The sequence below is a fragment of the Caballeronia sp. LZ024 genome, from assembly GCF_031451455.1.
In the GTDB taxonomy this organism is placed as follows: Bacteria; Pseudomonadota; Gammaproteobacteria; order Burkholderiales; family Burkholderiaceae; genus Caballeronia; species Caballeronia telluris.
On sequence record NZ_JARUXL010000001.1, the window covers coordinates 3224188 to 3280386 of the forward strand.

Consider the following 56199-nt stretch of genomic DNA (forward strand, 5'->3'; position numbering starts at 1 on the left):
GATCGCGATAACCCTTGATCTGATCGGCGATCGACGAGCGGTTCGCGTCGTTGAGCGAAGCGTCGCCGGCGCGCACGATCTGCGTCTGGATGCTTTGCAGCACGTCGCTCACGCTGGAGAGCGTCGAGTCCTCCTGCTGCAGCGACGAGAGCGCCGTGCTCTGGTTCGTCGCGTACTGCGAGAGCGCTGCGGTCTTGATGGTCAGCTGCACCGCCTGCGCCGCGCCGAGCGGATCGTCGGACGAGGTCTGCAGCCGGTTGCCGGATGAAATCTGCGCGTACATCGACGCGAGCGAACTCTGCTGATCGCTCATCGTCTGGACGTTCATCGTGAAATACTGGGAGCTGGAAATGCGCATCGCTATGTGCCTCAGTTGAAGATGCCGAGCAGCGTCTGGAACAGCGAAGACGCTGTCTGGATCACCTTGCTGTTCGCCTGATAGAGCTGCTGGTACTGCATCAGATTCGCCGCTTCCTCGTTCAGGTTCACGCCGGACACCGCCTGCTGCGCCGACGTCGCCTGGTTGAGCAGCGCGGTCTGCGCCGTGCTCGCGCTCTTCAGCTGGTTCGTGTCGTTGCCGATCTGGTTCACGTAGTTCGCGTAGGAACTCGTGAGCGTGTCGGTGCCGCCGTTCATGCTCTTCGCCGTGATGAGATTCGACATCGCGAGCGCGTTGCTGCCGTCGCTCGTGCCGCCCGCGTTGGGCGTGACGTCGAACGCGTCCTTGTCGGCGGGCTTGCCGGTGATGGTCGCCGAGACGCCGTTCGACGTGACCGTCAGCCCCTTCGACGAATCGTAGGGAATCGTCTGGCCCGCCGTCACGACGGTGGAGTCGGGCAGCGTGACATCGACGTTCGACGTGAATCCGCCCGCTGCCGAGTCATACGTGAGCTTGATCGCGCTCGCGGTGTAGCCCGCGACCACCTTCGCCGACGAAATCGACGCCGTCCCGGCGTTGCCCGTTGCCGCCGCCGTGAACACCGGCGACGCCGCCGCCACCGCCGAAGGGTTGCTGTTCGAGAGCGCGAAGTTGTCGACCGCTGCGCGCGTCGGCAGGATCGTGAACGAGTCGCCCGCGTTCATCGCGCCCGTCACGGAAATCTTGAGGCCGTTGATCGTGCCGCTCGTCGCCGGCGAGCTGAAGCTGCCGACAGCCGTGCCGGTCGCGCGGTCCGCGAGCGTGTACTTCGAGCCGTCGAACGAGAGCGTGTAGTCGCCGGTCGTGGGCTGCGTGTCGTCGGCGAATGAAACGCCGACGTCGGCCGTGCCGGTGTTGCGCGCGTTCGCGTAGATGGTCGGGCTGCCGGCCGTGAAGAGCGCACCGCCCTTGTTGCCGGTCAGGTCGACGCCGAGTTCGTTCTGCTGGTTCAACTGCGCGGCGAAGCTCGTCGCGATCGCGCCGAGTTGCGCCTGCGCCGGGTCGAGCGTCTGGCTGCGGAAATCGATCAGACCGCCGACGACGCCGCCCGACAACGCCGACTCCGGAACGTATTGCGTCTGCGCGAGCGTCTGGGCGGACCCGTCGCTGCTCTTGAACGCGATCGCGAGTTCGCTCGGATCGGACGCCGACGTCACCGCCTGCAAGCCGTATTGCTTGGCTCCGACGACGAGCGGCTGGCCGTTGCCGATGTACACGTTGTAGTTGCCGTCGGTCTGCACGACCTGCACGCCGACCATCGAACTGAGGTTCTGCACGGCGAGGTCGCGCTGATCGAGCAGCTGATTGGGCGGCTGGCCCTGCGCGCTCGCGATGTTGATCTGCTTGTTCAGATCGGCGATCTGCTGCGTGTAGCTGTTGATCTGCGTGACCGCGCTCGTCAGTTGCGTGTTGACGCTCTGGCGCATCTGGTCGTATTGCGTGCCGGCCGTGGTGATCTGGTCAGCGAGCGTTTGCGCCGAGCTCACGAGCACCTGACGCGCCGACGTGCTGCTCGGCGAGCTCGCCACCGACTGCATGCCGGTGAAGTAGCTGCTGATGCCCGCGGAAATGCCCTTCGTCGGATCGCCGACGAGGTTGTTCAACTGCGAGATCAGCGAGTAGTAGGTGCTGGCGGCGCTGCTCGTCGACGTGGTGTTGTTCAGTTGCGTCGTCAGGTACTGGCTGTAGGAGCGCGTGACGGTGGCCGTCTGCACGCCGTTGCCGAGATAGCCCGAGCCGGTGTACTGGCCGGACGCTTCCTGGTACGACACCTTTTCGAGCGAATAGCCGGGCGTCGCAGCGTTGCTGATGTTCTGTCCCGTCGTCGTCAGCCCCCACTGGGCTGCGTTGAGACCGCTGACGCCGATGTTGAAAATGTTGTTGGACATGCGTGAATCCTGGTGAGGCGGCGTCACTCGGCCGCCGCTTGACGAGACCTGCTCTATATATCGGCCGGATACGCACAAAGTTGAGCGCGAACGGGCGAAGCCTCGCTCCGGTCCTGGACATTCGCGCACGGCGCTCGCTGATTCAGAGCGCAAGACGCGATAGAGCCATTATCTGCGCCGCGGCAGCGAAGCAATTCGGGAAGAAAAGGGGAAATGTGAGGCTAATTCGGCGAAATGACGTCCAGCGGCTGACGCGCGTTGTAACTACTTTGGATGACGAATCAAAACCGCAAAACAAACCTGTTAAAAAGCCGGGCAAACCCGTGGGGCGCCCGGCTTGTCATTCGTCGTCGACCCGGCGTGCCAAACTGCGCCTTAAGCCCGACGCGCCGCTCACTTCGCCAGTGACCGGCGCTTCATTTCGAGCTGCGTGATCAGCCGCTGCAACGTGTTCTCTGCCGACCCCGGCAGCGCACCGAACTTGAATCCGAGCGTAAAGCGTCGATCGCCTTTCGCCGTCGTCGATTCGCGATGCGACACGAGCTTGAGATCGAGCGTCACCTTTCCAGGCGTGCTGAAATGCAGGTCGACGTCGTGCAGCGTGATGCCCATCTCCAGGTCCGCGACGCGCTCGTCCATCGTGCGCAGCGCGACGCCGCCGAGCGACAGATCGTGCACCTCGAAGCGAAAACGCTCGCCGCTCGGCAACTCGCCGCTGCAAATGTACGGATCGAGCACCGGTGCCTCGACGCGGAAATATTCGCGACGCTGCATGTAGTACAGCACCGTTGGGAAATCGGCCTCGAAGGCCGGGCGGCCGTCGAACAAGGTCTCGCGCGGCGTGCCCGTCGAGAACTCGACGCGAACGCCGTCCGGCGCCGCGTGAAAAATGAGCTTCGGTGCCGCGAGCACGAGGTGATTCTGGTCGGCTACACCGCCCCAGTCGAAGATGAACGTATGCGCCGTCACGTCGACATCCAGAAGGCGCGTGACGATCTGGCCGCCGACATATTCGGCCGTCAGAAAATCGCCGCGATTGACCAGATTGCGTAGCGAGACGCCAATTTCGAGCGGCGTGCGCCGGCCGAAATCGACGGGATCTTCCTGGTCAGCAACGTTGTAATCGTGCGTCTGATTGTTGTTCATGGTGCGAGCCGTGTTCGTTTTGCTCGCGCGTGGCCGCGTTTGCAGGCACCGCGCGTCGGGCCGGATCGCGTCGATCCGGTACCTCGGTATTCAGGTTTAGCGGCAGTTCCGTGGAAAAATTAAGGGCCTGCCGCGAAAAAATTCCTCGTTTCGACGCCGATCCGATGTGCAACGTTTGCGCGCTCCTATTCTGCCCGACGCGCAGCGTCCATACGGCACGCCCAGCCCGCATGCTGATAGAGCCCTTTATGCGGGTCAGCGCATGAAGGCGTCCGTGCCGAAACGCTCATGGTGCAGCGCCAATAAGCAAGCGTCACGCCAGTCATGTCGGTCAAACGATCTGCCGCATGATCGAAATGAGCTTCTTGGCGTACTGCGGATCGGTGGCGTAGCCGGCTTTCTGCATGCCGTGCGCGAAGCCGGCGGCGTCGCGGGACGCTTCGACGACCGGCGCATAGCGCGGATTGTTCTTCAGCACGCTCGCGTAGTCGGTCAGCGCGTGCTCGTATGAATCGTACGCGCGAAAGCGCTCGACCACTTTCTTCGGCTGGCCGTTCACATATTCGGTCGTCACGGCGTTCACGGTCTTGCCGGTCCAGTCCTTCGTCGCCTTGATGCCGAAAATGTTGTGGCTCGTCGAGCCGTCCGAATTCTTGATCTCGCGCTTGCCCCAGCCCGATTCCAGCGCCGCCTGACCGATGATGAAGCGCGCCGGGATGCCCGTCGCCGCGCTCGCGGCTTGCGCCGGCACGGCGAGGCGGTCGACGAACGCGTTGACCTTGTCCGAACCGTTGCCGCGCGCGGCCGGTTCGAGCGCGCTGTTCGCCGTATAGCCCGCGCCCGATTGCAGCGAGTTGTTCTTCGATGCCGCCGCGCTCGCGTAGGCTTTTGCCATCGCGTTCATGGCCGCGATGTTGCCCGCGTTCGCGTTGAGATCGCCGCCCGCGCCGCCCGCCATGCCGCTGGCACCCGCGCCGCTGTCCGAGGTCCCGGCATTGCGCATCAACTGCTTGAGCATCATGTCCGCGACGCCGATTCCCTTCGACGACATTTGCTGCGACAACTGCTGGTCGAGCATCGACGTGAAGGACTTGCTTTCGTTCGAATCAAACGGGCTGTCCGACGGCGTCGCGTCGCGCATGCTCTTCAACATCATCTGCGTGAAGACGGCGTCGAACTGCTTGGCCGCCGCCTGCAGCCCTTGCTGCGGCGATGCGTTCGCTTGCGCGCGCATGGCGTCGAAGCCTTGCACATCGAGTGCAAAACGATTCGACAGATTGCCGATGCCGCCGTTCGTGTCGGTGGATGCCAGGGCACTGCTGGCGATACCGCTCGCGTTCGAGTTCATGCGCTGTCGTCCTTAAATGATTTCGAGGTCGGCGCGCAGAGCGCCCGCCGCTTTCATCGATTGGAGAATCGAGATCAGGTCGGCCGGCGTCGCGCCGAGCGCGTTGAGCGCCTTCACGACATCCGCGAGATTCGCGCCCGCCGACAACAACTTCAGCGCGCCGCTGTCCTGCTTCAACTGGATCTGCGACTGCTTCGCGGCCACGGTCTGGCCGTTCGAGAACGCGCCCGGCTGGCTCACCGCCGTCTGCGTATTGATGACGACCGACAGGTTGCCGTGCGCCACCGCGCAGCTCTGCAGCGTGACCATCTGGTTCATCACGATCGACCCGGTGCGCGCGTTCAGGATCACCTTCGCGGCGGCCAGCGACGGCTTCACGTCGATATTCTGCAACTGCGCCATGAACGACACCTGTTCGGACGCGTCGGTCGGCGCGCGCAGCTGGATCGTGCGGCCGTCGAGCGCGAGCGCCGTGCCCATGCCGAACTGGTTGTTCACCGCGGCGACGATCTTCTGCGTCGTGTCGAAATCCATCTCGCGCAGTTCCATCTGCATCGTGCCGCCTGCCTGCGTGATGGCGTTCGGCACCGCGCGCTCGACGATCGCGCCGCCCGAAATGCGCCCGACCGCGAGCTGGTTCACCTGCACCTTGCTGCCGTTCGCGCTCGCGCCCGCGCCGCCGACGACGAGGTTGCCCTGCGCCATCGCGTAGACCTGGCCGTCGGCGCCCTTCAGCGGCGCCATGAGGAGCGTGCCGCCACGCAGGCTCTTCGCGTTGCCGAGCGACGAAACCGTCACGTCGATCGCTTCGCCGGGGCGCGCGAACGGCGGCAGCGTCGCCGTCACCATCACGGCGGCGACGTTCTTCAACTGCATGTTCTGCGTGCTCGCCGAATTCAGCGTGATGCCGAGGTTGCCGAGCATGTTGGTCAGGCTCTGCGTGGTGAACGGCGTCTGCATCGTCTGGTCGCCGGTGCCGTCGAGGCCCACGATGAGGCCGTAGCCGATCAGCGGGTTGTCGCGCACGCCCTGGAACGACACGAGGTCTTTCAGGCGTTCGGCATGCGCCGGTTCGGGCAATGCGGCGGCCACGGCGAGCGCGGCGAGTGCCACGGCGAGAAGTCGGGTGAGGATAGTCATGATCAGAACGGCGCGAGGTTGAGGAAGAAGCGCTGCAGCCAGCCCATGTTCTGCGCTTCGTCGATATAGCCCTTCGCCGAGTACTCGATCTTCGCGTCCGCGACCTGCGTCGAGAAGACCGTGTTGCTGCCGGAAATGGTCGTCGGGTTGACGACGCCGGAGAAGCGCACGAATTCGTTGCCCTGGTTGATGAGCATCTGCTTTTCGCCGCTCACCATCAGGTTGCCGTTCGGCAGGACGCCCGTGACGGTCACGGTCAGCGTGCCGCTGAACGTGTTGGCCGCGCTCGCGCCGCCCGTCGCCGTGAACTTGTTCGCGCCCGTCGCCGTGAGGTTGGTGTTGTTGAAAAGGCCGCCGAAGATGCCCGGCGAGACCGGCACGCCGAAGCCGGCATTGCTCGCGCGGTTCGTGTTCGCCGCCGACGACTTCGTCGCGTTCACGTTCTCCGAGATCACGATGGTCAGGATGTCGCCAACATTGCGGGGACGCTGGTCTTCGAAGAGCGGCCGGCCGGCATAGCCCGCGTTGTAGATCGCGCCGGGGCTCTGCGTATTCGCGGGCGGCGCGGGCGGGCGGGCCGTCATCGGCTGCTGCACGATCGGCTCCTTCGGCACGAGGCCGCACGCGGCGAGCGCCGCGCCGAGCGCGAGCGCCGGGGCGAGACGCGCAGTACGGCGCGCAGCGCGGGCAAGGTAAAAAGTAAGCGACATCTTGATGGTCCGTCTGATCTTGCGAGGCTCGAAACCGGCGAGCCTTAAACCTGCATCTGGGAAAGCGTCTGCAGCATCTGGTCCGAGGTGGTCACGGCCTTGCTGTTGATCTCGTATGCGCGCTGGGTCTGGATCATGTTGACCAGTTCCTGCACGACGTTCACGTTCGACGCTTCCACGTAACCCTGCTGCAGCGTGCCGGCGCCGTTCAGGCCCGGCTGCGTCACGTTCGGCGCGCCCGACGAGCCCGTCTCCGAGAACAGGTTTTCGCCGCGCGCATTGAGACCGGCCGGGTTGATGAAGGTCGCGACCTGGATCGCGCCGACCTGCACGCTCGCCGTGCTGCCCTGCTGCGTGATCGAGACGGTGCCGTCGGAGCCGATCGTGACGGATGTCGCGTTCTGCGGGATCGTGATGGCCGGGCTGACCTGATAGCCGCTCGACGTCACGAGCTGGCCCTGCGAGTTGGTCTGGAACGAGCCGTCGCGCGTGTAGGAGGTCGTGCCGTCGGGCATCGTCACCTGGAAGAAGCCCTGGCCGTTGATCGCGACGTCCTTCGAATTGCCGGTCTGCTGGAGGTTGCCCTGCGTGTAGAGACGTTCGGTGGCGACCTGCTGCACGCCGGTGCCGAGCTGGCTGCCCGATGCGAGTTCGGTCTGCTGCGTCGAATTCGCGCCCGGCTGGCGGACGGTCTGGTACAGCAGGTCTTCGAACACCGCGCGCGAGCCCTTGAAGCCGTTGGTGCTCACGTTGGCGAGGTTGTTCGAAATCACGTCCATCTGCGACTGCTGCGCGTTCATGCCAGTCGCGGCGATATAAAGAGAGCGGTTCATGTTGCGTTATGTCCTGTGTGCGCTTGTCGAGTCGAGTCGATTAGCTGAAGTTGAGCAGCTTGTTGGCCGACTGCTCGTTCTGGTCCGCCGATTCCATCAGCTTCGTCTGCATCTGGAACTGCCGCGCGTTGGTGATCATCGAGACCATCGCGGCGACCGGGTTCACGTTGCTGCCTTCGAGCGAGGCCGGCGCCACCACGACGCTCGGATCGGCGTCGGCCGGGTCGCCGCTGGCGGTGCGAAAGAGGCCGTCGTCGCTGCGCGAGAGCGTCGACGAATCCGGGTTCACGAGCTTCAGCTGATCGACGATCGCAATCGCGGTCGGCGGGTCGCCCGGCATCAGCGCCGAGATCGTGCCGTCCTTGCCGATCGTCACTTGCGCGCCCGGCGGAATCGAGAGCGGACCGCCGTTGCCGAGCACCGGCAGGTTGTTCGCCGTGACGAGCTGGCCGTTCTGGTCGACGTGCAGGTTGCCGGCGCGCGTGTACGCCTCGCTGCCGTCGGCGGCCTGCACGGAGAGCCAGCCCGGTCCCTGGACCGCGACGTCGAGCGGATTGCCGGTCTGCTGGATCGGGCCCGGCGTGTAGTCCGCCGTGGGCGTCGACGACAGCACGAAGCTGCGCGTCGTGCCATCCGCCGACTCGTTCTCGAACGTCATCGGCACCGAGCGGAACGCGGCGAGTTGCGCGCGAAAACCCGTCGTCGATGCGTTCGCGAGGTTGTTGGCGACCACGCTCTGCTGTTCGAGCGCCTGTGCGGCGCCCGTCATCGCGGTGTAGATCAGACGGTCCATGTGTGACTCTCTCTCGTTTCAGCCGTGAAGCTTGTTGCTTGCGTTACAGGTTGATCAGCGTCTGGTCGACGGTCTGCTGCGTCTTGATCGTCTGCGCGTTCGCCTGATAGTTGCGCTGCGCCGTGATCAGGTTCACGAGTTCGCTCGTCAGATCGACGTTCGAATTCTCGACCGCGCCGCCTTGCAACGTGCCGTGGTTGGTCGAGCCGGGCACCGAGACCTGCGGCGCGCCTGAAGCGGACGTCTGCGCGAACACGTTGCCGCCGAGGTTCTGCAGGCCGTTCTGGTTGTTGAAGTTGGCGATCGCGATCTGGCCGAGCGCCTGCGTCTTGCCGTTCGAATAGTTGCCGGTGAGCGTGCCGTCGGTGCCGACCGAGAAGCCCGTCAGTTCGCCCGACGTGTAGCCGTCCTGGATCACGTTCGTCACGCCGCTCTTCGCGCCGTACTGCGTCGTGCCCGTGAAGTCCATCGTCATCGTCTGGTTGGTCGCGCCGCCGTCCGCCCCGTTCGGGATCGAAAACGAAACCTTGCCGCCCGAGGTCAGGTTGCCCGAGGTGTCGAAGGCGAGCGTGCTGATCTTGGTGGCGTTCGCGACCGGATCGCCCGAGCCCGTGTACGCGTCCCAGGAGCCGGTCGAGTTCTTCACGAAGTAGACCGACACTTTCTGCGTGCCGCCGAGCGAGTCGTACACATCGACCGAGGTCGACGTGTTGTAGCTGTTCGCGTCGGTGGCGTCGAACGGCGTCGTGGTCGGCGTCGCGTCCTGCGAATTCAGGTTGAACTGCGTCTGAACCTTGGTGGTCGCCGAGGGCGCGATGTTCGAGGTCGGCACGGTCAGCGGCACGGTGCTCGCGCTGTTGACGACGCCTTTCGAATCAGCCGCGTAGCCCATCAGTTGCAGGCCGGCGCTATTGACGATCTTGCCGGTGTTGTCGAGGTGGAACACGCCGTTGCGCGAATAGACGGTCGAGCCGTTGTTCGACAGCTGATAGAAGCCGTTGCCGTTGATCGCGACGTCGAGTGCCTGGTTGGTGGTCGAGATCGTGCCTTGCGAAAACTGCTGCTGCACTTCGGAAAGGCGCGAACCGATGCCGATCTGGTTGCTGACGGCCGTCGCCATCGAACTGGCGTACATGTCCGCGAATTGCGCCTGGCCTTGCTTGAAGCCGACGGTGTTCGCGTTCGCGATGTTGTTGCCGATGACGTCGAGGTCGCTCGATGCGCCCGACAATCCACTCAATGCCTGTTGGTAACCCATGAAGGTCTCCGCTCGGAAATTTCGAAAATTCGGTTGATGATGTTCAGAGGATCGACGCGACGCTCGTCAGCCCGACGGTCTTGCCGTTCGCGAGCTTGAGGCCGGTTGTGCCGTCCGACTGCTGCACGACGCTTTGCACCTGCGCGGCGGAGAGCGTCGTCGCGGTGGCCGCGACGCCGTTGATCGTGCCCTGCGCGGTGATCGTATAGCTGCCGTCCGGCAGCGTCGCGCCGGTCGCGTCCGTCGGCGTCCAGCCGGTGACCGGCACCACGCCGGCCGACTGCGCGCCGAGCTTGATCGTGTTGACGATCTGGCCCGAGGCGTTCTTCACGACGAGGTTCAGGTCGCTGACGTCGTTCGCGAGCTGCACGCCGAAGCTCGACGACTTGCCGCTCGACACCGTCACGTCGCTGCCCGAAGCCAGCACGGTCGAGCCGATCAAAAGCGCCGCCTGGGTCGACTGGCCGGCGGAAAGCTGCGTCGCGAGCGAACTGAGCGACGTGTTCAGTTGGCCGATGCCCGTGACCGTGTTGATCTGCGCGAGCTGCGAAGTCATCTGCGAGCTGTCGGCGGGATTGGTCGGGTCCTGGTTCTTCAGCTGCGTCACGAGCAGCGTGAGGAAGGTGTTCTGCAAATCCGACGCGGATTGCGCGCCGGTCGCGGAACTCGTCGTCGATGAAGTCGAGGACGACGACGAAGTGCCGTTCATGGTGTCGAGCAGCGTCTGCGACACCGAGGTGCCGTTGCTGCCGATCGTGGTGCTGGTAGTCACGTGAGTTGTCCTTGGGTTCAGGTGCCGATCGTCAGGGTCTTGAGCATCAGCTGCTTGGCGGTATTGAGCGTTTCGACGTTCGCCTGGTACGAACGCGACGCGGAAATCATGTTGACCATTTCCTGCACCGGATCGACGTTCGGCAGCGTCACGTAGCCGTCCGCGTTGGCCGCCGGGTTGCTCGGGTCGTAGCTCGTCTTCATCGGCGTCGGATCGTCGATGACGCCCGTCACCTGCACGCCGCCGACCTGCTGGCCCGACGCCGTGCGCGCGCCGCCGAGCGGATCGACCGCGAACACAACCTGCTTCGCCTTGTACGGCTGGCCGTCGGGGCCGGTCGTGCTGTCGGCGTTCGCCAGATTCGACGCGGTCACGTTCAGGCGCTGCGCCTGCGCGGACATCGCCGAGCCGGCAACGTTGAAAATGTTCATCAGGGATGGCATGGCTTCTTCCTTCCTTTACTGTCAGCTATTCGACGTGATCGCCGAGAGCATCGACTTGATCTGCCCCGAGATCACCGTCATGCCGGCTTCGAAGTGCAGTGCGTTGTCGGCGAACTGGACGCGCTCGGCGTCGAGATCGACCGTGTTGCCGTCGAGCGACGGCTGGCTCGGAATGCGATAGGCGAGGCGGCCGTAGTCGTCCGCCGAGCCGCCCGTGGACTTGAGCGTCGTCGTGCCGGGCATGTGGCCCGCCGCGGTCGCCGCCATCGACATCCCGCTCGACACGCTGACGGGCTGCGCCATCGCGAGCGGTGCCGCGTTCGATGTCGCGGTGCCCGCCGTCGCGCCGCCTGTCTTCTTGAGCGCGCCCGCGAGCGAGCTCGCGAAGTCGACGTCGCGGGCCTTGTAGCCCGGCGTGTCGGCGTTCGCGATATTCGACGACAGCAATTCCTGCCGGTAAGCGCGCACATCGAGCGCTTCGCGGCCGAAAGCCAGTTCCTTGTCGAGTTTGTCCAGCATTCCCGGGTCGCTCCTTTCGCGTTTCCTAACCGTTTCCTCATCCGGTCCCGCGTCGATGCCGCTCGCGAGACCTTTTTGCATGTCACGAATATTAGGAGCGCGTCGCAAGATCCAATCACACGAATAACCGGGGAAGCGGGCCTCTATTCGGGGCTTGGGCTCGGCGGCCGGTATCTAGAATTCTTCTCGTGGCCGGGGCGCCGCATGCGCCGCATGGATTCGACGACCCGGGAAGTTCTGGTTTGGCCGCTTGTGCCGAGGGAGAGATGTAATGAGCAGGTCCGCTTCGCATCGGCCGGGCGCTGGAGTCGTCGTCGCCGGGAAGGCTTTACGCCGCGCCGGGCGCCTGTCCGGCCGGTCGCTGCGGTCGGCACGCTGGTTCGCGAGCGGCGTTGCGCTCGCTGTCGGCATGGCCGGTCAGGCCATCGCGCAGGAAGGCGGGCCGATCATGATTCCCGGCAACGCCGAGACCAATCCGGCCGCGCTGAGCGCGATGGCGAAGAACGCGGGCATGTCGGAGACGGCGGCGGCGCCCGCGGTGTCGAGCGTGGCGGCCGTATCGGCGATGAATACGCCGCGTCCGCGCGGCTATACGTCCGCTGCGACCGCCGCCGACGCCGCGCTGCAAAGCGCCGCCCGCGCACTCGACGCGCACGCCGAAGCCGCCGACGACACGATGTCGGACGCAAACGGCATGATCGTGATTCCGGGACCGGGCGAGGCGAAGAGCCCGCCGGTTGTCGCCAATCAGGCGCCGAACGCAGTTTCCGCGAGCCTGCCGCGCGTGCAGTCCGTGACGGCGGCGCGCGCGGTGACGCCTGTGGTCATCGTGCCCGAGAGCGCGCAAGCTTCCGCGAGCGCCGCCAGCGCCAGTGCGGCGCGGCCGATTGCCGCGGCGGCGGCCGCGCCCGTCGCGACGCGCGTTGCGCCGGCCGCCGCCCGCATCGCTACGGCGAACCCGAATCCGAACCCTCAGGCCACGCAGGACGGCGAGACCATCCGCGCCGCTGCGCTGGCCTTCGTCCAGCAACAGGCGGCAGGCCTGCCCGGCAAGCCGGAAATCACCGTGATGCCGGTGTTCCCGCGCGGGCTCGCGCCCTGCACGGCGCTCGATCCGTTCATGCCGACCGGCGCCCGCCTGTGGGGCCGCACGACCGTCGGCGTGCGCTGCGTGGGCGAGCGTCCCTGGACGCTCTATTTACAAGTGCGCGTCTCGATCAACGCGACGTACTACCTCGCCGCACGCGCCATCGCGCCCGGCGAAGTGCTGTCGAGCGCCGACCTGATCGCCCGCGACGGCGACCTCACCTCGATGCCGCAAGCCATCGTCACCGATCCGACTCAGGCGGTCGGCGCCGTCGCGCTTTCGCGCGTGCCCGCCGGCCTGCCGCTGCGCACGGACATGCTGCGCGGCGCGACATCGGTGTCGATCGGGCAGAACGTGCGCGTCGTCGCCGACGGCTCCGGCTTCTCCATTTCCGCCGAAGGCAGCGTGATGAACAACGCCGCGCCCGGCCAGCAGGTTCGCGTGAAAACGTCCGCTGGACAGATCATCACCGGCGTCGTGAAGGACAGCCAGACGGTCGAAATCCGGCTCTGAAGGCACGAAATGAGCGACCGCGCATTTGTTGCAATTTGTTGCAAATGGTTGCAAATGCGCGAAAGCCTTGATGGATAAGGTTTTGCACGATACGGCAGCTGGCGGGGTGGTTCCGGGACGCGAGGCAGGTTAAAGTTTTTACACTGTCACGCCGATAAAGGAATCAACTCGTTCGGGAATGCACATCGTGAAAATCGATTCGAATAGCAACACCAGTCTCGCGGCCCTTCAAGAAGGGACGCAACGCGCATCGCAAAGCGATGCAAAAGGTGCCGTGAGCACCACGCAGCAGTCGGGTACGGCGAGCACGCCGCAGTCGACGGTGAGCCTGTCGCCCTTGTCGGCCGACCTGCGCGCCTCGAACGCGTCCGATGTCGATACGGCGAAAGTCGCGTCGATCAAGGCCGCGCTTCGCGACGGCAGCTACTCGGTCGACTCGGGCAAGATCGCCGACGGCATGCTCGGCACGGCCCGCGACCTGCTGCAAACGAAAACCCCGCCGACCGGCGGCTGAGACGAGTGACGACACCGCGCGCGGCAAGACGCGCGCGGTGACGCACGACGCTCTCGCATCGTCATGACGGTGCTGCCGGGCGGCTTTTTTGACCCTGACCGCGCAATCGCGGTCGAGCGTTTAAGCGAGTCGCAATGAAAGACGCCCTGCTTGCCACTGTTATCGATGAACTCTCCGCCGTCGAGGCGTTCGAGTCGCTCTTGGCCTTCGAAGAAAAGGCGCTGATCGCGGCCTCGCCGCTCGAGGCGCTGCCGCCGATCATCGAGCAGAAAACCACACTGACCGAGCAGATCGCCGCGCTGGAACAGCAGCGCGACGCGCAACTGGCCGCGCTCGGATTCGCCACCGGCTTTGCGGGTATGGAAGCGGCGGTCGCCGCGGACGAACGGCTCGTCGATCACTGGAACCGGCTGCGGGCCGCCGCCACGCGCGCGCGGCAGGGAAACAACAGCAACGGCGTCCTGATCCGCACGCGGATGGAATACAACCGGCGCGCGCTCGCGCAGCTGCGCGTCGCGCCGGCGAAATCGGGCTTCTATGGTCCCGACGGGCGCGTGCCGGGCGTGATGGGGCTCTGAAACGGGGCTCTGAAACGGCGCTCTGAAGCCGCGTCGGCGTTCGCCTCAACGGACGAACGCCAGCGCGACCGTATCCGGGTCCGTGTGCCGGCCCAGCAGATTGAGCAGGCCCGCTAGGTTTTCGCGGGCTTCCGGCGCGGCGCTCGCCGTGCCTTGGAATTCGGTCGACTGCGGCGAAAGCGTGCCGTGGCCGTCGAGCATCAGCGGGCCCTTGCTGGTCGAGAGATCGATCGTCGCGGACGCGCCCTGCGCCTGCAATACCACCCGGTACGATCCGAGCGGCTTCACGCGCGACACGCGCGAGCCGATGTCGTTGAGCGATACGACGAGCTGACCATACGTATTGCGCCCGAACACGCGCCAGTCGGTCCACGACAGACGCACGTCGCCGTCGATGTCGAGCGTGTTGAACGGCGCGCCGAGTCCGCTCAGAAGCGCCGCCGGCACGACGATCGCGCCCGGCGACACCGTGGCGCCGCGCAACGCCGCATCGACCGTGACGGCATCGGGCATCGCCTGCGTCTGGCGCATCGTCATGTGCACGCGGCCGGTGAAGAGCGGCCAGAAGGCCGTCGTCCATTCGATCCGCCCCGGCAAGAGCGTGGCGCCGCTGCCGTCCGGGCCCGCCGCCAGCATCAGCGAGGCCGACCCCTGCCAGAGCGATCCGGCGGGATCGACCAGATTGACGTGGCCGCCCGTCGTCTTCGAGAACTGCGGCACGATCCAGGCGGCCGGCATCATCGCGAGCAGCGTGAAGAATACCGACAGCACCGCCACGATGATGGGCGGCAGCGCGGCGCGCGCGCGGCGCGTCCAGTAGCTCATGGGCGCCGCCCCTCGTTGCCGTCGCGACTCATTTCGCGCTCGCCGGCTGCAGCGACGCGGTCAGGTCGACCTGGCCGTCCGGCTTGAGCGCCTGGATTTGCGTCTCGGCGACCTGCACCTTGTACTGGCGGCGCACGTCGTCGAGCCACGCCGTCCACATCGGAAACGACGCGTTCTTCAACTGGATCTGGATTGCCGCGCCGACGAGCTGAATCTGCGTCGGCGGCATGCCGCTGTCCGCGAGCGACTTCGCGAGCGCGTCTTTCAGCACCTGGCCCGTCGGCATCACGCCTTCGACCACGCCCGAGAGCGCGCGCGCCTCGTTCGCCTGCGCGGTCATCTGCGCGAGCTGGCGCTGCATCCCGGGCAGACTTTCCCGCAGACGCGCACGCCCCTCGTAGGCCGGCGCCCACAGCACGAGATACACGATCGCGATGCCGACCGCGAGCCCGCCCCACATCAGCAGCGTCTTTTCCCGCTGCGTCCGGCCGTCCCAGAACTCGGCCCACAAATCGCCGATTTGCTTTTTCACTGACCGCTCCTGATCGTCCATTTGCCGGTGCCGCTGTCCATGCTGCCCGAGAAACCGTTCGCGGCGAGGCGCTTTTGCAGGTCCGGGTCCACCTTCGTTTCGGGCTTGAACGTCACTTCCAGCCGACGGTCGCGATAGTCGAGCGCCGCGATGCCGTTCACCGGCACCGGGCCGAGCGAGCGCGCGAGGCCGTCGGCCAGCGAAAGAAAGTCGGTCGGCGAAAGCTCGCCCGCCGCGACCTTCTGACGTTCGAGCTGCCGCGCCATCTGGTCGGGCGCGTCGAGGACGACGGTCGTCTTCGGAAACGCGTTGAGCAGCAGTTCGGTTTCCTGCGCGCGGATCGCGTCGCGCTGGCGGGCGAGCTGCAGCCACTGCGCGTTCACGCCGATGATCGACACGATCACCGACGCCGCCACCAGCGCGATCGGCACGCGCAGGCGCCGCATCGTCGCGCGGTCGAGGCGCCACGGCTGCGCGGCAAACTCGAACTGGCACAGATCAAAGCGGCTGGCGAGCGCGTTGCGCGCGAACTGCTCGAACGGAAGCACTTGCGCGCCGTGGAACGCGCCCGTCGCCGGGGCGGCGGTTAGGCGCGGTTCGTCGCCGGGCAGATCGGAAAGCGTGTAGAGCGCGCCCGGATGATCGCCTGCGAGCGCGGCGAGCGTCTGCATGACGGCGGCGGCCGGCAGCGCTAGACCTTCGCCGAGCGCCGAATGCTCGCCACGCGCAATCGCGATTTCGACGAGCGGCGACGCCGGCGCCGCCGTCGCGGCGGGCGCGGCGACAGGCGCGGCGACTTCGCCGAGGAGCGCCGGCGCGGTCGAGACGACGTGGCCGAGCACGCCGGCGATGAACGGATCGAGCGCGAGCGGTGCCTTTTCGACCGTGGCGCCGGCTTCGACACCATCGGGCGGTGCCGCCGTCAGCGGCAGGCAGCGCATCGCCGGCACGGCTTTGACGTTGCGATGCCCGCTTGCCGCGAACGCGTTCAGCACGAAGCGGAACCAGCCGCGGTCGATGATCGCGACCACGCGCCGGCCGCCTTCGAGCGCGACCGGATCGACGGCGATATGGCAGGTCTGCGGATCCTGGATCAGCTGATCCTCGACGACGTTCGGCAACGCCTGCCGCAGCTTCTGCCCCTTGAGGGGCGGCAGCGGCGCGGCAAGCAGCAACAGGTCGCGCGCGGCGACGATCAGCACCGTCGCGCCCGCGCGCGGCAGGAGGCCGAGCGACGCGCGGCCGGCGCGCTGCGTCTCGCCGCGCTTGCCGACGAGCAAAAACGGCAGCTCCGGCAGTTGCCACTCTTCCGAGCGCACCGCCGGATCGCGCGGCGGAAGTTGGACGATCAGTGTGCTCAAGGGCCGCTCTCTCTCATCGTTGGACGTTCAAACATGCGGTGAAACCGTCATTGCTGGTCGCGGACATAGACGATGCGCGTCGTGTGCGTCGTCGGGTCGCGATAAATCAGTGTCGTGCGATCCACCTGCGCGCGCTCGTGCTCGACGCGCCCATGAATCACAAAATAGCGCGTCGTGACGTCGAGCAGGTTCGGATCGATCGACGTCGCCTTGACGCCCGCTCCGTTCAGCGCGAGCTGAACGTTGCCGACATCGTGGAAAAACACGGTCTCGCGGCGCGCGGCGAACGCCTGCGCCTGCGACAGATTCATCCCCGGCACCACGGCCGCGATCACTTCGGGCGGCGCCGTATTCATATTGACGGCGGTCGTCGTCGGCAGCACGGTCACGAACCGGCGCAGGCGCTCCACCGCTTCCGGCGTGAAACCCTGCACATCGAGCAGCGAATCGACGCTGATCACCTGCAATGGCGCGACCGGCGCGTTGCTGTCGGCGTCCTTGAGGCCAGGATCGTCGGTGAAATTGCCGCCGCCCGTGCCGCCGCCCTGCGCGATCGCGGCCATCGCCGCTTCCGGCGACGACGCCGCCGCGCCCGACGCCACCTGAAACCGCGTCGCCGACTGCGCGAGGCCCGCGCGAATCTGGAGCGCGGTCGTCTTCGCGAGCGAGCCGTTCAGCCCGAGGAGCGTCAAAAGCCGCTGGAACGACGCGATCTGCTCGACGTTGATCGTCAGCACGCCCGGCGTCGGCGTCGAAACGAGGTTGCGGAGGTTGAACTTCGCCTGCGCATCCTCGATCGAGCCGGACAGATACGTCTGCGCGCCCTGCTGCGCCCGCACTTCGCCGATCTGCCCGAGGAAATCCGAGAGCCGCGTTTTCGCGATCGGCACGCCCCACACGCCGCCGAGATACGTGACCGTCGGCGAAGTGTCCGCTTCCGAGCGCAGGATGAGCCGCGTCCAGTCGAGCGCGCTGCGCGAGATCCAGTTGGCCTGCGCGAGCAGACGCTGATTCTCGATCCGCCGAATCTGCACTTCCTGACGCCACAGCATGCCCGAGACGAGAATCGCCGACAGCGCGACCACGAGCAGCGCGCTGATGATCGCGACGCCGCGTTGCTGGTTCGAACGCTTTCTGGCCTGCATCGTCATTCTCCGACCAGGAAGACGCGCGTGATCGGCGCCTGCAGATTTCCCGCGCCGACCGCGACCTGAACGCCCGTGACCGAGCGCGGAAGCGGGCCGTCGCCGAGTTGCGGCACTTTCACGTTGTTGTCGTTCTCGGTCACCTTCGACGCCACTTCGCTCATCTGCGTCGTCCAGCCTTGCTGCGCGACGTAGACGCGCGTCGCGAACGATCCCACGCCGCCCATCAGCGGCACGGCGCTCCAGCCGTCGGCGCTGTCGGCGGCCGAGAGCGCGCGGCGCACTTCGCCGACGTTCGCGAGCGGCGGCGACGCAAACCGCACGATGCGCCCGTCCGTCAGCCGGTAGCGCACGACCTGCAGCCGCGGCGGTCCGCCCGGCGTATACACGCCGCGCACGATCTGCAGGCGGTTGCCGCCCATCGAAATCGCGGGCTGGCCGGCCTGGTCGTCGGTCGCGGCCTGGCGCGCGTCGATGCGCATCTGGTCGAACAACTGCGCGACGACGCGCTCGTCCTCCATCGCATTCGTGATCGTCGTGCGGCCGCGAATCACCTGATCGAGCCCGCGCCACGACAGCACCGCGATCACCGCGAGAATCGCAATCGCGATCATCATCTCGATCAGCGTGAAACCGCCGGCGCGGGCGCGGGGCTCAGAGCGAACGATTCGTTTCATTCGCCACCACCGTAACCATCTGCGCGAGATTGCCGGAACGTCCCGGCATCGCGACGAACATCTCGACGCGGCGGAAAATCGGATTCGGCGTCGCGGAAACGCGCTGCGTGCAGACGAGCTTCAGGTTCCCCTGCGAGCAGTCGAAGCTGCGCGAGCCGATCGGCGGCCATGCGCGCGTGAGCCGCAACTGCGCGAGTTCGTTGTCCGCGCTCCAGCCTGCGAGCAGCCGCCGATGCAGGTCCGCTTCGCCCGTCGCGAGCGACCCGACCGCGCGCAGCGACGCCGCGAGCGCCACCGCGATGATCGCGAGCGCGACCAGCACCTCGATCATCGTGAAGCCGCGGGACGTCGCGCGGCGAGTGGCCCGGTTGGTCGCTGACATCACCGCACCTGATAGCGGCCGTTGCCGTTGCCGACGATCGTCGCGCGTCCGACGGCCGAAACGAGCGTGATTTCCATCGGCGCGTCGATGGCTTCGGTGCCGAAGACGAGCCGGCCGACCGACTTGTCGGTGCCGGCGAACTGGATTTCGACGTTCGTCACGCCGCCTTCCCAGCGACGCGCGCGAAACAGGTCGTCGCGCAAGGGGCGCCAGCCGTCGTCGGTACGGACGTCGAAGCGAAAGCCGCCGTTGACCGGCTGCCACGCGATCGGCCGCGCGCGCACCTGCGCTTCGTCGCCGGCGGATTCGAACAAAAGCGCGAGCCGTTGCGCTTCTTCGTTGAGATCGGTGCGCGGATTGCGCGTGAGCTGCAGCGAGGCGAGCGATACGAGCAACCCGGCGATCACCAGCACGACGAGCATTTCCAGCAGAGTGAAGCCGGCCGTATGCCGCGCTCCGGTTCGCTGGAGCGCGTTTCTTGTCACGCGGATGGGTCTTGCCCGTTCACTCACACTCGCTCGCCGGAAGCTTACTGCCAGGACCCGACGTCCGCGTCGTTGCCCTCGCCGCCCGCCTTGCTGTCGGCGCCGTAGCTGAATACGTCGATTTCGCCGTGCACGCCCGGGTTCAGGTACTGATACTGGCCGCCCCACGGATCGTTCGGCAGGCGCTCCAGATAGCCGCCGTCCTTCCAGTTGTTCGGGATCGGATCGTTGGTCGGCTTTTCGATCAGCGCGCGCAAGCCTTGCTCCTGCGTGGGATAACGGCCGTTGTCCAGTCGATACAGCTTGAGCGCCTGCATCATCGTGCCGATGTCCTGCTTCGCTGCGACGCGGCGCGCTTCGTCCGGACGGCTCATGATTTTCGGCACGATGAGCGCGGCGAGAATGCCGAGAATCGCGATCACCACCATGATTTCGATCAACGTGAACCCGCGTTGGCGGCGTGCCTGCGCCGTCGAAAGTTCCATGCGACGTTTCGTCCACATTTGCATGACTACTACCTCGTTTCGATGAAGATGTTGTTCGTTCGAAGGCGCCCGATGCGCCAGCGAAACACCCCGCGCGGATTTGCGCGCGTGGGCAGGAGAGCATTCTATAGGTCCGGCCGGCGCCCGCTTTCAAACGGCTTGACGGGGATCGTGTCAGCGCACATATATCGTCGGGCCGGGCGCGTTTTGGGGCAGAAAGACCTCTGATTTCACGCCATTGCGGTCGATGATGATCGAGCGCGCGCGCACTTCGGAAATCTTCACGCCCTGCGTGAGCGGCCCGCCGAGCGAGATCGCGCGCGCCGGCTCGCCGCCGTAGCTGACGATCGCGGCCGCGCCGTGCTGCAACGCGAGAATGCCGAACAGATGCACGTCCTGGTTCGCCTGCGTCTGCAACTGGCCGCCGAAAATCGTCGCCGCCTGTTCGACCGACGGCGTGCGCGCTGCCTCGGCGCCGGGCAGCGGCGCGGTCTGGCGCGAACTCAGGGTGACGATCCAGTAGGTCATCGTCACGCAGAACAGGGCCAGCGCGATGAGCGTCAGAAGGCGGGTTTGCAGGGCGTTCATTACTGCACCATGTTGTTCAGTTCGATGATCGGCAGCATCACCGCCAGCACGATCACCAGCACGACGCCGCCCATCGCGAGGATCAGGAGCGGTTCGAGCAGGCTCGTCAGGAACATTGTGCGCCGTTCGAGTTCGCGCGCTTCGCCGTCCGACGCGCGGTCGAGCATCGTCGTGACGTCGCCAGTCGCTTCGCCCGAGCGGATCAGGTGCACGAGCACCGGCGGAAACGTCTTCGTGTTGCCGAGCGCGCGCGACAGCGACGTGCCTTCGCGCACGCGCACGATCGCATCGTCGACATTTTCGCGCATCGCCGTGTTGCTGAGCGTTTCGCCCGCCGCCTGCAGCGCGCGCAGGATCGGCACGCCGGCGGCCGTCAGAATGGCGAGCGTGCTCGCGAAGCGCACCGTGTTGTAGCCGCGCACGAGCTTGCCGATGAGCGGCGCAGTAAGGAGCCACCGGTCGAACGCCATGCGCGGCCCGGCGCGCGCGAGGATGCTCTTGACGATCCACGAAAACACCACGACGCCGATCAGCACGGCCCACCAGTAATTGCGCACGAAACCGGAGAGCGCCATCATCATGACGGTCAGGACCGGCAGCGCCTGCTTGGTGCTCGCAAACACGTTGACGACCTGCGGCACCACGTAACTCAGCAGGAACGTGACGATGCCGAACGCGATCAGCGTGACGATCGCCGGATAGGTGAACGCGAGGATGATCTTTTGCTTCAGCGCGTTGCGCTGCTCGATGTAATCGGCGAGACGCGACAGCACGAGCCCGAGCTTGCCGGTGTGCTCGCCCGCCGCGACCAGCGCGCGATAAATCTCGGGAAAGTCCTTCGGATGCTGCGCGAGCGCGTTCGCGAACGAATGTCCGCCGAGCACTTCCGCGCGAATCGCGGCCATCAGTTCGCGGATGTAGTCGCGTTCCGACTGCTCGGTGAGCACCGCGAGCGTCTCGCCGAGCGGCAATCCCGCGATCAGCAGACTCGCGAGCTGGCGCGTCAGAATGGCCTGTTCGCGCTGCGACAGCCGCCGTCCGAGCGACAAGCGCTGCTGGCGTTCGCCGCGCGTGCGGCTGCCCGCCGGTTCGACGACGAGCGGCGTCAAACCCTGCGTGCGCAGGTGGCCGCGCGCGGCGCGGGCGCTGTCGGCATCGAGCACGCCTTTTTGGGTCTTGCCCGCCTGATCGATCGCTTCGAAACGGAAAGCCGGCATCGCGCTAATCTCCGCCCGTCACGCGCAGCACTTCTTCCAGCGAACTCACGCCCGCTTCGATCCAGCGATCGCCGTCCTCGCGCAGCGTGCGCATGCCCTGCGCGCGGCCGGCGGCGAGAATGTCGGCGTCGGCGGCGTTGCGGTGAATCAGCGGGCGGATGGCGTCGTCGATCAGCAGCAGTTCGTAGACGCCGCGGCGCCCCGAGTAACCCGACTGGCCGCAACGATCGCAGCCGACCGGATGCCAGTGCGTCACGCCATTTTCGACGCGCGCTTCCTTGCAGACCGGACACAGCTGGCGCACGAGCCGCTGCGCCAGCACGCCCAGCAGCGACGAAGCGAGCAGATACGGCTCGACGCCCATGTCGGTGAGACGCGTGACGGCCGACGCGGCGTCGTTCGTGTGCAGCGTCGCGAGCACGAGGTGGCCCGTCAGCGACGCCTGCACCGCGATCTGCGCCGTTTCGAGGTCGCGGATTTCGCCGATCATGATGATGTCCGGGTCCTGCCGCAGGATCGAGCGCAGCGCGCGCGCGAACGTCATGCCGATCCGCTCGTTCACCTGCGTCTGGCCGATGCCCGACAGGTCGTATTCGATCGGATCTTCCACCGTCATGATGTTGGTGGTGGTCGTTTCGAGCCGCGACATCGCGGCGTAAAGCGTGGTCGTCTTGCCGGAGCCGGTCGGACCGGTCACGAGCACGATGCCGTGCGGACGGCCGATCAGCTTGTCGAAATGAACGAGCGTGTCGCGCGCCATGCCGAGCGTTTCGAGATTCAGGCGCTGCGCATCCTTTTCCAGAAGACGCAGCACCGCGCGCTCGCCGTGGCCGGTCGGCAGCGTCGAAACGCGCACGTCGACCGGACGTCCGCCGACGCGCAGCGTAATGCGCCCGTCCTGCGGCAGCCGCTTTTCCGCGATGTCGAGCTGCGCCATGATCTTGATCCGCGAGATCAGCGCGCCGTGCAGCGCCTTTTTCGGACGCACGACGTCGCGCAGCGTGCCATCGACGCGAAAGCGCACCACCGATGCGTTCTCGAACGGCTCGATGTGAATGTCCGACGCCTGCTCGCGCGCGGCCTGCGTGAGCAGCGCGTTGATCATGCGGATGATCGGCGCGTCGTCTTCCGATTCGAGCAGATCCTCGACTTCCGGGATGTCCTGCATCAGCCGCGACAGATCGACCTCGCCTTCCACTTCGCCGACCACCTGCGCCGCGCTGCCGTCGTTGCGCGCATACGCCGAATTGATCGCCGCCGCGAGTTCGTCGCTCTTCACGCGCACGATGGTGAGCGCGCCGAAATTGCGCGCGACTTCGGCGAGTGCGGCGTCGCTGGTCTTGTCGCTGATCCAGACTTCGATGCTGTCCGCGTGCTGATGCGCGACCAGAATCTGGCCGGTGCGCGCGAAGCCGTATGGCACGAGCCGCGCGGCGAGCGGCGACGGAACGCCGCTGCCCGTGACGGTCGCGCCGTTCAGCGCCGTGCTCACGGCCGCGCTCCCGCGTCGCCATTGAGCGGCATGCCGGGCGCCGTATTGTTGTTCGGCACCGCGTAGTTGTTCACGCCGTTCGCGCCCGGCGTCAGCGGCTGGCCTTGCGGCGCCTGCGGTGCCTGCTGCATCTGCGGCACGCCGGGTGCCGGTCCCGCGTTCGGGTCCTGCGGCAGCGTCGTGCTGCCGTTCTGCGAACGCGTCGTGTCGTTCCAGTTGAAGAGGTTCTGCGCCGGCACCGCGCCCTGGCTCGGGCCCGGCGGCGGCGGCGGAATCACCGGCACGTCCTTGTCGCGGATGAGACGGTTGTCCGTCGTCGATCCGTATTGCTGCTGGCGCAGATAGTCGTAGCGCGTGGTCGCGATCTGCCCGGACGTCGCCTGGTCGCGCACGATCACCGGGCGCAGGAACACCATCAGGTTGGTCTTCGTGCGCGTCTTGTTTTCGCTGCGGAACAGGCTGCCGATCCAGGGGATGTCGCCGAGCAGCGGAATCTTGCTGTTGCCCGCGTTGTACTGGTCCTGCATCAAGCCGCCGAGCACCACGATCTCGCCGTCGTCCGCGAGGATGGTCGACTGGATCGAGCGCGTGTTGATCGTGACGCCGCCGGGGTTGTTGGTCGTTGTCGCGTCGACGGTGGAATCTTCCTGATAGAGCTGCAGCTTGAGGATGCCGCCATCGGTGATCTGCGGCTTCACGTGCAGCGTCACGCCGACGTCGCGCCGGTCGAACGTGTTGAACGCCGTCACGGAGGTGGCCGTGTTGGCGGTCGGCGTCGCGTAGGAGCCCGTCACCACCGGCACGTTCTGGCCGACGACGATCTTCGCTTCCTCGTTGTCGAGCGTGATGAGGTTAGGCGTGGAGAGGATGTTCGCGTCCGACGACGTCGACAGCGCCTGCAACAGCCCGCCCAGCCCGAAGAAATTGCCGAACTTGTGCAGGAGGCCAACGTTCAGGCCCTGCGTGAGCAGCCCGGTCGCGCCCGAGAGCGCCGACGGATTCTGCGCGATCGCGTTGCCGGAAAGCGTCAGGTCGACGATGTTCGAATTGCCGGAACCGAAGCTCGAACTGCCGTAGACCGCGTTGTTGCCGCCGTTCGACATCAAGAGGCCCTGCCACTGGATGCCGAGATTCGCGCTCGTCGTTGCCGAGAGTTCGACGATCAGCGCCTCGATGTACACCTGCGCGCGGCGCGCGTCGAGCTGGTCGATGACCGAGCGCAAATTGCGGTAAACCGGCTCGGACGCGGTGATGATGAGCGAATTGGTCGCGGAATCGGCCTGGATCATGCCGCCCTGCTGGTCGCCGCTCGAGTCGCTGTCCTTGTTGTTCGAAAAGCCGCTGTCCTTCGTGGTGCCGCCGCCGGACATCGGGTTGTTGCCCGAGCCCGAACCCGAACTGCCCGACAACCCGCCCGGCAGCGGCGGCGTGCCGGAGATGCCCGTGGAGTTGGCCGATCCGTTCTGGTTGAACGCGTTGGACGCGTTCGAGCCGCCCGACGTGTTGCTCGACGTGTCATTGCCGCCGCCGCCCTTGCCGAGCATGCCGCGCAGCGTCTTCGCGAGGCGCGTGGCGTCGGCATTGCGCAGCGCGACGACGTGCATGTTGCCGGGCTGGGTCGTCGGCGAATCGAGCTTCTGCACGAGCTGCTTGGCCGCGCGCAGGCGCGTTTCGCTCGATGCGCGCAGCATCAGCGAATTGGTGCGCGGGTCGGGCGTGGCGGTCACCTTGAGCGTGACATCGTTGCTGCCGACCGCGCCCGGATCGAGCAGCTTGTTCAACTGGTCGGCGACGTCGATCGCGTTCGCGTTCTTCAGCTGGATGACATCGACCGAACGGCCGGCGGCCGTGTCGATGCCCGCGATGATGCTGGCGATGCGCCGCACGTTGTCGGCGTAGTCCGTCACGACGAGCGTGTTGTTGGCGGGGTACGCCGCGATCGTGTTGTTCGGCGAGATGAGCGGGCGCAGCACCGGCAGCAGGTTGTTCGCCGACTCGTTGCGCAACGCGAAGACCTGCGTGATCACCTGGTCGCCGCGCGCGGTCGGCGAGTCGCCGACGAAGGTCGGCACGCCTTGCAGCTTCGCGTCGGCTTCGGGCACGACCTTCAGCACGCCATGGTCCTGCACGATCGAGAAGCCCTGCATCCGCAAGGCGGACTGCAGCGTCTTCAGCGCCTGATCTTCCGGAACCGGATTCTCCGACACCAGATTCAACTGCCCTTTCACGCGCGGATCGACGATGATCGTCTTGCCGGTCGCCGCTCCGATCGCGCGGGCGACCTGATCGATATCCGCGTTGACGAAATTCAGCGTCACCTGCGCGTGTGCAATCTGCGCCGTGACAAGTCCTGCTACCAGCAGTGCCGTCGCGGTGCGACGCAGTGCCATACGTTTTCTTCTCATGGAGTGTGATTTCAAGGCCTTGGGCGCATCTTGCCCGAAGCCGGCTGCAACGTGCCGTCAAACCTGCCGAAAGCGCCAGCCGGCAACGATTCCAGGCGTTTCCGCCGTCGTTGCCCGCATCCTAAAAACGTGAACCTTAGCAGCTTTTGATGGCTGCATTGCCACAGTGAACCGGCTGTGCGCGACCGTTTCCAAACCGGCGAAACGCTCAAGGTTCCGCGAAGTTTGCCGTCAGACAAATGGAAGACCTTGCGGATTTGCCACGCATTTATGCCGAGAGCGTGAATTTTAACCGCTCCGGAGGGCTTATTATTCAGACGTTTACAAGTTGGCCCTTACCAAACTGCGTTATTCCGCCGCATCGGCTATCCTTCGCTCGGCCCGGGCCGCCTGGCGCTTTTGGCGCGCGACTCCTTGCGTATGTCTGATGGCTAACTTATCCAGACAATAGTGTGCCGTTATGATACGGGCGGATGAGGTTCACGGGAGGCGGGTGTCGAGGCGGGTTTTTCCCGATGGCGTGCAACGCGTGGCGGGAGTGTTCCCGGCGTTGATCGGTGCGGCAAGAAATGATGTTGCGCTCCAAGCGGGCGAGTGGATGGAAATACGATGAAAAAATTCCTGCGATGGTTTGCGATCGGCGTCGGCGCCTGGATGGCGGCCGCTTCGGCGCACGCCGACTGTTTCGACGAAGCCGCCAAGTATCAGAAGGTCAATCCGCTCATTTTGCGCGCCATCGCCTGGCAGGAATCGCATAACAAGCCCGATGCCATCAACAAGAACGCCAACGGTTCGACCGACTACGGTCTGATGCAGATCAACTCGATCCATCTCAACACGCTTTCGCAGTACGGCATTTCGAGCGGCACGCTGATGGAGCCGTGCAAGAGCGTCTACGTCGCCGCGTGGCATCTGCGCCAGAAGATGAACAAGTACGGCAATACGTGGCAGGCCGTCGGCGCCTATCATTCTGAGACGCCCGCGCTGCGCGACAAGTACTCCCGCCAGATCATCGACATCCTGAGCCGCTGGAAGCTGCTCCAGGCTTCGCGCTAAGAAAAGCGGCAGGCCGCGGCGGCCGCGCGGAAGATTGCGCGCTTTCAGGCGACGGCGCCACCCGCGTTTTGATGCACAATTCCCCCGTCGAGCCCTGACCGCGCTCGCGCCCGGCGACGCCACGCGTCGACCCTGCGCGCCTTTGCCCCACTTTCACTTCCCTCATCGTGATGAACTCTCTGCCATTGCCAGTCACCGTGCTGTCCGGATTCTTCGGCGCGGGCAAAACCACGCTCCTGAATCACCTGCTCACCAACGGCGAGGGACTGCGAATCGCTGCCATCGTCAGCGACCGGGGCGACGCCGGACACGCCGAGATGTCGGAAGGATGCGAGCGCCATGTCCTCTCCGACGACCTCGCCGCCACGATCGAACGGCTCGCCGCAGAAGGCCGTTTCGACGCGATCGTCGTCGAGTCGTCGGGCGCGGCGGATCCGATTCGCGTCGCCGAGCATCTCGCGCTTGCCGAGAGCGAAGGCGAAGTCGCGTTCCCGGACATCGCGCGTCTCGACACGATGGTGACCGTCGTCGATGCATCGAGCTTTCTGCGCGACTACGCGCACACGGGATCGCTCGTCGAGCGCGACGCGGATCACGATGCGGACGACGATCGCACGGTCGTCGAGGTGCTCGTCGAGCAGGTGGAATTCTGCGATGTGATCGTCGTGAACAAGACCGATCTCGTCACGGCCGAAGCGCTTGCGCGACTCAGGCACGTCCTGCATGCGCTGAACCCGCGCGCCGTGTTGATCGACGCGCGCTTCGCCGATGTGCCGGTGAGCGCGGTCGTCAACACCGAGCGCTTCGATTTCGACGAAACCGCGAGCGCTGCCGGCTGGCTCATGACGCTGCACGATCAGCTCGACGAGAACCCCGAGGCCGCGCAGACCGGCATCGCGCATCTCGTCTATCGCGCGCGCCGGCCGTTTCATCCCGAACGGTTGTGGGGGCTTCTGAACGAAGAATGGCCGCACGTGTTGCGCGCGAAGGGCTTCTTCTGGCTCGCGACGCGCAACGATGTCGGCGGCTCGCTGTCGCAGGCCGGCGGCGTATGCCGTCAGGACCCGGCGGGTATCTGGTGGGCGGCGCAGGACCGCAGCGAATGGCCGACGGGCGATGCGGAACTGGAGGCGGAAATCGTCGCCGACTGGCACGGCGACCCCGACGACATGACAGTCGGCGACCGTCGTCAGGAACTGGTGTTGATCGGCATCGATCTGGACAAGCACGCGTGGCACGACAAGTTCGACGCCTGCCTGCTTACCGACGAAGAATGGGCGCTCGGGCCCGAGGGATGGAAGCAGTTCGCCGACCCGTTCCCTTCATGGGACATCGACGAACATGATCATGATCACGATCATGGCGACGACTGCGATTGCGGTCATCGCATGCACTAACGCTCTCGCTTGAGCGCTGCGATTCGCTTCGATTCGCTTCGATGCACTTCAATACGCTTCGATACGAATTGCAGGCAAAAAAAACCCGCCGGCTGCGGCGGGTCATTTCCAACGGCTACAACGTGCTGACTGGCGCCCGTCAGGGCGGCCCGGTCAGTCAACCGACAGCCGGTCGCCGACGTCGGCAATAGACCTTAACGCTTGTTCACTGCGTCCTTGAACGCCTTGCCAGCCGTGAACTTGACGGTCTTGGCCGCCGGAATCTTGATGGATTCGCCGGTCTTCGGATTACGGCCGGTGCGCGCTGCGCGCTTGCCCGAGCCGAAGCTGCCGAAGCCGATCAACTGCACTGCGTCACCCTTCGATACAGCCTTCTTGATCACTTCGAGCAGCGTGTCCAGCGTTTCGCCGGTTTGAGCCTTGCTGGCGCCGGTCTGAGCGGCCACGGCGTCGATCAGTTCCTGTTTGTTCATTAAGGTTCCTTTATCAGTTTAGGTTGACACGAACAGCGCGAACGCGCCGATTATACGTGCGCGGGCCATGCAGTCGAGTGGTAGCGGCATTCCGGCGCCCCCGGCCGCTAATCTGGCTTCGCGCTCCACACCATGCCCGTACTGCCGTCTCTCCATGCGGCGCTTGGTATCATAACGCAGCGCAAACCCAATCAGGATAAGGGTTTCAAAGATTTACCCTTAATTTTTGAGCCGGTTTTGCCTTTTGGTCGCCGTTTCGTCCCTGGGTCGAGTCCATGCTACGTGAGCTGATCGTCGAATACGGTTTGCCGTTGGTTTTTGCCAACGTTCTGCTGGAGTCACTGGGACTACCCCTTCCAGCCTTGCCCACATTGGTTTTGACGGGTGCGATCACCGCCGCCGCGAGCCTCGCTCAAGGCCCCGCTTCACCCTTTGCGTGGCTTCCCCAATTGCCCTTGATTGCCATCGTCGCAGTCGCTGTCGCGGCCGCGCTGATCGGCGACATCCTCTGGTTCTGGCTCGGCCAGCGCTATGGCTCGCGCGTGCTGCGCTTTCTCTGCAAGCTCTCGATGTCCCGCGATACCTGCGTCGCGCGCAGCCTCGACTTCTTCGGACGTTTCGGCGTGCGCGTCCTGACCGTATCGAAGTTCATCCCCGGCCTCTCGACGCTCGCGATTCCCGTGGCGGGCGCGACGGGCGTCAGCTTCGTCACGTTCCTGTTCTACGACGCGATCGGCTGCGCGCTCTGGGCCGTGCTCGGCGTCGCGCTCGGGACGATGTTCGCCACCGCCGTCGATACGATCCTCGCGTGGCTCGACTGGCTCGGACGCGGCGCGATCGCGGTCGTCGGCGTGGCGCTCGCGCTCTATGTCGCCGTGCGCTGGTGGCGCCGCATGACGCTGATCCGGCGCCTGCGCATGTCACGCATCGACATCGCCGAGTTGCGCGCGCTGCTCGACGGCGAGCCGCCGCCGGTGATCGTCGACGTGCGCCGCGAGATGGGACGCGCGGTCGATCCCTTCGTGATTCCCGGCGCGCTCACGCTGCGCGATGGCGACGTCGTACCGCAGCTCGCCGCGCTTTCCCGCAACCGCAAGCTCGTGATGTATTGCGACTGTCCGAACGAGATCTCGGCGGCGTTAGCCAGCGAAGAACTGAAGGCGCATGGTTTCGCCGACGTCGCCCCGCTCGCGGGCGGTCTCTCGGCCTGGCGCGCGGCGGGCTACGCGCTGGAGCCCTTGCTGATCGACGCCGCCGCGCGCGATGCAATGCAGCGCATGGCTTCGTCGTGAAGCCTTCGTTTGCGCGCCCTTTACGCTGATTGAATGACCGATACCTTCCTGCAAGCCCATGACTTGCCGCGCGCCTGGGCGCGACGGCGCACGTTCACCCTCGTCGATACGCAGTTCCGCGATGGCCGCGCTTTCCTCGCGGCATGGGCCGCATGGCGCGCCGATCCCGCGCGCTGCGAACGCCTGCATTTCGTGTCGGCCGGGTCGCTCGCCACGCTCGACCGCGCACCGGCGGCGGATGTCGAACCGCTATCAGCCTTGCTCGCGAACGCCTGGCCGATGCGCGTCGCCGGCGTGCATCGGCTGGAGTTCGAAGCTGGATGCGTCGTGCTGACGCTTGTCGTTGGCGAGAACGCGGACGTGCTGAACAAGCTCTGGCTGCGCGCCGACGCCTTCAATCTACGCGCCGATCACACCGCCGATCCGCGCGCGCTCTGCAAGGCGCTGGCGCGCGTCGCCGCCGATCACGCGACGCTCGCCGCCGAAGCGCAACCGACGTTGCAACGCGCGCTGGAAGCGGCCGGTTTCGTCTGCGATCCTGCGCCGAAAGCGATGCTGACCGCCCGGTTCGCGCCGCGCTGGCGCGTGCGCCGTCACGAGCCGCCGGTGCCGGCCGGCATCGGCGGAGATCGCCATGCCATCGTGATCGGCGCGGGTCTGGCGGGTTGCGCGGTAAGCGCGCGCCTCGCCGCGCGCGGCTGGCGCGTGACGCTCGTCGACCGCCACGCCGAGGTCGCCCGCGACGCGTCCGGCAATCCCGCAGGCGTGTTCCATCCGATCGTCTGGCGCGACGACAGCATCGCCGCGCGTCTTACGCGAGCGGCGTTTCTGTACGCGCTGCGCCACTGGAGCGAACTCGAAGACGCGGGCCACGAACTGCGGCGCACGCGCGACGGTCTGCTTCAGATCGCCGATTCGCCCGACGATGCGCTCGCCATCGCCGATGCCATCGGGCGCTTCGGCTTGCCGCGGGATTACGCCGTCGCCGCGACAAGCGAGGACGCGTCGCGGATCGCGGGCGTCGAGGTCGCGCGCGGCGGCTGGTTCTTCCCGCGCGGCGGCGCCATTTCGCCGGCTTCGGTTTGCGCGGCGCAATGCGCGATCTCGGACGAACGGCTCACGCGCCGCTTCGGCACGGAAGTCGCGCGCGTGGATCATGACGGTCACGCGTGGCGCGCTTTCGATTCCGCTGGAGCGCTGATCGCCCAGGCGCCGGTCGTGGTGCTCGCGAACGCCCACGATGCGAAGCGCCTCGCCGCCCTCCACGGCGATCCGACCCGCAGCGTGCGCGGCCAGCTGACGATCCTCGAGGACACCCCGCTCGACGCCCTGCGCGTGCCGGTGATCGGCGACGGCTACGCGGTGCCGCTCGCGACGCATCGCACGCTGACGGGCGCGACTTACGACATCGACAGCACCGACCGCGAAATCCGCGCGGCGGGTCATCGGGAGAACCTCGAACGTATCGCGCGGATGCTGCCGGGATCGAATCCCGACGCCACGCAGCCGTTCGAAGGACGCGTCGCGTTTCGCTGCGTGACGAGCGACCGCATGCCGATGATCGGCCAGCTCGCCGACGAAACCGCCGCCCGCGCGGATGCGAAGCGCCTGTCCGGCGCATGGCCGCTCGATCTGCCGCGCGCGGCGGGTCTATATGGCGCGTTTGCGTTCGGCTCGCGCGGGCTCGTATGGTCGGCGCTTGCTGCGGAACTGATCGCCTCGCAGATCGAGGGCGAGCCGTGGCCGATCGAACGCGAACTGGCCGAAGCGCTCGATCCCGCGCGTTTTCTCATGCGCGCGCTTCGCCACGGCGATTTCACATAAGCGTGCGAAGCTGGGACGCGCAGTTATCCACGAGAACCTGTGGATAACTGCGCGAAGAAGAATCGAAAGCGCTGTGAACGGGTTGTGGGTGTATACGGGACAACTCGCGCCCGGCGCGCCGCGCAACAAACTTGTTCGGAGTTACGGAGCGTCGGCTCACACCTTCACGCTGCGCTTTTGCTTTCTTCAAACCGTTGATCAGACGCGGTAAACCTGAGTTATCCACAGAAACGGGGCGGCCTTGTTAACTACTACTACGTATACATACGGGAAACAGGTAAACCTCTAAAGCGGAGGCCATCGGCAGGAGCCAACCGGCCGTTCACATCGGAATGCGGTCTTTTTTTCCTGTCCTGCTTGCGCGAAACGGTTCGTTTTACCTCATCGAATCAATCACCTGGCGGCGCACTGTCATGCGTTTCGACCTATGGCACAATCGCCCTTCTTCTTGCGGCGCCGTTCGCGCGGTGTTCGCCTTCAACGGAACGATGGTCGTCCGGTCAGAATCTGATCACCAATGCCGACGCCATCGTTTACTGTGTCCGGCCACGCATTCCGAGCCGGGACTGTGCGTTGCCGCCGTCGTGTCGACGAAGGGCGCCTCGGGTCTCGCCGCGCGGCCGACGCACGCCCTAATCAATGCACGGCCTGTCCGTGACGCCGTGTTCGGTTCGAATTTCGTTTCGCCTGAGTGAACCAACGCTCTGAACCAACGCTCGATAGGCCGGACGAGTCGGTTTGTTCGCGGGCGTTTCGCCGTACACGCGCAAGTCACGAGAAAGCGCACGTGTTCCATCTGCTGGAAGCTGTGAAGGAGAAGCCAACACGATGAATTCGGCATTTTCGTTTCTACCCGCCTGGCCGCTCGTGCCCGACGCCATCTTCTGGGCCGGCGTCGCGCTCGTCGCTGCGGGCCTCTGCGGCGAGCTGCTGTGGCGCGCCTGGCGTCTGCCGCGCATCACCGGCTACGCGGTGATCGGACTGATCGCGGGAAACGCGGGTTTCAAGGTGATCGACGTGAGCGCCGCCGGTTTGTCGCGCCCGCTTCTCGACGTCGCGCTCGGCCTGTTGCTCTTCGAACTCGGCAGCCGGCTTGACCTGCGCTGGATTCGCCGCAATCCGTACCTGATCCTGTCGAGCATCGCCGAATCGACGCTGACGTTCGGCTTAGTCCTCATTGCGCTGATGCTCTGCAACGTCCCGACGATGCAGTCGGTCGTGATCGCGGCCATCGCGATGGCGACCTCGCCCGCGATGGTGATCCAGCTGAAGACCGAACTGCGCGCCGAAGGACAGGTGACACAGCGTCTCCTTACACTGACCGCGCTCAACAGCATGTATGCGGTCGTGGTGGAAAAGCTCGCCGCGGGCGTGCTGCATCAGGAGATCTACGGCAACACGTTTGCGACCATCGTCCAGCCGCTCTACCTGCTGATCGGCTCGCTAGTGCTCGCGTTCGTGCTCGCGCGCGCCTGCAACCTGCTGTACCGGCGCCTGAACGTGAACGACGAACATTCGTTCGTCGCCTTGTTCGGGCTCGTTTTGCTCGCGATCGCGGTGGCGCATCTCTTCAAGCTCTCGACGATTCTCTCGCTGCTCGCCGCCGGCATCATCGTGAAGAACGCCGACGAGCGTCCGCAGCTCTGGCCCGCGCATTTCGGCTCGGCCGGGTGGCTCCTCACCGTGATCCTGTTCGCGCTGACGCTGACCGCGTTCGAGTGGGGCGATATCGTGCTCGGCGGCGTCGCGGCGCTCTCGCTGATCGCCGCGCGTTTCGTCGGGAAGCTGGCGGGCGTGCTGATCTTCGCGAAGCCGAGCGGCCTGAACTGGAAGCAGGGCGCGGCGCTCGGCGTGTCGCTCACGCCGATGTCCGCGCTCGCGTATCTGCTCGTCGACGACATGTATGTGCTTTACCCCGACTACGACCCGACGCTGCGCGCGATCGTGCTGTGCTCGATCGTCGTGCTGCAGGTGGTGGCGCCGTTCGTGGTCTACCGGAGCCTGTCGGCCGTCGGCGAGCGGCGCGAATGAAACAGATGCAGTCATTGAAAAGCATTGCTTAACCAAGAGGCGTCATGTCACTCGAACCTTTCATCAACTCTGAACCGTTCACGTTCGGCGTCGAGCTGGAAATCCAGGTCGTCAACACGCACGACTACGACCTGACCAAGGCGGCTTCCGACCTGATGCGTCTCATCAAGGACGAAAAGATCCCGGGCAACATCACGCCCGAGATCACGGAAAGCATGATCGAGCTGTCGACGGGCATCTGCACGACGCACGAGCAGGCGGTCGCCGACCTGCGCAAGATCCGCAATACGCTCGTCGCCGCGGCCGACCAGCTTAATGTCGGCCTGTGCGGCGGCGGCACGCACGCGTTCCAGCAATGGAGCGAGCGACAGATCTTCGACACCCCGCGTTTTCAGTACATCTCGGAGCTCTACGGCTATCTGGCGAAGCAGTTCACGGTGTTCGGCCAGCACGTTCACATCGGCTGTCCGGATCCCAACAGCGCGCTTTTCCTTCTTCATTCGATGTCGCGTTTCATTCCGCATTTCATCGCGCTGTCGGCTTCGTCGCCGTACATCCAGGGCGTCGATACCGGTTTTCACTCGGCGCGCCTGAATTCCGTGTTCGCGTTTCCGCTGTCGGGCCGCGCGCCGTTCGCGCTCACCTGGGACAGCTTCGAGGAATACTTCTCGAAGATGGTGAGCACGGGCGTCGTCAACAGCATGAAGGACTTCTACTGGGACATCCGGCCGAAGCCCGGTTTCGGCACGATCGAAGTGCGGGTGATGGATACGCCGCTGTCCGTCGACCGGGCCGCCGCGATCGCGTGCTACATCCAGACGCTTTCCCGCTACCTGCTGCTCGACAAGCCGCTCACGCTCAAGGAAGACGATTACCTCGTGTACACCTTCAACCGCTTCGAGGCGTGCCGCTTCGGACTGGAAGGCGTGTGTATCAACCCGCAGACGGGCGAGCGCCGGACCATCGCGGAAGACATCCTGGAGACGCTCGACGTCCTCGCGCCGCACGCCGAAGCGCTCGGGTCGACCGAAGCGCTGAAGATGGTCGGCGACATCGCGCGCGGCAACAACAACGACGCGACGTGGCTGCGCGGCGTGTTTCACAAGGAAAAGTCGCTGCACGAAGCAGTGCGCCAGCAGTGCCTTCAGTGGCGCCAGTAACGTCATCGCGCGATGTGCTGTGGCAGATCGACCCGCTTTCGAGCGGGTTTTTTTTACGAATTCTTGCAGCCGAAGTCCGGACGCCATCGCCGATGGAACGCCTCTAAGGTTTACATCCAATAGGCCGTATACATACGTAATAGTAGTTAACAAGCATCGGCATTTTCTGTGGACAACTGGAAAAAGCCTTGTAAAGTCAAAGTGGTAGCGCGGGGAAAAGTACGTGGATCCGGTGCGCGTTGCATGGGGCATCCGTGGATATCCCAGGAGCGCGCCGCGGCGGACGACGGGTTATCAAGAATCCGCGCACATCGGGACAGAACGGTTCTCCCGCGGGTTATCCACAGTGTTGCGTGAATAAGTAAGGTGTACGTTTGTTCCGTGTCGCTTAGAATGTCGACTTTGCAGCCCCCGGCACGGGGCCAGCGAAAAACCAAAGCGCCAGCAAGAACACGATAAGGCGCGACGAGAGTTGCAATGTCCCATCGGGCGGTACGCGGTTGGATTGGTACGCCTGAATTTTGAGACGGCGGGGCCGGTGGCACGAAACGGCTGGCGGCGAAGCCAGCAGCCGTTCCCCGGGCGAGCATGCATGACGCCCGCGAATCGGTCGCCAGGCCCGCTGTCAAAACACATAAGCGGAACAAGAAGCGAAGACTATGAGCGAAGGCGTTTACGGAGAGCAGGCGACGGGGCGGGTGACCCACGGTCTGCTGCGGCTGAGCACGGCGATGCGCAGTCAGGCATGGGAATGGGCGGAAGGCGCGGGGCTGACGCCGACCCAGGGTGAAATTCTCGTGCTGCTGATGCAGCGCAAGGGGCCGATGCGGCTCGGCGAGATCGCACGCGAAACCGCGCTCACCGCGGCGACCACGAGCGATGCGGTGAGCACGCTGGAAGGCAAGGGCCTGGTCGAAAAGCGTCGCGCGGTCGACGATGGCCGCGCCCTCGCGGTACGTCTGACGGCACGCGGACGCACGGCGGCCAAGCGCGCGCTGCAATGGCCGGATTTCCTGGCGAAGGCGGTCGGCACGCTGCGCGACGACGAACAGGCCGCGTTCTACCGGACGCTGCTCAAGACGATCCGTCAGTTGGAGACGCAGGAGCAGATTCCGGCGCACCGCATGTGCCTGTCCTGTTCGCACTTGGAGGCGAGCAAGAATCCGAAGAAGACGCCGCATCGCTGCGCGCTTCTGCAGATTTCGATGGCCGATACCGACCTGCGTCTGGATTGTTCGGTATACGAAGAAGCGGACATCGCCACGCAGAAGAAGGTCTGGAAGGTGTTCGCCCAGGTCGCGTAAAGCTGGCGGGAACGTTGTCCGTTCTTGTCCGTCCGGCAGGCATGTGTGCTTGCTGCGAGTCGGTTAGACTGTGCCGGTCGCGCCCTCATTGAAGGGCCGCGGCCGGTTGTGCATTCGCGAACGCGACTTACACACTCGACCCGCCGCCCCAAGCCACGGAATCCTGCCGATGAAACATGAAGTCCTGGCGATTCGCCACGTCTATTTCGAAGATCTGGGCAATCTCGAACTGGTACTCGGCGATCGCGGCCATTTCGTGCGTTATCTCGACGTCGGCCGTGGCCGCATCGATGCCCCGAATCCGCTCGATCCGTCGCTGATGGTCGTGCTCGGCGGCCCGATCGGCGCGTATGACGACGCGAGCTATCCGCATCTCGCGCCGCTGCTCGCCATGCTCGAAAAGCGCCTGTCGGCGGGGCTGCCGACGCTCGGCATCTGTCTCGGCTCGCAGTTGATCGCGCGCGCGCTCGGCGCAAAGGTCTATCCCGCGGAACAAAAGGAGCTCGGCTGGCAACCGCTCACGCTGACCGAAGCCGGACGCGCTTCGCCGCTTCGGCATCTGGAAGCGGACGGCGTCGCGACGCCGGTCTTCCACTGGCACGGCGACACCTTCGATCTTCCCGAGGGCGCCACGCATCTGGCATCGACGCCCGCGTGCCGGAATCAGGCGTTCACCTGGGGCGAGCATGTGCTCGCGTTGCAGTGCCACCCGGAAGTGCTCGCGGATCGCTTCGAAAACTGGCTGGTGGCGTATCCCGGCGATATCGCGCAAAGCGGGACGAGCGCGCCGCGTCTGCGCGACGACACCGCGCGCTTCGGCCCGGGCCTAGAACGCGCCGCGCGCGCGATGTTCGGCGAATGGCTCGACCAGTTCGATTTCACCCGCCAGCGTTAGGCCAACCTCAGTCTTCGTGTTAAGCAAGTTCATGCAGATCATTCTTAATGCCGTGCTCGTCGGCCAGGCCGCGCCGCTCGGAACGCAGGGCAAGCGCAGCGCGATCCACAAGACGCCGGTTTCGGCGCGCGTGCGCATCGGCGAAACCGGTCTCGACGGCGACGAACAGGTCGAGCGCAAGCATCACGGCGGCCCGGAGAAGGCGCTGCTTCACTATGCGTTCGACCACTACGCCGCGTGGCGCGAGGAATGGCGCGCGGGCCATGCCGGACTCGAACGCTTCGACGCGCCCGGCGCATTCGGCGAGAACCTTTCGACGCGCGGTATCGATGAAAGCGGCGTCTGTGTCGGCGATGTGTATCGCATCGGCACGGCGATCGTGCAGGTGTCGCAGCCGCGGCAGCCGTGCTGGAAACTCAACCTCCATTTCTCCCGCGATGACATGTCGCGCCGCGTGCAGGACACGCGCCGCACGGGTTGGTACTACCGCGTGCTGGAGCCGGGCGTCGCCGGCGCGGGCGATGCCGTCGAGCGGCTCGCGCGGCCGCATCCCGAATGGAGCGTCGACAGGCTGTTGCACGTGCTCTACGTCGATCGCGACGACCGCGCGTCGCTCGAACAGATGGCGATGCTCGACACGCTGACGCCGTCGTGGCGCAAGACGGCGGCAAAGCGCCTTGAAAGCGGCAAGGTCGAATCGTGGTCGAGCCGGCTCGATACGCCAAAGAGCCAGAGCGACGGCGACTGAAGCGCGTCCGGCGCGTCGAGCGAGGCACGCGGGGTCTGCAGGAAGGAAAACGAAGTGCTATTCTCGATCGCTCATTCAGGTCTTTCTCCTCACGGGACATCGTCATGAGCGCGTTGTTTTCCCCGGCCACGCTGCGTGGCGTCACGCTTCCCAATCGCATCGTCGTGTCACCCATGTGCCAGTATTCGGCCGAACGCGGCGAAGCCACGGCATGGCACATGATCCACCTCGGCAGTCTCGCGCTCTCGGGGGCGGCGATGCTGTTCATCGAAGCCACCGCCGTTGAGCCCGATGGCCGCATCACGCCCGGCGACCTCGGCCTCTGGGACGACGCCACCGAAGCCGCGCTGAAACCGGTGCTCGCCGCGATCCGCAAGCATTCGAAGATCGCCGTGACGATGCAGCTCGCCCACGCCGGCCGCAAGGCGTCGAGCCACGTGCCGTGGGACGGCGGCCAACTGATTCCCGTGTCCGAAGGCGGCTGGATGCCGCACGCGCCTTCCGCGATTGCCCACAAGGACGGCGAAACGCCGCCGCTCGCGCTCGATACCGCCGGCCTCATCCGCGTGCGCGAGGCGTTCGTGGCGTCCGCGAAACGCGCGGCGCGGCTCGGCATCGACGGGCTCGAACTGCATGCGGCGCACGGCTATCTGCTGCATCAGTTTCTCTCGCCGATCGCGAACCAGCGCACCGACGAATACGGCGGCTCGCTCGACAATCGCATGCGCTTTCCGCTCGAAGTCTTCGACGCCATCCGCGCCGCGTTTCCGGACGACCGGCCAGTCGGCGTGCGCGTGTCGGCGTCGGACTGGGTCGACGGCGGCTGGCACATCGAAGACACCGTCGCGTTCGCCAACGAACTGAAGCAGCGCGGCGCCGACTGGATCGACGTGTCGTCGGGCGGCGTGTCGCCGTTGCAGAAAATTCCGCTCGAACCCGGCTATCAGGTGCCCTTCGCGAAGGCGGTGAAGGAAGCGACGGGCCTTCCGACGATCGCCGTCGGTCTCATCACCGATCCGATGCATGCGGAAGAGATCATCGAGAGCGGCCAGGCCGATTTCATCGCGCTCGCCCGGGCGCTGCTGTACAACCCGCGCTGGCCGTGGCACGCGGCCGCGCAACTGGGCGCGACGGTCGAAGCGCCGCCGCAGTACTGGCGCTCGCAGCCGCGCGACCAGAAGGCGCTCTTCGGCGACATCTCGTTCGGGCAGCGCTGAGTCGTTGCGAGGCGCGTCGCCCGAAGGCGTACCGTGGACGGTTGAATTCGAACGCGCCTACCGTGTACGATGCCGAATGTTCGAGCGCACCATGCGCCCGGCAAGATGAACGCGGCGCCTATCAGGCCGCCGCGTTTTTTTCATCCCGCTTGACCAATGCACGCCTTCCGCGTCTTCGATGAGACGCGCGCGCGACGCGGCGGCGCGGGCTTCACTCAACCCTCCCCACCGATCGTTATTTAAGGATTCATTCGATGAGTTCACGCAGGGTCACCGTTCGCCGCTCGGGCGTGCATGGCAAGGGCGTGTTTGCCGCGAGGCGGATTGCGGCGGGCGAGCAGGTGATGGAATACAAGGGCGAGCGCATTTCGTGGAAAGAGGCGCTGCGCCGTCATCCGCACAATCCGGAGGAACCGAACCACACGTTCTACTTCGCGCTCGACGACGGCCGCGTGATCGACGGCAAGATCGACGGCAACAGCGCGAAATACATCAACCACTCCTGCGCGCCGAATTGCGAAGCGGAGGAAGTGGAAGGCCGCGTATTCATTCACGCGCTTCGCGACATCCAGCCGGATGAAGAGCTGTACTACGACTACGGTCTCGTCATCGACGGTCGCATCACGAAGAAGCTCAAGAAGGAATACGAGTGCCGTTGCGGATCGAAGAAGTGCCGGGGAACGATGCTTGCGCTGAAGAAGTAGGGTCTTCGGCGCTTCCCGCGTGTTTCCCGGGCGCTTCGTCGGAAGCGAATGCCACGGCAGCGATGCCGTGGCATTTTTTTATGCGGCGCTCGCCGCTGCGGGCGCACGCGGTTTCAATGGCATGCGCACGACGAAGCAGGCGCCGCCTTCCGGCGCGTCTTCGTAATGCACGCTGCCGCCGTGCAGCGCCATGATGTCGTGGACGATCGCGAGTCCGAGGCCGGCGCCGCCTTCGATGGTCTGCCCGTCGCCGCGAAAGAAGCGCTTGAAGAGATCGGGCTGCTGGTCGTGCGGCACGCCCGGGCCGTTGTCTTCCACCACGATCTCGCCGAACGGCCGGTCCGCCTCGTCGCGCCACGCTGTCACGCTCACGGTCACGCGGGCGCCGTCCTGGCGGAACGGCGGAATGTACTTGAGCGCGTTGTCGATCAGGTTCGCGATCACCTCGCGCACCAGCACGACGTTGCCGCGCACGATCAGCGGATCTTGGTTGTCGGGATCGTCGAGGCGCTGGAAGCCCAGATCGACACCGGCGGCAAGCGCGCGCGGCACCCATTCGGCGCCGGTTTCGAACGCGAGCGCGGCGAGATCGAAATCGACGAAACGCGCGGCCTGTTCGCCCGGCTCCGCGCGCGCGAGCGACAGCAACTGATTGGACAGCCGCACCGCGCGATCGGCGGAGGCCCGCAGTTCCTTCACCGCTTCGAGCGCCTTCGCCGGATCGCGGGCGGTCAGCGCCTGGTCGGCGTGCAGCTTCACGGCGGTGAGCGGCGTGCGCAACTGATGCGCGGCGTCGGCGATGAACTTGCGCTGCGCATCGAGCGCGGTCTTCAGGCGATCGAGCAGCGCGTTCATTGCGCTCGTAAGCGGCCGGATTTCGACCGGCACGAGCGTTTCGTCGACGGGTTCGAGCGACGTGTGGGTCTGCTGATTGAGCGTATCGGCGAGATCGGTCAGCGGATTGAGCTGCTGGTTCACGACGCGCCACACGATCACCCAGCCCGCGAGCAGCAGCAGCAGAAGCGGCATCATGATCGCGACCAGAAACTCGACCGCGATCCGGTATCGGGAGCCGACGCGCTGCGCCACTTCCACGACGATCGGATTACCGTGCGGCTGGTCGACGCGCACCTGCGCCGCGCGCACGCTCATGCCCTGATAGTGCGTCTCGAAGACATAGGCGTAGTGGATGCGGCGCACGCTCGTGCCGGTCAGCGGCAGGTCGGGCTCGCCGGCGATTTCATTCTCGCCGTCGCTGATGCGGTAGATCAGTTGCTCGACGGGATCCGAGAACATTGCCTGCGCGAGCGGCGGCACGGTCACGGGCGCATCGACGCCGGCTAACTGAATTTGCCGCGAGATGGCAGTGGCGAGATCGGCGAGCGACCGGTCGACGACGTGCTGCGTGTACTGCCACGCAAGCCAGTACGCCATCAGGCCGCTCATCAGCGCGAGCAGGGACAGCGGCGCCGCGAGACGGCGCAGCAGAGATCGCCGGAGGCTCGGCGGAGGGGAGTGACTGGTCACCTTCGTGCGCGCCAGGTGAAGCCAGTCGTCGCGAGCGAAACGTTCATCGCTCGCGCGCCGGGTGGGGAATCGCAAGGCGTTCTACGGACGGGCGCTCACGCGGCCTGCCGGATTTCCTGCAGCAGATAGCCGAAGCCGCGCACCGTCACGATCTCCACCCGCGTGTTTTCGAGCTTTTTGCGCACGCGATGCACATACACTTCGATCGCGGTATCGCCGAGGTCGCCGCCGAAATGCGTGAGGTGATCCTGAAGTTGCGCCTTGCTGACCACGCGGCCGTGGCGCAGTAGCAGCATTTCGAGCACCGCGAATTCGCGCGGCGACAGTTCGAGCGGCTTTTCGTCGTTGAAGATGCGGCGATCGACGCCCGACAGGCGCAGTCCGCCCAGCGTCACTTCGGGACGCGGCACGTCGCCGTGCGGACCGCTTCGGCGCATCACGGCCCGGATGCGCGCTTCCAGTTCCTGCGCTTCGAACGGCTTGAGCATGTAGTCGTCGGCGCCGCTGTTCAGGCCCTGCACGCGGTCGTGCAGTTCGTCGCGCGCGGTGAGGATGATGACCGGCGTATGGCGGTTGCTCTGGCGAAAGCGCGCGAGCAGCGTCATGCCGTCGATGCCCGGCAGGCCGAGATCGAGAATCACCAGTTCATGGCGATTTTGCGCAAGCGCCTGCTCGGCGAAGATGCCGTCGTGAACCATATCGACGGTGAAGCCGGATTGTTCCAGGCTGCTTTGAATGCCGCGCGCGATGGGGCGGTCGTCTTCGATCAGAAGGATTCGCATGAAAGTCGCTCAAGTACAATGGGTTGAGCTCGGACGGGCGCCAGGCCGGCGAGAAGGATCGACGCGGCGGCGCGGGTTCGGGCCAGATCAAAAACGCTTACGTCAAAGGCGGCACGCGCGGCGCTCAGGGCCGCGGAAGTCGTGAACCGATTACTCTCTGCCCGGACATGTCCGACATCCCGATTCACGAACTCGAAGCTGCGATCAACTTCTGGCGCAATCGCTCGCCGTCGAGCGGGGATGAACTGAGTCTGTGTGACGAGGCGAGCGCGCTGTCCAGGCCTTATGCGCTGCTGATTGTACAGCGTGCCACATCGATGCCGGCAGAGCGTGTGGACCCCAAAGCCCGGGCGGCGTGGGAAGCTTACGAGCGGGCGAGAACGGGCCTTTCCGGGTGAAAGCCTGGCGGCGTTTCGAGCTTTCAAAAATAGTCGATTTTGCTTTCGAAACACCCATTTTTCCTGATTATTGGCTGTTTCGAACGCTTTCAGGCTTGTTACCGTTGGTAATAGGGACGTTACGAACCTTGCGAATGTAGGGTGAGGTTTCGGGAGAAGCCGCCGTGCATTAAACTCGCGCATTCAGCCGATAAATGCACAAAATCCTCATGATTGATCTCGATCACTTCGATCTCGCGCTTCTCGACGTCCTTCAGCGCTTCGGGCGCGCGACGCATCAGCAGTTGGGCGAGCAAGTGCCGCTGTCGCCTTCACAGATTGGACGTCGCCTGCAACGGCTGGAGTCGACGGGCGTGATCGAGGGATATCGCGTGATGTTGCGCCCCGAGAAGCTTGGTCTTGGCGTGACCGCGTTCACGAGTCTGAAGCTCAAGCACCACGGCGATTCCGTGATCGAGCAGTTCCAGCAGCAGATCGAATCGCTGCCGGAAGTGCTCGAATGCCACGCAACGGTCGGTGACGCCGATTATCTGTTGCGCATCGTAGCGCCCGATCTTTCCGCGCTTTCGTCGTTCGTGATGAAGAAGCTGATGCGCGTGCCGGGCGTCGACAGCGTGCGCTCGAATATCGTGCTGACGACGTTCAAGCGCAACGGGCCGCTGCCGCTCGGACATCTCTCCGGCGGCGACACCGCGTCCTGACTCACGCCGGCTGCGCGAGCAGATCCACGTAAGCGACCGGCACGAGGTCGTTCTCCCCGATGCCCAGCCGCGCGAACATGTCGTGCGCTTCCTGCTCGCCGGCGGCTTCGTCGTCGTCCTGGCCGAGCAGCACCTCCAGTTCGATGAAATCGCCGAGACCGTCGACGCGGTCCAGATGAATGCGCGTGCGCCCGACCAGATAGACGTGACGTTCCTTCGAGACGATGCCGCGCGTCGTCAGCGCCTGCGCGAGCAGCGTGTGCATCGCCTCGGCGTTGGTCACCGGGCTGCGCGAGTAATAGGAGACTTTCGGACCGTCACGGTCGTCGCGCTGATAGAAGATCAGCTCGGACGGCGTGCCGTCGTCGAACTGGCGCAGCTTGAGGCGTCCGGTCGGGACGTCGTAGAAAAAGTCCTGCTGGCGAAAAATCAGCGGCGCGTCGGAGGCGAGTGCGGCGGCACGTTCGCGAAGCGCGTCGAACTGATGGGCGCGGGCCTTGATTTCGATGTTGCGTGCCATGGGCAAAAACTCCTCGAAGCCGGTTGGAGAAAGAGACTTAGACTAGCAAAGTTTCGATGACCGGCGCTTGAACCGGCACTTACCTCGACCATTGATCGTCGATCAGGCGCAGCGCGGCCGCGATCACCGGCTCCTCGCGACGCTCGGCAAGCGCGATGAACGACAGTTGAGTGGGCACGGTCATACCTTCGACGATCGTCAGCGCGTGCGCATGCGCCTGCGCGAGCGCGATCGAATCGCGGGCGAGCGTGAGGCCGACGCCCGATTTCACGAGATCGAGCATCGACGGCTCCTGATCCACCTCGGCGACGATCACCGGCGTCGCGCCCGCCGCCGCGAACACGCGCGAGAGCAGCCGGTTGTGCGCCGATTCGGGCGGCGTCCAGATCCACGGCAGCCTGGCGAGCGCCGCCCAGTCGCGCTTGCCCTTGTTCACGCGGTTGTGCCAGCCGGCCGGCGCCAGCACGCGATACAGATACGACGTCAGCGTCACGACGTGAAACCGGCCGGCGTCGCGCGGATCGTCCGTATCGGGATCGCCGATATAAAACCCGACGTCGAGATCGCGCGCCTTCACGCGCTCCAGCACCCAGCCGGACATGCCGTGCCTGAGCGCCGTCTCGATCTGCGGATGGGTTTCGACGAGTTGCCGCAAAAATCCGCCGAGCCGCAAAAAATCCGGATCGAGAATCGTGCCGATGCGCAGCCGTCCGCGCACTTCGTGCCGCAGTGCAGCAGCGGCGCGCTGCACCTCGTTCGCGGCCGCGAGCGCGCGTTCGGCGTGTGGCAGGAGCGCCTCGCCGTCGCGCGTGAGCAGCAGTCCGTGCGAGGTCCGCGAAAACAGTCCGATGCCGAGCAACTCCTGCAGATTCTTGATTTGCAGGCTTACGGCGGGCTGCGTCAGATGCAGGTGCGCGGCCGCCCGCGTGAGATTGCCTTCGCGGGCCACCGTGACGAACGCGCGGAGCAGGGTGTAGTCCATGCGCTGATATTAGCGTGTCTTATATCTCTATTGAACATATCTCATTGGATTGGGGACTGCTGCGGCGGTACGCTTCTTCATCGGTCAAAGACCGGCTTCCGGCAATCATCTTGCGCGGTCGATACAGGAGGAGCACATGAGCGAGACACATAACAGCGAAACGCGCGCTGCGGCGCTGACGCATTTCATCGGTGGCGAGCGAACCGAAGGCACGAGCGAGCGCTTCGGCGACGTCTTCAATCCCGCGACAGGCGAGGTCACATCGCGCGTTCCGCTTGCGAGCGTCGCCGAAGTCGATACCGCGGTCGCCGCCGCCCACGCGGCGTTTCCCGCCTGGAGCGAGACCGCGCCGATCAAGCGCGCTCGCGTGATGTTCAAATTCAAGGAACTGCTCGACCGGCATCACGACGAACTCGCCGAAATCATCACGCGCGAGCACGGCAAGGTGTTCACCGACGCCTACGGCGAAGTGATGCGCGGCATCGAGATCGTCGAATTCGCGTGCGGCGTTCCGAACCTCCTGAAGACCGATTTCACCGATCAGATCGGCGGCGGCATCGACAACTGGAATCTGCGGCAGCCGCTCGGCGTGGTCGCCGGCATCACGCCGTTCAACTTCCCGATGATGGTGCCGTGCTGGATGTTCCCGATCGCCATCGCGACGGGCAACACCTTCGTGCTGAAGCCCTCGGAGCGCGATCCGTCGGCGTCGATTCGTCTTGCGGAATTGCTCAAGGAAGCCGGTTTGCCCGACGGCGTGTTCAACGTCGTTCACGGCGACAAGACTGCGGTCGACGCACTGCTCGCGCATCGCGATGTGGAAGCGCTGTCGTTCGTCGGCTCGACGCCGATCGCCGAATACATTTACACGGAGGGCACGAAGCAGGGCAAGCGCGTGCAGGCGCTGGGCGGGGCGAAGAATCATCTCGTCGTGATGCCCGATGCCGATCTCGATCAGGCCGTCGATGCGCTGATGGGTTCGGCCTACGGGTCGGCTGGCGAGCGCTGCATGGCGATTTCGGTGGCGGTCGCGGTCGGCCATATCGCCGATGAGCTGGTCGAGCGCCTCGTGCCGCGCGTGAAATCGCTCGTCATCAAGAACGGCATGGAACGCGACGCGGAGATGGGCCCGCTCGTCACCGGCGCGCATCGCGCAAAGGTGGAAGGCTATATCGATGCGGGGGCGAAGTCCGGCGCGAAGCTGGTCGTCGATGGCCGCGGACACAAGGTCGATGGTCACGAGAACGGCTTCTTCCTCGGCGGCACGCTCTTCGATGAAGTCAGCACCGACAGCACCATCTACAAGGAAGAGATCTTCGGACCGGTGCTGTGCGTCGTGCGCGTGCCGGACCTGGCGAGCGCGGTCGAACTGATCAACCGGCATGAGTTCGGGAATGGCGTGTCGTGCTACACGTCGGACGGCGGCGTCGCGCGCGCGTTCTCGCGACAGATCAAGGTCGGCATGGTCGGCATCAACGTGCCGATTCCGGTGCCGATGGCATGGCACTCGTTCGGCGGCTGGAAGCGCTCGCTCTTCGGCGATCACCACGCCTACGGCGAGGAAGGCGTGCGCTTCTACACGCGCTACAAGAGCGTGATGCAGCGTTGGCCGGACAGCATCGCGAAGGGCGCGGAGTTCACGATGCCGGTTGCAAAATAAGAACGCCCTGCATGAGAGCGGAGCAAGCGCCAACGCTGCCCGACAAGGAGACAAGCATGAAACAGAACGCGCGAAAGCTCGAAGGCGAATTCGACTACATCATCGTCGGGGCGGGTACGGCCGGCTGCGTGCTGGCGAATCGCCTGAGCGAAGATCCCGAAGTGAGCGTGCTGCTGCTCGAAGCCGGCGGCAAGGACGACTATCACTGGATTCACGTGCCCGTCGGTTATCTGTATTGCATCGGCAATCCGCGCACCGACTGGCTCTACAAGACGCAAGCCGAAGCGGGTCTCGATGGCCGCGCGCTTTCTTATCCGCGCGGACGCGTACTCGGCGGATGCTCGTCGATCAACGGCATGATCTACATGCGCGGCCAGCGCGAGGACTACGACGACTGGGCGCACGTCACGGGAGACCCCAACTGGTCGTGGGATTCGGTGTTGCCCGTCTTCAGGCGCAGCGAAGATCACTACGGCGGCGCGAGCGAATTCCATGGCGCGGGCGGCGAATGGCGCGTTGAGAAGCAGCGGCTCAAGTGGAAGATCCTCGAAACGTTTTCGCAGGCCGCGCAGCAAACCGGCATCCCCGCCACCGACGACTTCAATCGCGGCGACAACACGGGCGTTGGCTATTTCGACGTGAACCAGAAAAGCGGCATCCGCTGGAATGCATCGAAGGCCTTCCTGCGCACCGCGATGAAGCGCCCGAACCTGACGACGATCACGGGCGCTCATACGCAGCGGCTCATCTTCGAAGGCAATCGCTGCGTCGGCGTGGATTATCGCGGCGGCGATGTCGACTACCTCGCGAAGGCGCGCTACGAAGTGATCCTGAGCGCGGGCGCGGTGAATTCGCCGCAGATCCTCGAACTGTCCGGCGTCGGCAATGGCGCGCGGCTGCAGCGGCTCGGCATCGACGTGGTGCGCGATCTGCGCGGCGTCGGCGAAAACCTGCAGGACCATCTGCAGTTGCGTATGGCCTACAAGGTGAACGGCGTGCGCACGCTCAACACGCTGTCCGCACACTGGTGGGGCAAGCTTTTCATCGGACTGCAATATGCGCTCATGCGCAGCGGACCGATGTCGATGGCGCCGTCGCAGCTCGGCGCGTTCGCGAAGTCCAATGCAAACGACGCGTCGATCACGCGGCCCGACCTCGAATATCACGTGCAGCCGCTGTCGCTCGACCGCTTCGGTGAACCGCTGCATGCGTTCAATGCGTTCACGGCGTCGGTGTGTCCGTTGCGTCCGACCTCGCGCGGCAGCGTCCACATTGCCTCGCCCGATGCGCACAAGGCGCCGCTGATCGCGCCGAATTATCTGTCGACGGAGCGCGATCGCGAGGTGGCCGCCAATGCGCTGCGCCTCACACGGCGCATTGCGGCGGCACCGGCGCTCGCGCGCTATTCGCCGCAGGAGATCCTGCCGGGCGTCGCTTTCCAGACCGACGAGGAACTCGCCCAGGCGGCCGGCAAGATTGGCACGACCATCTTCCATCCGGTCGGCACGTGCCGCATGGGCGCGGACAACGATCCCGCCGCCGTGGTCGACAGCCGCCTGCGCGTGATCGGGCTGCGCGGACTGCGCATCGTCGACGCATCGGTCATGCCGACCATCACATCAGGTAACACCAACTCGCCGACCCTCATGATCGCGGAACGCGCGAGCGAAATGATCCGCGCGGACCGGCGCCATGTCGATGTGCAGGAAGTGATCGCGACCGCGCTTGCATGACACGCGCGACAGGTTGCTGACCGGCCTGCGTCAGCAATCGTCGCGCCATTCTCGAAACGGCTCCTCTCGCGGGGCCGCTCGCGTTTCTCTAGCCGACGCATGATTTGTATTGCTGCTGCTGGAATAAGCGCTCTAATCGTCCAAGCTTACTAAGTGCAAATCCCGATGATTGCGCTGCATCATTGGCGCGACAATGGCACCGAGGCAATGCATACCCGGTTTGTCGCGTGCTGTGTTTGTGCAGCACGCAATCCGCGGCGACAGCACCGAAGATCCTGAGTAACGCACGTTCGGGCACGCGCGAAGAAACCAAAACAACGCGCGGGTGAACACTTTGCTTCGCCCTCATTTCGCATGGAAGGGGACATGATTCTCGGCGACACGATTCTCGAAACGCGTGGCCTCACAAAAGAATTCAAAGGCTTCACCGCCGTGAATGGCGTGAACCTGCGCGTGCGCCGCGGCTCGATCCATGCGCTGATCGGACCGAACGGCGCGGGCAAGACGACCTGCTTCAACCTGCTCACCAAGTTTCTCGAACCGACGGCCGGACAAATCGTCTTCAACGGCGCCGACATCACACGCGAACGTCCCGCGCATATCGCGCGACGCGGCGTGATCCGCTCGTTCCAGATCTCCGCCGTCTTTCCGCATCTGACCGTGTTGCAAAACGTGCGCATCGGATTGCAGCGGCAACTCGGCACGTCGTTTCATTTCTGGCGCAGCGAGCGATCGCTCGACAGCCTCAATGACCGCGCGATGGATCTGCTTACGCAAGTGGGCCTCACCGATTTCGCCGACACGAAGACGGTCGAGCTCTCGTATGGCCGCAAACGCGCGCTCGAAATCGCGACCACGCTCTCGATGGAGCCCGAACTGATGCTGCTCGACGAACCGACGCAAGGCATGGGCCACGAAGATGTCGATCGTGTGACGGCGCTCATCAAGAAGGTCTCGGTCGGCCGCACGATCCTGATGGTCGAGCACAACATGAACGTGATCGCGGGCATCTCCGACACCATCACCGTGCTTCAGCGCGGCGAAGTGCTGGCCGAAGGCAACTACGCGGAAGTGTCGAAGAATCCGCTCGTGATGGAAGCCTACATGGGCAGCGCCGACGCCGCGCTGACAGGAGCGCACGCATGAGCACGATCGTGGAGGAACGACGCCCGCTCGATCAGCGCGGCGCAACGGGCAACGATCCCGCGCTCGAAATTGCCGGGCTACAGGCGTGGTACGGGGAATCGCACATCCTGCATGGCGTCGATCTGAAGGTGAATCGCGGTGAAGTCGTCACGCTGCTCGGACGCAACGGCGCCGGACGCACCACGACGCTGCGCGCGATCATGGGCCTCACCGGCCGCCGCACCGGATCGATCCGCGTCGGCGGGCGCGAAACCATTGGCATGCCGACGCACAAGATCGCGCATTGCGGCATCGGCTATTGCCCGGAAGAGCGCGGCATCTTTTCGAGCCTCTCGTGCGAGGAAAACCTCATGCTGCCGCCGCTCGTCGGCGACGAGAAGGCCAGCATGTCGCTCGACGAAATCTATTCGATGTTTCCGAACCTCGCGGAACGCCGTGCGAGCCAGGGCACGCGGCTCTCGGGCGGCGAACAGCAGATGCTCGCGGTCGCGCGCATCCTGCGCACCGGCGCGAATCTGCTTTTGCTCGACGAGATCTCGGAAGGACTCGCGCCCGTGATCGTGCAGGCGCTCGCGCGCATGATCCTGATGCTCAAGTCGCGCGGCTACACGATCGTGATGGTCGAACAGAATTTTCGCTTTGCGGCGCCGCTCGCCGATCGCTTCTATGTGATGGAGCACGGGAATATCGTCGAGCATTTCAACGCAGGGGAACTCGAAGCGAAGATGCCGGTGCTGCACGAACTGCTCGGGGTGTGACCGTTCGACGGTTCGCCGTGGTTCAGCACCGGTGCCGCGCGCGTGAATGCGCGGCAAGCGCACAGGCAACAACCATAAACCCATGGAGACTGGAATGAAAAAGAAGACTCTCGCGCGCCTCTCTTCCCTTTGCTTTGCGGCTGCGGCGGCGGGCGTTGCATTGACGGCGGGCAGCGCTCAGGCCGCCGACGGCAATACGGTGAAGATCGGTTTCGTCACGGACTTGTCGGGTCTCTATGCCGACATCGACGGTCAAGGCGGCCTCGAAGCGATCCGCATGGCGATCGCCGACTTCGGCGGTAAGGTCAACGGCAAGCCGATCGAACTCGTCTACGCGGACCACCAGAACAAGGCGGACATCGCGGCCTCGCGTTCGCGCGAATGGATCGACCGCGACGGCGTGAATGTCATCATCGGCGGCACCAACTCGGCGACCGCGCTTTCCACCGCGCAGGTCGCGGCGGAGAAGAAGACGCCGTACATCAACATCGGCGCGGGCGCAGACAACCTGACCAACGAGCAGTGTTCGCCGTACACGGTCCACTATGCGTACGACACGATGGCGCTCGCGAAGGGCACGGGCTCGGCCGTGACCAAGCAGGGCGGCAAGTCGTGGTACTTCCTCACCGCCGACTACGCGTTCGGCAAGGCGCTGGAAAAGAACACGTCCGACGTGGTGAAGGCCAACGGCGGACAGGTGCTCGGCGCGGTGCGTCACCCGTTGTCGGCGTCGGATTTCTCGTCGTTCCTGTTGCAGGCGCAAGGGTCGAAGGCGCAGGTGCTCGGCCTCGCGAACGCGGGCGGCGACACGATCAACTCGATCAAGGCCGCGAAGGAATTCGGCGTCACGAAGACGATGAAGCTCGCCGCGCTGCTCATCTTCATCAACGACATCCACAGCCTGGGACTGGAAACGACGCAAGGTCTCGTCGCCACCGACAGCTGGTACTGGAACAAGGACGACGCCGCGCGCAAGTGGGCGCAGCGCTACTTCGGCAAGATGAAGAAGATGCCGTCGAGCCTGCAGGCCGCCGACTACTCCGCGGTCACGACCTACCTGAAGGCGGTGCAGGCGGCGGGCACGACCGACAGCGACAAGGTCATGGAGCAGCTGCACAAGGCAAAGATCAACGACTTCTACGCGAAGGGCTACATCCGCGAAGACGGCAGCATGATCCACGACATGTACCTGATGGAAGTGAAGAAGCCGTCGGAATCGAAGGAGCCGTGGGACTACTACAAGGTCACCGCGACGATTCCCGGCGAGCAGGCGTTCGGGACCAAAGCCGAGTCGCGTTGCAAGCTCTGGAAGTAGTTCTGCATGAGTCGTGCACGAGCGGGACGCAACGGCGCGCGGCTGTAACTTGCCGCGTGCCGCCGTTTCCGCGCCAAAACCACTCTGACGGCAGATTCGATGGAAATTTTCGGCATTCCGCTCGCCGCGATGATGAGCCAGTTGCTGCTCGGGCTGGTCAACGGCTCGTTCTACGCGATCCTGAGTCTCGGCCTCGCGGTGATCTTCGGCTTGCTCAACGTGATCAACTTCGCGCACGGCGCGTTGTTCATGCTGGGCGCCATGCTCACCTGGATGGGCTTCTCGTATTTCAACGTGCCGTACTGGGCGATGCTGCTGCTCGCGCCGGTGATCGTCGGCGTGTTCGGCATGGTGATCGAACGCACGATGCTGCGCTGGCTCTACAAGCTCGATCACCTCTATGGCCTCCTGCTCACGTTCGGCATCACGCTCGTGATCGAAGGCGTGTTCCGCTCCGTCTACGGCTCTTCGGGGCAGCCCTACGACGTGCCGGCGCTCCTGTCCGGCGCGACCAATCTCGGCTTCATGTTCCTGCCGAACTATCGGGCGTGGGTGGTGGTGGCATCGCTCATCGTCTGCTTCGCGACCTGGTTCGTGATCGAAAAGACGCGCCTTGGCGCCTACCTGCGCGCGGGCACGGAGAACCCGAAGCTCGTCGAAGCGTTCGGCATCAACGTGCCGCTGATGGTCACGCTCACCTACGGTTTCGGCGTGGCGCTCGCGGCGTTCGCCGGCGTGCTCGCGGCGCCGGTGATCCAGGTGTCGCCGCTGATGGGCCAGTCGATGATCATCACCGTGTTCGCGGTCGTCGTGATCGGCGGCATGGGGTCGATCATGGGCTCGATCTTGACCGGGCTGCTGCTCGGCGTGATCGAAGGTCTGACGCGCGTGTTCTATCCGGAAGCGTCCGCGACGGTCGTCTTCGTCATCATGGCGCTCGTCCTCCTGGTGCGCCCGGCAGGACTCTTCGGCAAGGAAAAATGATGCAGAGAAAAGCGCTCTACGCGTTGTTGCTGATCGGCCTGATCGCCGCGCCGTTCGCGGGCGTGTATCCCGTGTTCATGATGAAGGTGCTGTGTTTCGCGCTCTTCGCCGCGGCGTTCAACCTGCTGATCGGCTATACGGGGCTGCTCTCGTTCGGTCACGCGATGTTCCTCGCGAGCGCCGGCTACACCACCGGCTACGTGATCCAGACGCTCGGCTCGACGCCGGAGATCGGCGTGATCGCGGGGACGGCGGTCGCGACGCTGCTCGGGCTCGTCGTCGGGCTGTTTGCGATCCGGCGCCAGGGCATCTACTTCGCGATGATCACGCTCGCGCTCGCGCAGATGGTCTACTTCGTGTTCCTGCAGGCGCCGTTCACGCATGGCGAGGACGGCCTGCAAGGCGTGCCGCGCGGCAAGCTTTTCGGCGCGATCGACCTCGGCTCCGACCTGACGCTCTACTACGTGCTGCTCGTCGTGATGGTGCTGGCATTCGCGCTGATCGTGCGAATCGTGCATTCGCCGTTCGGGCAGGTGCTGATCGCGATCAAGGAGAACGAGCCGCGCGCGATCTCGCTCGGCTACGACACCGCGCGGTTCAAGCTGCTGGCGTTCATCCTGTCGGCGGGGCTGGCGGGTCTCGCGGGGTCGCTGAAGGTGGTCGTGCTCGGTTTCGAGACGCTCGGCGACGCCTACTGGACGATGTCGGGCCTCGTCGTGCTGATGACGCTCGTCGGCGGCATGAGCACGATGTTCGGGCCGCTCTTGGGCGCGGCGATCATCGTGGCGCTGGAAAACCGGCTCGGCGATATCGGCAGCGCGCTCGCGAGGCTCACCGGCGTCGACTGGTTCAACTCGTTCGGCGAATCGGTGACCATCGTGACGGGGATCATTTTCATCGCGTGCGTGCTGGCGTTCCGGCGCGGTATCGTCGGCGAGATCATCGCGCGTGTGCGGCCGTTGCAGGGATAGCCAGAAATGGTTGGCGATCCGAATCAACTGTCGCAGAGGATTATCTGCGTTTAGCGGATGTCGATAAAACATCGCCCAATTAAGGTGCTTTTATGCACCACTAGGGTAAATGCTAGGTTGTGATCGATCGTTGCGCCATTTACTATGCGTCCTAGTTCTGTTGCACCGAATTTTTGAGGTGGAGAACGAGGAGACAACGAGGCACAAAGTGCCCGACCGAAAAGCGCTGTTGGATGATTCCAACAGCGCTTTTTTTATTTGTTTTCGCGTTATCGTTTTCTCTTTTGTCGGCTGAATTCAACGCCGATTAATGCACGTTTTCCCTTATCATTTTGAGCGGATTTCGCGGCATTTTCGAAAGCAGCGGCGAGCGGTCAATATCCCTTCAAAATGCTTGCTACGCGCGGCTCGCCTCCGCTACACTCGCCATTCGCCGACCGAGTGGTCGGTGATTCAATTCCGCAAATCCGTTGTTAATCACACGAATAATCACGGGGCAGAAAAGGCATGAAGTTCGCATTGCGCTGGACCGCGGCGGCGATGATCGCTGCGGGTAGTACGGTTTTCATCAGCACGCCGGTTTTCGCAGACATCAAAGTGGGCGTAACGGTTTCCGCGACGGGTCCGGCTGCATCGCTCGGCATTCCGGAGAAAAATACGGTCGCATTATTGCCGAAGGAAATCGCGGGGCAAAAGGTGCAATACATCGTGCTCGACGACGCCACGGATTCCACGCAGGCCGTCAAGAACGCACGCAAGCTGACGAGCGAAGATCACGTCGACGCGCTAATCGGCTCGACCGTCGTGCCGAACTCGCTCGCGATGATCGACGTCGCCGCGGAAACGTCCACGCCGATGATCTCGATGGCCGCGGCCGCTTCGATCGTCGAGCCGATGGACGCGAAGCGTGCGTGGGTCTTCAAGACGCCGCAGAACGATATCCTGATGGCGACGGCCATCGCGCAACACATGTCGAATCATGGCGTGAAGACGGTGGCGTTCATCGGCTTCTCCGACGCGTATGGCGAGAGCTGGTTCAAGGAGTTCGGCAAGGCGGCCGATCTCGCGAAGATCAAGGTCGTCGCGAACGAGCGCTTCGCGCGTAACGACGCGTCGGTAACGGGGCAGGTGCTGAAGATCGTCTCGCAGAATCCGGATGCGGTGCTGATCGCCGGCGCCGGCACGCCGGCCGCGCTGCCGCAAAAGACGCTCAAGGAGCGCAACTACAAGGGCAAGATCTATCAGACGCACGGCGTCGCGAACAACGACTTCCTGCGCGTGTGCGGCAAGGATTGCGAGGGCACGTTCCTGCCGGCGGGACCGCTTCTGGTCGCCGAGCAACTACCCGATTCGAATCCCGTGAAGAGGGCAGCGCTTGCTTATAAGAAGGCCTACGAAGCCGCGAACGGCGCGGGTTCGGTCTCGACCTTCGGCGGTCATGCATGGGACGCGGGTCTCATCCTGCAGCGCGCGATTCCGCTCGCGCTGAAGAAGGGCCAGCCAGGCACGCCCGCGTTTCGCGAGGCATTGCGCGCGGCCATCGAAGGCACGAAGGATCTCGCCGTGTCGCATGGCATCGTCAACATGAGCGCGAACGATCACTCGGGCCTCGATCAGCGCGCGCGCGTGATGGTCGAGATCGTCGGCGGGAAGTGGAAGCTCGTCAGCAACTGACCGTCGACACCATGAATTGAAACCGGAGAACAAAGGCGCGTTGCTTCCTACGCGCCTTTTTTTCTGCGCAACGAGAAGCCCGCACGCATTGAGCAGAGCGGGCCGTGAAGAGAGAGTAGGGCAGTGATGGCGGCGTGCACGGTCAGGGAAAACGATGCTAGGCACGCTTTGATGCGCTACATAGATTGACGCAGCAGCAACGGCGGCAACTCGATAACAACTCGCAGCAGCGCACCGTCGGGGTGCGCGACAGCAATTCGCGTTTGGAGACAGGTCATGAGAACCACAAAACACTGGGTACGTACGGGCATCGCACTGGCAATCGCGGGCATCGCGCTCACGGGTGCCAGCGCCGCGTTCGCGCAGGTGAAGATTGGCGTCACGCTTTCGGCGACGGGGCCGGCGGCATCGCTTGGCATTCCCGAGAAAAATACGATCGCGTTGTTGCCGAAGGAAATCGGCGGCAAGTCGGTCGAGTACATCGTGCTCGACGACGGCTCCGACACGAGCCGCGCCGTGCAGAACACCCGCAAGCTGATCGACGAAGACCACGTCGACGCGATCATCGGCTCGACCGTCACGCCGAACTCGCTGGCGATGATCGACGCGGCGTCGTCGGCGAAGACGCCGATGATCTCGATGGCGGCATCGGCGGCGATCATTTCGCCGATGGACGCGAAGAAGGCGTGGGTCTTCAAGACGCCGCAGAACGACGCGCTGATGGCCGACGCCATTGCGAGCTACATGGAAAAGCACGGCGTGAAGACGGTCGGCTTCATCGGCTTCGCGGATGCCTATGGCGACGGCTGGTACAACGTGTTCAGCGCGGCCGCCACGGCGCACAAGCTGAAGATCGTCACGAGCGAGCGCTACAACCGCACCGATACGTCGGTGACCGGCCAAGTGCTGAAGACGATGGGCGCGAATCCGGACGCGGTGCTGATCGCGGGCGCGGGCACGCCTTCCGCGCTGCCGGCGAAGGCGCTCAAGGAGCGCGGTTTCAAGGGCAAGGTCTATCAGACGCACGGCGTCGCGAATAACGACTTCCTGCGCGTGTGCGGCAAGGATTGTGAAGGCGAGCTGCTGCCCGCCGGTCCGGTGCTCGTGACCGATCAGTTGCCGGACAGCAACCCGGTGAAGAAGTCGTCGGCCGCCTATAAGAACGCGTATGAGAAGGCCTATGGCGCGGGTTCGCTCTCGACGTTCGGCGGCCACGCGTGGGATGCGGGCCAGATGCTCCAGCGCGCGATTCCCGAAGCGCTGAAGAAGGCCCAGCCGGGCACGGAAGCGTTCCGCGAGGCGCTGCGCGCGTCGCTGGAAAATCTCAAGGATCTTCCGGTCGCGCACGGCATCATGAACATGACGCCGACCGATCACAACGGCTTCGACGAC

General features: G+C 64.9%; 54 protein-coding genes (2 of these 54 cut by a window edge). 25 read left to right on the plus strand and 29 right to left on the minus strand.

Translation table 11 applies throughout. The features are described 5' to 3' along the window. From flgL to flgB, 12 genes are all read right to left on the minus strand, one after another. A protein-coding gene (flgL, locus tag QCE48_RS14590) for a flagellar hook-associated protein FlgL (protein WP_309787010.1) crosses the window boundary here: on the minus strand, positions 1 to 358 show its beginning. 875 nt of this gene lie to the left of the window's left edge; only the first 358 of its 1233 coding nucleotides appear in the window; the start codon lies at positions 356 to 358; its stop codon lies beyond the left edge, outside the window. An 11-nt stretch (positions 359 to 369) separates the two neighbouring features. Continuing rightward, positions 370 to 2307: a flagellar hook-associated protein FlgK gene (flgK, locus tag QCE48_RS14595; RefSeq protein ID WP_309787009.1), complete on the minus strand. Its 1938-nt coding sequence runs from the start codon at positions 2305 to 2307 to the stop codon at positions 370 to 372. Between the two features lie 393 nt (positions 2308 to 2700). Further along, on the minus strand, positions 2701 to 3453 hold the full coding sequence (locus QCE48_RS14600) for a flagellar regulator YcgR PilZN domain-containing protein (protein ID WP_309787006.1): 753 nt from the start codon (positions 3451 to 3453) through the stop codon (positions 2701 to 2703). Positions 3454 to 3784: 331 nt separating this feature from the next. After that, entirely contained in the window at positions 3785 to 4801 is a 1017-nt protein-coding gene (flgJ, locus tag QCE48_RS14605) for a flagellar assembly peptidoglycan hydrolase FlgJ (RefSeq protein ID WP_309787005.1), read from the minus strand. Positions 4802 to 4813: 12 nt separating this feature from the next. After that, entirely contained in the window at positions 4814 to 5941 is a 1128-nt protein-coding gene (locus tag QCE48_RS14610) for a flagellar basal body P-ring protein FlgI (protein WP_309787004.1), read from the minus strand. 2 nt (positions 5942 to 5943) lie between these two features. Then, complete coding sequence (locus tag QCE48_RS14615) at positions 5944 to 6651, minus strand: flagellar basal body L-ring protein FlgH (RefSeq protein ID WP_309787002.1); 708 nt, start codon at positions 6649 to 6651, stop codon at positions 5944 to 5946. A 44-nt stretch (positions 6652 to 6695) separates the two neighbouring features. Then, positions 6696 to 7484 (minus strand): flagellar basal-body rod protein FlgG, encoded by a 789-nt coding sequence (gene flgG, locus QCE48_RS14620; protein WP_309787001.1) that lies wholly within the window; start codon positions 7482 to 7484, stop codon positions 6696 to 6698. 40 nt (positions 7485 to 7524) lie between these two features. After that, on the minus strand, positions 7525 to 8277 hold the full coding sequence (gene flgF, locus QCE48_RS14625) for a flagellar basal-body rod protein FlgF (protein WP_309787000.1): 753 nt from the start codon (positions 8275 to 8277) through the stop codon (positions 7525 to 7527). 43 nt (positions 8278 to 8320) lie between these two features. Next, on the minus strand, positions 8321 to 9535 hold the full coding sequence (gene flgE / locus QCE48_RS14630) for a flagellar hook protein FlgE (protein ID WP_309786998.1): 1215 nt from the start codon (positions 9533 to 9535) through the stop codon (positions 8321 to 8323). A 43-nt stretch (positions 9536 to 9578) separates the two neighbouring features. Continuing rightward, on the minus strand, positions 9579 to 10307 hold the full coding sequence (locus QCE48_RS14635; protein WP_309786997.1) for a flagellar hook assembly protein FlgD: 729 nt from the start codon (positions 10305 to 10307) through the stop codon (positions 9579 to 9581). A gap of 17 nt (positions 10308 to 10324) precedes the next feature. Beyond that, positions 10325 to 10750 (minus strand): flagellar basal body rod protein FlgC, encoded by a 426-nt coding sequence (gene flgC / locus QCE48_RS14640; protein WP_044041731.1) that lies wholly within the window; start codon positions 10748 to 10750, stop codon positions 10325 to 10327. A gap of 21 nt (positions 10751 to 10771) precedes the next feature. Next, positions 10772 to 11269: a flagellar basal body rod protein FlgB gene (gene flgB, locus QCE48_RS14645; RefSeq protein WP_309786996.1), complete on the minus strand. Its 498-nt coding sequence runs from the start codon at positions 11267 to 11269 to the stop codon at positions 10772 to 10774. A gap of 271 nt (positions 11270 to 11540) precedes the next feature. Between flgB and flgA the strand changes: the two genes are divergently transcribed. The 3 genes from flgA to QCE48_RS14660 all read left to right on the plus strand — a co-directional run bounded on the left by flgA (position 11541) and on the right by QCE48_RS14660 (position 13961). Next, positions 11541 to 12869 carry a flagellar basal body P-ring formation chaperone FlgA gene (flgA, locus tag QCE48_RS14650; protein ID WP_309786994.1) on the plus strand — a complete coding sequence of 443 codons (1329 nt, stop codon included), beginning with the start codon at positions 11541 to 11543 and terminating at the stop codon, positions 12867 to 12869. 187 nt (positions 12870 to 13056) lie between these two features. Continuing rightward, the gene (gene flgM / locus QCE48_RS14655; RefSeq protein WP_309786992.1) at positions 13057 to 13383 is read left to right on the plus strand and encodes a flagellar biosynthesis anti-sigma factor FlgM; all 327 of its coding nucleotides are present in this window, start codon (positions 13057 to 13059) and stop codon (positions 13381 to 13383) included. A 134-nt stretch (positions 13384 to 13517) separates the two neighbouring features. Then, positions 13518 to 13961 (plus strand): flagellar protein FlgN, encoded by a 444-nt coding sequence (locus QCE48_RS14660; RefSeq protein WP_309786991.1) that lies wholly within the window; start codon positions 13518 to 13520, stop codon positions 13959 to 13961. 45 nt (positions 13962 to 14006) lie between these two features. Here QCE48_RS14660 and QCE48_RS14665 read toward each other — a convergent pair whose 3' ends face one another. From QCE48_RS14665 to gspD, 12 genes are all read right to left on the minus strand, one after another. Continuing rightward, positions 14007 to 14786 (minus strand): type II secretion system protein N, encoded by a 780-nt coding sequence (locus QCE48_RS14665; RefSeq protein WP_309786990.1) that lies wholly within the window; start codon positions 14784 to 14786, stop codon positions 14007 to 14009. 28 nt (positions 14787 to 14814) lie between these two features. Beyond that, entirely contained in the window at positions 14815 to 15339 is a 525-nt protein-coding gene (gene gspM, locus QCE48_RS14670; RefSeq protein WP_404983067.1) for a type II secretion system protein GspM, read from the minus strand. Continuing rightward, positions 15315 to 16679 (minus strand): type II secretion system protein GspL, encoded by a 1365-nt coding sequence (gspL, locus tag QCE48_RS14675; protein WP_309786988.1) that lies wholly within the window; start codon positions 16677 to 16679, stop codon positions 15315 to 15317. Before gspL ends, gspM begins: the two co-directional genes overlap by 25 nt. Positions 16680 to 16726: 47 nt before the next feature. After that, the gene (gene gspK, locus QCE48_RS14680) at positions 16727 to 17830 is read right to left on the minus strand and encodes a type II secretion system minor pseudopilin GspK (protein ID WP_309786987.1); all 1104 of its coding nucleotides are present in this window, start codon (positions 17828 to 17830) and stop codon (positions 16727 to 16729) included. Further along, positions 17827 to 18501 carry a prepilin-type N-terminal cleavage/methylation domain-containing protein gene (locus tag QCE48_RS14685; protein WP_309786985.1) on the minus strand — a complete coding sequence of 225 codons (675 nt, stop codon included), beginning with the start codon at positions 18499 to 18501 and terminating at the stop codon, positions 17827 to 17829. The genes gspK and QCE48_RS14685 overlap by 4 nt, the downstream gene beginning before the upstream one ends. Next, positions 18479 to 18883, minus strand: a complete 405-nt coding sequence (gene gspI, locus QCE48_RS14690; protein WP_309786984.1) for a type II secretion system minor pseudopilin GspI — start codon at positions 18881 to 18883, stop codon at positions 18479 to 18481. Before gspI ends, QCE48_RS14685 begins: the two co-directional genes overlap by 23 nt. Beyond that, a complete protein-coding gene (locus QCE48_RS14695; protein ID WP_404983333.1) occupies positions 18883 to 19422 on the minus strand; it encodes a GspH/FimT family pseudopilin in 540 nt (179 codons plus the stop codon). The genes gspI and QCE48_RS14695 overlap by 1 nt, the downstream gene beginning before the upstream one ends. Beyond that, a complete protein-coding gene (gene gspG / locus QCE48_RS14700; protein ID WP_087631759.1) occupies positions 19413 to 19877 on the minus strand; it encodes a type II secretion system major pseudopilin GspG in 465 nt (154 codons plus the stop codon). Before gspG ends, QCE48_RS14695 begins: the two co-directional genes overlap by 10 nt. A 150-nt stretch (positions 19878 to 20027) precedes the next feature. Further along, a complete protein-coding gene (locus tag QCE48_RS14705) occupies positions 20028 to 20441 on the minus strand; it encodes a hypothetical protein (protein ID WP_309786983.1) in 414 nt (137 codons plus the stop codon). Next, a complete protein-coding gene (gene gspF, locus QCE48_RS14710) occupies positions 20441 to 21658 on the minus strand; it encodes a type II secretion system inner membrane protein GspF (RefSeq protein ID WP_309786982.1) in 1218 nt (405 codons plus the stop codon). Before gspF ends, QCE48_RS14705 begins: the two co-directional genes overlap by 1 nt. Before the next feature lie 4 nt (positions 21659 to 21662). Then, positions 21663 to 23150, minus strand: a complete 1488-nt coding sequence (gspE, locus tag QCE48_RS14715) for a type II secretion system ATPase GspE (protein WP_309786981.1) — start codon at positions 23148 to 23150, stop codon at positions 21663 to 21665. Continuing rightward, positions 23147 to 25540 (minus strand): type II secretion system secretin GspD, encoded by a 2394-nt coding sequence (gene gspD / locus QCE48_RS14720; RefSeq protein WP_309786980.1) that lies wholly within the window; start codon positions 25538 to 25540, stop codon positions 23147 to 23149. The genes gspE and gspD overlap by 4 nt, the downstream gene beginning before the upstream one ends. Positions 25541 to 26164: 624 nt before the next feature. On the opposite strand from gspD, the gene QCE48_RS14725 reads away from it, so the two are divergent. Next, complete coding sequence (locus tag QCE48_RS14725; protein WP_309786979.1) at positions 26165 to 26611, plus strand: lytic transglycosylase domain-containing protein; 447 nt, start codon at positions 26165 to 26167, stop codon at positions 26609 to 26611. A gap of 170 nt (positions 26612 to 26781) precedes the next feature. Continuing rightward, on the plus strand, positions 26782 to 28008 hold the full coding sequence (locus QCE48_RS14730) for a GTP-binding protein (RefSeq protein WP_309786978.1): 1227 nt from the start codon (positions 26782 to 26784) through the stop codon (positions 28006 to 28008). Positions 28009 to 28202: 194 nt separating this feature from the next. Here QCE48_RS14730 and QCE48_RS14735 read toward each other — a convergent pair whose 3' ends face one another. Next, entirely contained in the window at positions 28203 to 28481 is a 279-nt protein-coding gene (locus QCE48_RS14735) for an HU family DNA-binding protein (protein ID WP_008352404.1), read from the minus strand. 275 nt (positions 28482 to 28756) lie between these two features. On the opposite strand from QCE48_RS14735, the gene QCE48_RS14740 reads away from it, so the two are divergent. From QCE48_RS14740 to QCE48_RS14780, 9 genes are all read left to right on the plus strand, one after another. Next, on the plus strand, positions 28757 to 29773 hold the full coding sequence (locus QCE48_RS14740) for a VTT domain-containing protein (RefSeq protein WP_309786977.1): 1017 nt from the start codon (positions 28757 to 28759) through the stop codon (positions 29771 to 29773). Between the two features lie 33 nt (positions 29774 to 29806). Then, complete coding sequence (mnmC, locus tag QCE48_RS14745) at positions 29807 to 31597, plus strand: bifunctional tRNA (5-methylaminomethyl-2-thiouridine)(34)-methyltransferase MnmD/FAD-dependent 5-carboxymethylaminomethyl-2-thiouridine(34) oxidoreductase MnmC (RefSeq protein ID WP_309786976.1); 1791 nt, start codon at positions 29807 to 29809, stop codon at positions 31595 to 31597. Between the two features lie 828 nt (positions 31598 to 32425). After that, positions 32426 to 33628: a cation:proton antiporter gene (locus tag QCE48_RS14750; protein WP_309786975.1), complete on the plus strand. Its 1203-nt coding sequence runs from the start codon at positions 32426 to 32428 to the stop codon at positions 33626 to 33628. Between the two features lie 44 nt (positions 33629 to 33672). Then, positions 33673 to 34788: a YbdK family carboxylate-amine ligase gene (locus QCE48_RS14755; RefSeq protein WP_309786974.1), complete on the plus strand. Its 1116-nt coding sequence runs from the start codon at positions 33673 to 33675 to the stop codon at positions 34786 to 34788. A 659-nt stretch (positions 34789 to 35447) separates the two neighbouring features. After that, positions 35448 to 36092: a MarR family transcriptional regulator gene (locus tag QCE48_RS14760; RefSeq protein ID WP_309786973.1), complete on the plus strand. Its 645-nt coding sequence runs from the start codon at positions 35448 to 35450 to the stop codon at positions 36090 to 36092. Between the two features lie 169 nt (positions 36093 to 36261). Beyond that, complete coding sequence (locus tag QCE48_RS14765) at positions 36262 to 36987, plus strand: glutamine amidotransferase (protein ID WP_309786972.1); 726 nt, start codon at positions 36262 to 36264, stop codon at positions 36985 to 36987. 31 nt (positions 36988 to 37018) lie between these two features. Beyond that, on the plus strand, positions 37019 to 37735 hold the full coding sequence (locus tag QCE48_RS14770) for an MOSC domain-containing protein (protein ID WP_309786970.1): 717 nt from the start codon (positions 37019 to 37021) through the stop codon (positions 37733 to 37735). Positions 37736 to 37839: 104 nt separating this feature from the next. Then, on the plus strand, positions 37840 to 38952 hold the full coding sequence (locus QCE48_RS14775) for an NADH:flavin oxidoreductase/NADH oxidase (RefSeq protein WP_309786969.1): 1113 nt from the start codon (positions 37840 to 37842) through the stop codon (positions 38950 to 38952). A 254-nt stretch (positions 38953 to 39206) separates the two neighbouring features. After that, positions 39207 to 39656 carry an SET domain-containing protein gene (locus tag QCE48_RS14780; RefSeq protein ID WP_087134711.1) on the plus strand — a complete coding sequence of 150 codons (450 nt, stop codon included), beginning with the start codon at positions 39207 to 39209 and terminating at the stop codon, positions 39654 to 39656. Positions 39657 to 39734: 78 nt separating this feature from the next. Here QCE48_RS14780 and QCE48_RS14785 read toward each other — a convergent pair whose 3' ends face one another. After that, positions 39735 to 41198: a sensor histidine kinase N-terminal domain-containing protein gene (locus QCE48_RS14785; protein WP_309788318.1), complete on the minus strand. Its 1464-nt coding sequence runs from the start codon at positions 41196 to 41198 to the stop codon at positions 39735 to 39737. Positions 41199 to 41278: 80 nt separating this feature from the next. After that, entirely contained in the window at positions 41279 to 41965 is a 687-nt protein-coding gene (locus QCE48_RS14790; RefSeq protein WP_087631775.1) for a response regulator transcription factor, read from the minus strand. 167 nt (positions 41966 to 42132) lie between these two features. Here QCE48_RS14790 and QCE48_RS14795 point away from each other — a divergent pair, with 167 nt between their 5' ends. Beyond that, positions 42133 to 42363 carry a DUF3717 domain-containing protein gene (locus tag QCE48_RS14795; protein ID WP_309788317.1) on the plus strand — a complete coding sequence of 77 codons (231 nt, stop codon included), beginning with the start codon at positions 42133 to 42135 and terminating at the stop codon, positions 42361 to 42363. A gap of 209 nt (positions 42364 to 42572) precedes the next feature. Continuing rightward, entirely contained in the window at positions 42573 to 43064 is a 492-nt protein-coding gene (locus QCE48_RS14800) for an Lrp/AsnC family transcriptional regulator (RefSeq protein WP_309786967.1), read from the plus strand. Between the two features lies 1 nt (position 43065). Here QCE48_RS14800 and QCE48_RS14805 read toward each other — a convergent pair whose 3' ends face one another. Continuing rightward, on the minus strand, positions 43066 to 43584 hold the full coding sequence (locus QCE48_RS14805; RefSeq protein WP_309786966.1) for a class IV adenylate cyclase: 519 nt from the start codon (positions 43582 to 43584) through the stop codon (positions 43066 to 43068). Between the two features lie 79 nt (positions 43585 to 43663). Further along, on the minus strand, positions 43664 to 44566 hold the full coding sequence (locus QCE48_RS14810; RefSeq protein ID WP_309786965.1) for a LysR family transcriptional regulator: 903 nt from the start codon (positions 44564 to 44566) through the stop codon (positions 43664 to 43666). A gap of 136 nt (positions 44567 to 44702) precedes the next feature. On the opposite strand from QCE48_RS14810, the gene QCE48_RS14815 reads away from it, so the two are divergent. From QCE48_RS14815 to QCE48_RS14855, 9 genes are all read left to right on the plus strand, one after another. After that, entirely contained in the window at positions 44703 to 46226 is a 1524-nt protein-coding gene (locus tag QCE48_RS14815; protein ID WP_309786964.1) for a CoA-acylating methylmalonate-semialdehyde dehydrogenase, read from the plus strand. Positions 46227 to 46282: 56 nt separating this feature from the next. Further along, positions 46283 to 47959: a GMC family oxidoreductase N-terminal domain-containing protein gene (locus QCE48_RS14820; protein WP_309786963.1), complete on the plus strand. Its 1677-nt coding sequence runs from the start codon at positions 46283 to 46285 to the stop codon at positions 47957 to 47959. 366 nt (positions 47960 to 48325) lie between these two features. Further along, a complete protein-coding gene (locus QCE48_RS14825) occupies positions 48326 to 49105 on the plus strand; it encodes an ABC transporter ATP-binding protein (protein ID WP_062631982.1) in 780 nt (259 codons plus the stop codon). Continuing rightward, positions 49102 to 49863: an ABC transporter ATP-binding protein gene (locus QCE48_RS14830; protein ID WP_309786961.1), complete on the plus strand. Its 762-nt coding sequence runs from the start codon at positions 49102 to 49104 to the stop codon at positions 49861 to 49863. Before QCE48_RS14825 ends, QCE48_RS14830 begins: the two co-directional genes overlap by 4 nt. A 94-nt stretch (positions 49864 to 49957) precedes the next feature. Continuing rightward, positions 49958 to 51178 carry an ABC transporter substrate-binding protein gene (locus QCE48_RS14835; RefSeq protein ID WP_087631782.1) on the plus strand — a complete coding sequence of 407 codons (1221 nt, stop codon included), beginning with the start codon at positions 49958 to 49960 and terminating at the stop codon, positions 51176 to 51178. A gap of 99 nt (positions 51179 to 51277) precedes the next feature. Further along, entirely contained in the window at positions 51278 to 52162 is an 885-nt protein-coding gene (locus tag QCE48_RS14840; RefSeq protein ID WP_087631783.1) for a branched-chain amino acid ABC transporter permease, read from the plus strand. Continuing rightward, positions 52162 to 53133 carry a branched-chain amino acid ABC transporter permease gene (locus tag QCE48_RS14845; RefSeq protein WP_309786958.1) on the plus strand — a complete coding sequence of 324 codons (972 nt, stop codon included), beginning with the start codon at positions 52162 to 52164 and terminating at the stop codon, positions 53131 to 53133. The genes QCE48_RS14840 and QCE48_RS14845 overlap by 1 nt, the downstream gene beginning before the upstream one ends. A gap of 507 nt (positions 53134 to 53640) precedes the next feature. Beyond that, positions 53641 to 54807, plus strand: coding sequence for an ABC transporter substrate-binding protein (locus QCE48_RS14850; RefSeq protein ID WP_309786956.1), 1167 nt, complete (start codon positions 53641 to 53643; stop codon positions 54805 to 54807). A gap of 276 nt (positions 54808 to 55083) precedes the next feature. Next, positions 55084 to 56199 carry the 5' portion of an ABC transporter substrate-binding protein gene (locus QCE48_RS14855; protein WP_309786954.1) on the plus strand. It continues 57 nt past the right edge of the window, so only the first 1116 of its 1173 coding nucleotides appear in the window; it begins with the start codon at positions 55084 to 55086; the stop codon falls past the right edge of the window.

Excerpts from the sequence above, each read along its gene's own strand:
- flgK (WP_309787009.1), bottom strand. The coding sequence starts at position 2,307 with ATGTCCAACAACATTTTCAACATCGGCGTCAGCGGTCTCAACGCAGCC.
- QCE48_RS14600 (WP_309787006.1), bottom strand. The coding sequence starts at position 3,453 with ATGAACAACAATCAGACGCACGATTACAACGTTGCTGACCAGGAAGAT.
- flgJ (WP_309787005.1), bottom strand. The coding sequence starts at position 4,801 with ATGAACTCGAACGCGAGCGGTATCGCCAGCAGTGCCCTGGCATCCACC.
- QCE48_RS14610 (WP_309787004.1), bottom strand. The coding sequence starts at position 5,941 with ATGACTATCCTCACCCGACTTCTCGCCGTGGCACTCGCCGCGCTCGCC.
- QCE48_RS14615 (WP_309787002.1), bottom strand. The coding sequence starts at position 6,651 with ATGTCGCTTACTTTTTACCTTGCCCGCGCTGCGCGCCGTACTGCGCGT.
- flgG (WP_309787001.1), bottom strand. The coding sequence starts at position 7,484 with ATGAACCGCTCTCTTTATATCGCCGCGACTGGCATGAACGCGCAGCAG.
- flgF (WP_309787000.1), bottom strand. The coding sequence starts at position 8,277 with ATGGACCGTCTGATCTACACCGCGATGACGGGCGCCGCACAGGCGCTC.
- flgE (WP_309786998.1), bottom strand. The coding sequence starts at position 9,535 with ATGGGTTACCAACAGGCATTGAGTGGATTGTCGGGCGCATCGAGCGAC.
- flgC (WP_044041731.1), bottom strand. The coding sequence starts at position 10,750 with ATGCCATCCCTGATGAACATTTTCAACGTTGCCGGCTCGGCGATGTCC.
- flgB (WP_309786996.1), bottom strand. The coding sequence starts at position 11,269 with ATGCTGGACAAACTCGACAAGGAACTGGCTTTCGGCCGCGAAGCGCTC.
- flgA (WP_309786994.1), top strand. The coding sequence starts at position 11,541 with ATGAGCAGGTCCGCTTCGCATCGGCCGGGCGCTGGAGTCGTCGTCGCC.
- QCE48_RS14660 (WP_309786991.1), top strand. The coding sequence starts at position 13,518 with ATGAAAGACGCCCTGCTTGCCACTGTTATCGATGAACTCTCCGCCGTC.
- QCE48_RS14665 (WP_309786990.1), bottom strand. The coding sequence starts at position 14,786 with ATGAGCTACTGGACGCGCCGCGCGCGCGCCGCGCTGCCGCCCATCATC.
- gspM (WP_404983067.1), bottom strand. The coding sequence starts at position 15,339 with ATGGACGATCAGGAGCGGTCAGTGAAAAAGCAAATCGGCGATTTGTGG.
- gspK (WP_309786987.1), bottom strand. The coding sequence starts at position 17,830 with ATGACGATGCAGGCCAGAAAGCGTTCGAACCAGCAACGCGGCGTCGCG.
- QCE48_RS14685 (WP_309786985.1), bottom strand. The coding sequence starts at position 18,501 with ATGAAACGAATCGTTCGCTCTGAGCCCCGCGCCCGCGCCGGCGGTTTC.
- gspI (WP_309786984.1), bottom strand. The coding sequence starts at position 18,883 with ATGTCAGCGACCAACCGGGCCACTCGCCGCGCGACGTCCCGCGGCTTC.
- gspG (WP_087631759.1), bottom strand. The coding sequence starts at position 19,877 with ATGCAAATGTGGACGAAACGTCGCATGGAACTTTCGACGGCGCAGGCA.
- QCE48_RS14705 (WP_309786983.1), bottom strand. The coding sequence starts at position 20,441 with ATGAACGCCCTGCAAACCCGCCTTCTGACGCTCATCGCGCTGGCCCTG.
- gspF (WP_309786982.1), bottom strand. The coding sequence starts at position 21,658 with ATGCCGGCTTTCCGTTTCGAAGCGATCGATCAGGCGGGCAAGACCCAA.
- gspD (WP_309786980.1), bottom strand. The coding sequence starts at position 25,540 with ATGGCACTGCGTCGCACCGCGACGGCACTGCTGGTAGCAGGACTTGTC.
- QCE48_RS14725 (WP_309786979.1), top strand. The coding sequence starts at position 26,165 with ATGAAAAAATTCCTGCGATGGTTTGCGATCGGCGTCGGCGCCTGGATG.
- QCE48_RS14730 (WP_309786978.1), top strand. The coding sequence starts at position 26,782 with ATGAACTCTCTGCCATTGCCAGTCACCGTGCTGTCCGGATTCTTCGGC.
- QCE48_RS14735 (WP_008352404.1), bottom strand. The coding sequence starts at position 28,481 with ATGAACAAACAGGAACTGATCGACGCCGTGGCCGCTCAGACCGGCGCC.
- QCE48_RS14740 (WP_309786977.1), top strand. The coding sequence starts at position 28,757 with ATGCTACGTGAGCTGATCGTCGAATACGGTTTGCCGTTGGTTTTTGCC.
- mnmC (WP_309786976.1), top strand. The coding sequence starts at position 29,807 with ATGACCGATACCTTCCTGCAAGCCCATGACTTGCCGCGCGCCTGGGCG.
- QCE48_RS14750 (WP_309786975.1), top strand. The coding sequence starts at position 32,426 with ATGAATTCGGCATTTTCGTTTCTACCCGCCTGGCCGCTCGTGCCCGAC.
- QCE48_RS14755 (WP_309786974.1), top strand. The coding sequence starts at position 33,673 with ATGTCACTCGAACCTTTCATCAACTCTGAACCGTTCACGTTCGGCGTC.
- QCE48_RS14760 (WP_309786973.1), top strand. The coding sequence starts at position 35,448 with ATGAGCGAAGGCGTTTACGGAGAGCAGGCGACGGGGCGGGTGACCCAC.
- QCE48_RS14765 (WP_309786972.1), top strand. The coding sequence starts at position 36,262 with ATGAAACATGAAGTCCTGGCGATTCGCCACGTCTATTTCGAAGATCTG.
- QCE48_RS14770 (WP_309786970.1), top strand. The coding sequence starts at position 37,019 with ATGCAGATCATTCTTAATGCCGTGCTCGTCGGCCAGGCCGCGCCGCTC.
- QCE48_RS14775 (WP_309786969.1), top strand. The coding sequence starts at position 37,840 with ATGAGCGCGTTGTTTTCCCCGGCCACGCTGCGTGGCGTCACGCTTCCC.
- QCE48_RS14780 (WP_087134711.1), top strand. The coding sequence starts at position 39,207 with ATGAGTTCACGCAGGGTCACCGTTCGCCGCTCGGGCGTGCATGGCAAG.
- QCE48_RS14790 (WP_087631775.1), bottom strand. The coding sequence starts at position 41,965 with ATGCGAATCCTTCTGATCGAAGACGACCGCCCCATCGCGCGCGGCATT.
- QCE48_RS14795 (WP_309788317.1), top strand. The coding sequence starts at position 42,133 with ATGTCCGACATCCCGATTCACGAACTCGAAGCTGCGATCAACTTCTGG.
- QCE48_RS14800 (WP_309786967.1), top strand. The coding sequence starts at position 42,573 with ATGATTGATCTCGATCACTTCGATCTCGCGCTTCTCGACGTCCTTCAG.
- QCE48_RS14805 (WP_309786966.1), bottom strand. The coding sequence starts at position 43,584 with ATGGCACGCAACATCGAAATCAAGGCCCGCGCCCATCAGTTCGACGCG.
- QCE48_RS14810 (WP_309786965.1), bottom strand. The coding sequence starts at position 44,566 with ATGGACTACACCCTGCTCCGCGCGTTCGTCACGGTGGCCCGCGAAGGC.
- QCE48_RS14815 (WP_309786964.1), top strand. The coding sequence starts at position 44,703 with ATGAGCGAGACACATAACAGCGAAACGCGCGCTGCGGCGCTGACGCAT.
- QCE48_RS14820 (WP_309786963.1), top strand. The coding sequence starts at position 46,283 with ATGAAACAGAACGCGCGAAAGCTCGAAGGCGAATTCGACTACATCATC.
- QCE48_RS14825 (WP_062631982.1), top strand. The coding sequence starts at position 48,326 with ATGATTCTCGGCGACACGATTCTCGAAACGCGTGGCCTCACAAAAGAA.
- QCE48_RS14830 (WP_309786961.1), top strand. The coding sequence starts at position 49,102 with ATGAGCACGATCGTGGAGGAACGACGCCCGCTCGATCAGCGCGGCGCA.
- QCE48_RS14835 (WP_087631782.1), top strand. The coding sequence starts at position 49,958 with ATGAAAAAGAAGACTCTCGCGCGCCTCTCTTCCCTTTGCTTTGCGGCT.
- QCE48_RS14840 (WP_087631783.1), top strand. The coding sequence starts at position 51,278 with ATGGAAATTTTCGGCATTCCGCTCGCCGCGATGATGAGCCAGTTGCTG.
- QCE48_RS14845 (WP_309786958.1), top strand. The coding sequence starts at position 52,162 with ATGCAGAGAAAAGCGCTCTACGCGTTGTTGCTGATCGGCCTGATCGCC.
- QCE48_RS14850 (WP_309786956.1), top strand. The coding sequence starts at position 53,641 with ATGAAGTTCGCATTGCGCTGGACCGCGGCGGCGATGATCGCTGCGGGT.